The 55,338-nt window shown below is 63.8% G+C and carries 55 protein-coding genes and 2 tRNA genes (2 of these 57 cut by a window edge); 37 read left to right on the top strand and 20 right to left on the bottom strand.

Going from position 1 to position 55,338, the window contains the following annotated elements; translation table 11 throughout:
- The 8 genes from F2P44_RS08395 to F2P44_RS08420 form a co-directional block, all read right to left on the bottom strand.
- Nucleotides 1-729 carry the 5' portion of a dicarboxylate/amino acid:cation symporter gene (locus tag F2P44_RS08395; RefSeq protein ID WP_167086249.1) on the bottom strand. Its footprint begins 573 nt before the window's first position, so the window shows 729 of its 1,302 coding nt (coding positions 1-729); the start codon lies at nucleotides 727-729; its stop codon lies beyond the left edge, outside the window.
- A 254-nt stretch (nucleotides 730-983) separates the two neighbouring features.
- Nucleotides 984-1,235 carry an amidohydrolase family protein gene (locus F2P44_RS36080; RefSeq protein WP_370662653.1) on the bottom strand — a complete coding sequence of 84 codons (252 nt, stop codon included), beginning with the start codon at nucleotides 1,233-1,235 and terminating at the stop codon, nucleotides 984-986.
- The gene (locus F2P44_RS08400) at nucleotides 1,192-1,899 is read right to left on the bottom strand and encodes an amidohydrolase family protein (RefSeq protein WP_308610051.1); all 708 of its coding nucleotides are present in this window, start codon (nucleotides 1,897-1,899) and stop codon (nucleotides 1,192-1,194) included. Before F2P44_RS08400 ends, F2P44_RS36080 begins: the two co-directional genes overlap by 44 nt.
- A gap of 6 nt (nucleotides 1,900-1,905) precedes the next feature.
- The gene (locus F2P44_RS35405) at nucleotides 1,906-2,238 is read right to left on the bottom strand and encodes an amidohydrolase family protein (RefSeq protein ID WP_229423457.1); all 333 of its coding nucleotides are present in this window, start codon (nucleotides 2,236-2,238) and stop codon (nucleotides 1,906-1,908) included.
- 64 nt (nucleotides 2,239-2,302) lie between these two features.
- A complete protein-coding gene (locus F2P44_RS08405) occupies nucleotides 2,303-2,803 on the bottom strand; it encodes a hypothetical protein (RefSeq protein ID WP_167086250.1) in 501 nt (166 codons plus the stop codon).
- Nucleotides 2,800-3,627 carry an FAD:protein FMN transferase gene (locus tag F2P44_RS08410; protein WP_167086251.1) on the bottom strand — a complete coding sequence of 276 codons (828 nt, stop codon included), beginning with the start codon at nucleotides 3,625-3,627 and terminating at the stop codon, nucleotides 2,800-2,802. Before F2P44_RS08410 ends, F2P44_RS08405 begins: the two co-directional genes overlap by 4 nt.
- Complete coding sequence (locus tag F2P44_RS08415) at nucleotides 3,620-4,165, bottom strand: FMN-binding protein (protein ID WP_167086252.1); 546 nt, start codon at nucleotides 4,163-4,165, stop codon at nucleotides 3,620-3,622. The genes F2P44_RS08410 and F2P44_RS08415 overlap by 8 nt, the downstream gene beginning before the upstream one ends.
- 10 nt (nucleotides 4,166-4,175) lie before the next feature.
- Nucleotides 4,176-5,066, bottom strand: a complete 891-nt coding sequence (locus F2P44_RS08420) for a DUF6662 family protein (RefSeq protein WP_167086253.1) — start codon at nucleotides 5,064-5,066, stop codon at nucleotides 4,176-4,178.
- Nucleotides 5,067-5,306: 240 nt separating this feature from the next.
- Between F2P44_RS08420 and F2P44_RS08425 the strand changes: the two genes are divergently transcribed.
- The 5 genes from F2P44_RS08425 (at nucleotide 5,307) to F2P44_RS08445 (ending at nucleotide 8,188) form a co-directional block, all read left to right on the top strand.
- On the top strand, nucleotides 5,307-5,792 hold the full coding sequence (locus tag F2P44_RS08425; protein WP_167086254.1) for a tetratricopeptide repeat protein: 486 nt from the start codon (nucleotides 5,307-5,309) through the stop codon (nucleotides 5,790-5,792).
- 54 nt (nucleotides 5,793-5,846) lie between these two features.
- Nucleotides 5,847-6,068 (top strand): hypothetical protein, encoded by a 222-nt coding sequence (locus tag F2P44_RS08430; protein WP_167086255.1) that lies wholly within the window; start codon nucleotides 5,847-5,849, stop codon nucleotides 6,066-6,068.
- Nucleotides 5,998-6,321 (top strand): low molecular weight protein tyrosine phosphatase family protein, encoded by a 324-nt coding sequence (locus tag F2P44_RS08435; protein ID WP_167086256.1) that lies wholly within the window; start codon nucleotides 5,998-6,000, stop codon nucleotides 6,319-6,321. The genes F2P44_RS08430 and F2P44_RS08435 overlap by 71 nt, the downstream gene beginning before the upstream one ends.
- Before the next feature lie 100 nt (nucleotides 6,322-6,421).
- Complete coding sequence (locus tag F2P44_RS08440; RefSeq protein WP_167086257.1) at nucleotides 6,422-7,612, top strand: hypothetical protein; 1,191 nt, start codon at nucleotides 6,422-6,424, stop codon at nucleotides 7,610-7,612.
- A gap of 72 nt (nucleotides 7,613-7,684) precedes the next feature.
- Nucleotides 7,685-8,188 (top strand): hypothetical protein, encoded by a 504-nt coding sequence (locus tag F2P44_RS08445; protein ID WP_167086258.1) that lies wholly within the window; start codon nucleotides 7,685-7,687, stop codon nucleotides 8,186-8,188.
- A gap of 15 nt (nucleotides 8,189-8,203) precedes the next feature.
- On the opposite strand, the gene F2P44_RS08450 is transcribed toward F2P44_RS08445, so the two are convergent.
- Nucleotides 8,204-8,986 (bottom strand): 3-hydroxybutyrate dehydrogenase, encoded by a 783-nt coding sequence (locus F2P44_RS08450; protein WP_229423458.1) that lies wholly within the window; start codon nucleotides 8,984-8,986, stop codon nucleotides 8,204-8,206.
- 123 nt (nucleotides 8,987-9,109) lie between these two features.
- Here F2P44_RS08450 and F2P44_RS08455 point away from each other — a divergent pair, with 123 nt between their 5' ends.
- Genes F2P44_RS08455 through F2P44_RS08485 form a run of 7 tightly spaced genes read left to right on the top strand, consistent with a single transcriptional unit; the run spans nucleotide 9,110 to nucleotide 15,677 of the window.
- Nucleotides 9,110-9,991: an alpha/beta fold hydrolase gene (locus F2P44_RS08455; RefSeq protein ID WP_167086260.1), complete on the top strand. Its 882-nt coding sequence runs from the start codon at nucleotides 9,110-9,112 to the stop codon at nucleotides 9,989-9,991.
- 8 nt (nucleotides 9,992-9,999) lie between these two features.
- Entirely contained in the window at nucleotides 10,000-10,350 is a 351-nt protein-coding gene (locus F2P44_RS08460; protein ID WP_167086261.1) for a RidA family protein, read from the top strand.
- A 5-nt stretch (nucleotides 10,351-10,355) separates the two neighbouring features.
- Nucleotides 10,356-12,596 (top strand): RelA/SpoT family protein, encoded by a 2,241-nt coding sequence (locus tag F2P44_RS08465; protein WP_167086262.1) that lies wholly within the window; start codon nucleotides 10,356-10,358, stop codon nucleotides 12,594-12,596.
- On the top strand, nucleotides 12,597-13,406 hold the full coding sequence (locus F2P44_RS08470) for an MlaE family ABC transporter permease (protein WP_229423459.1): 810 nt from the start codon (nucleotides 12,597-12,599) through the stop codon (nucleotides 13,404-13,406). It begins immediately after the preceding gene.
- A 12-nt stretch (nucleotides 13,407-13,418) separates the two neighbouring features.
- Entirely contained in the window at nucleotides 13,419-14,372 is a 954-nt protein-coding gene (locus tag F2P44_RS08475) for an MlaD family protein (RefSeq protein ID WP_167086263.1), read from the top strand.
- The gene (locus F2P44_RS08480) at nucleotides 14,369-15,040 is read left to right on the top strand and encodes a hypothetical protein (protein ID WP_167086264.1); all 672 of its coding nucleotides are present in this window, start codon (nucleotides 14,369-14,371) and stop codon (nucleotides 15,038-15,040) included. Before F2P44_RS08475 ends, F2P44_RS08480 begins: the two co-directional genes overlap by 4 nt.
- A gap of 22 nt (nucleotides 15,041-15,062) precedes the next feature.
- Entirely contained in the window at nucleotides 15,063-15,677 is a 615-nt protein-coding gene (locus F2P44_RS08485; protein ID WP_167086265.1) for a hypothetical protein, read from the top strand.
- Here F2P44_RS08485 and F2P44_RS08490 read toward each other — a convergent pair whose 3' ends face one another.
- Together F2P44_RS08490 and F2P44_RS08495 are read right to left on the bottom strand one after the other, a co-directional pair.
- Nucleotides 15,678-17,495, bottom strand: coding sequence for a DUF4153 domain-containing protein (locus F2P44_RS08490; RefSeq protein WP_167086266.1), 1,818 nt, complete (start codon nucleotides 17,493-17,495; stop codon nucleotides 15,678-15,680).
- Between the two features lie 111 nt (nucleotides 17,496-17,606).
- Nucleotides 17,607-18,884 (bottom strand): hypothetical protein, encoded by a 1,278-nt coding sequence (locus F2P44_RS08495; protein WP_167086267.1) that lies wholly within the window; start codon nucleotides 18,882-18,884, stop codon nucleotides 17,607-17,609.
- 256 nt (nucleotides 18,885-19,140) lie between these two features.
- On the opposite strand from F2P44_RS08495, the gene F2P44_RS08500 reads away from it, so the two are divergent.
- On the top strand, nucleotides 19,141-19,566 hold the full coding sequence (locus tag F2P44_RS08500; protein ID WP_167086268.1) for a MerR family transcriptional regulator: 426 nt from the start codon (nucleotides 19,141-19,143) through the stop codon (nucleotides 19,564-19,566).
- Nucleotides 19,567-19,586: 20 nt separating this feature from the next.
- Nucleotides 19,587-20,180, top strand: a complete 594-nt coding sequence (locus tag F2P44_RS08505) for an NAD(P)H-dependent oxidoreductase (protein WP_167086269.1) — start codon at nucleotides 19,587-19,589, stop codon at nucleotides 20,178-20,180.
- Here F2P44_RS08505 and F2P44_RS08510 read toward each other — a convergent pair.
- From F2P44_RS08510 to F2P44_RS08520, 3 genes are all read right to left on the bottom strand, one after another.
- Nucleotides 20,177-20,716: a metal-dependent hydrolase gene (locus F2P44_RS08510; protein WP_167086270.1), complete on the bottom strand. Its 540-nt coding sequence runs from the start codon at nucleotides 20,714-20,716 to the stop codon at nucleotides 20,177-20,179. The genes F2P44_RS08505 and F2P44_RS08510 overlap by 4 nt on opposite strands.
- Nucleotides 20,717-20,836: 120 nt before the next feature.
- Nucleotides 20,837-21,625: an exodeoxyribonuclease III gene (xth, locus tag F2P44_RS08515; protein ID WP_167086271.1), complete on the bottom strand. Its 789-nt coding sequence runs from the start codon at nucleotides 21,623-21,625 to the stop codon at nucleotides 20,837-20,839.
- An 86-nt stretch (nucleotides 21,626-21,711) separates the two neighbouring features.
- Nucleotides 21,712-22,281: a hypothetical protein gene (locus tag F2P44_RS08520; RefSeq protein ID WP_167086272.1), complete on the bottom strand. Its 570-nt coding sequence runs from the start codon at nucleotides 22,279-22,281 to the stop codon at nucleotides 21,712-21,714.
- 176 nt (nucleotides 22,282-22,457) lie between these two features.
- On the opposite strand from F2P44_RS08520, the gene F2P44_RS08525 reads away from it, so the two are divergent.
- From F2P44_RS08525 to F2P44_RS08565, 9 genes are all read left to right on the top strand, one after another.
- Nucleotides 22,458-24,026, top strand: a complete 1,569-nt coding sequence (locus F2P44_RS08525) for an ATP-binding protein (protein WP_167086273.1) — start codon at nucleotides 22,458-22,460, stop codon at nucleotides 24,024-24,026.
- Nucleotides 24,023-24,712 (top strand): response regulator, encoded by a 690-nt coding sequence (locus F2P44_RS08530; protein ID WP_167086274.1) that lies wholly within the window; start codon nucleotides 24,023-24,025, stop codon nucleotides 24,710-24,712. The genes F2P44_RS08525 and F2P44_RS08530 overlap by 4 nt, the downstream gene beginning before the upstream one ends.
- A 137-nt stretch (nucleotides 24,713-24,849) precedes the next feature.
- The gene (locus tag F2P44_RS08535) at nucleotides 24,850-29,484 is read left to right on the top strand and encodes a beta strand repeat-containing protein (protein ID WP_167086275.1); all 4,635 of its coding nucleotides are present in this window, start codon (nucleotides 24,850-24,852) and stop codon (nucleotides 29,482-29,484) included.
- A 171-nt stretch (nucleotides 29,485-29,655) separates the two neighbouring features.
- Nucleotides 29,656-30,576 (top strand): STM4015 family protein, encoded by a 921-nt coding sequence (locus F2P44_RS08540; RefSeq protein ID WP_167086276.1) that lies wholly within the window; start codon nucleotides 29,656-29,658, stop codon nucleotides 30,574-30,576.
- A gap of 33 nt (nucleotides 30,577-30,609) precedes the next feature.
- Nucleotides 30,610-31,869 (top strand): STM4014 family protein, encoded by a 1,260-nt coding sequence (locus tag F2P44_RS08545; protein ID WP_167086277.1) that lies wholly within the window; start codon nucleotides 30,610-30,612, stop codon nucleotides 31,867-31,869.
- Nucleotides 31,859-32,692, top strand: a complete 834-nt coding sequence (locus F2P44_RS08550) for an STM4013/SEN3800 family hydrolase (RefSeq protein WP_223165013.1) — start codon at nucleotides 31,859-31,861, stop codon at nucleotides 32,690-32,692. The genes F2P44_RS08545 and F2P44_RS08550 overlap by 11 nt, the downstream gene beginning before the upstream one ends.
- Nucleotides 32,689-34,068 carry an STM4012 family radical SAM protein gene (locus tag F2P44_RS08555; protein WP_167086278.1) on the top strand — a complete coding sequence of 460 codons (1,380 nt, stop codon included), beginning with the start codon at nucleotides 32,689-32,691 and terminating at the stop codon, nucleotides 34,066-34,068. The genes F2P44_RS08550 and F2P44_RS08555 overlap by 4 nt, the downstream gene beginning before the upstream one ends.
- A gap of 145 nt (nucleotides 34,069-34,213) precedes the next feature.
- Entirely contained in the window at nucleotides 34,214-35,149 is a 936-nt protein-coding gene (locus F2P44_RS08560) for an STM4011 family radical SAM protein (protein ID WP_229423460.1), read from the top strand.
- Nucleotides 35,150-35,172: 23 nt separating this feature from the next.
- Nucleotides 35,173-35,697: a hypothetical protein gene (locus F2P44_RS08565; protein ID WP_167086279.1), complete on the top strand. Its 525-nt coding sequence runs from the start codon at nucleotides 35,173-35,175 to the stop codon at nucleotides 35,695-35,697.
- Between the two features lie 29 nt (nucleotides 35,698-35,726).
- On the opposite strand, the gene F2P44_RS08570 is transcribed toward F2P44_RS08565, so the two are convergent.
- The 5 genes from F2P44_RS08570 to F2P44_RS08590 all read right to left on the bottom strand — a co-directional run bounded on the left by F2P44_RS08570 (nucleotide 35,727) and on the right by F2P44_RS08590 (nucleotide 42,337).
- Entirely contained in the window at nucleotides 35,727-36,977 is a 1,251-nt protein-coding gene (locus tag F2P44_RS08570) for a PepSY-associated TM helix domain-containing protein (RefSeq protein ID WP_167086280.1), read from the bottom strand.
- Between the two features lies 1 nt (nucleotide 36,978).
- Complete coding sequence (locus tag F2P44_RS08575) at nucleotides 36,979-39,126, bottom strand: TonB-dependent siderophore receptor (protein ID WP_229423461.1); 2,148 nt, start codon at nucleotides 39,124-39,126, stop codon at nucleotides 36,979-36,981.
- A gap of 576 nt (nucleotides 39,127-39,702) precedes the next feature.
- Complete coding sequence (locus tag F2P44_RS08580; RefSeq protein ID WP_167086281.1) at nucleotides 39,703-40,272, bottom strand: hypothetical protein; 570 nt, start codon at nucleotides 40,270-40,272, stop codon at nucleotides 39,703-39,705.
- A gap of 123 nt (nucleotides 40,273-40,395) precedes the next feature.
- Nucleotides 40,396-41,331, bottom strand: coding sequence for an NAD(P)/FAD-dependent oxidoreductase (locus tag F2P44_RS08585; RefSeq protein WP_167086282.1), 936 nt, complete (start codon nucleotides 41,329-41,331; stop codon nucleotides 40,396-40,398).
- A gap of 91 nt (nucleotides 41,332-41,422) precedes the next feature.
- Nucleotides 41,423-42,337, bottom strand: coding sequence for a cation diffusion facilitator family transporter (locus F2P44_RS08590; RefSeq protein ID WP_167086283.1), 915 nt, complete (start codon nucleotides 42,335-42,337; stop codon nucleotides 41,423-41,425).
- A gap of 128 nt (nucleotides 42,338-42,465) precedes the next feature.
- Here F2P44_RS08590 and F2P44_RS08595 point away from each other — a divergent pair.
- From F2P44_RS08595 to F2P44_RS08650, 12 genes are all read left to right on the top strand, one after another.
- Nucleotides 42,466-42,542: transfer RNA gene (locus F2P44_RS08595), tRNA-Val, on the top strand.
- A gap of 67 nt (nucleotides 42,543-42,609) precedes the next feature.
- Nucleotides 42,610-42,686 (top strand) — tRNA-Val (locus F2P44_RS08600).
- Between the two features lie 207 nt (nucleotides 42,687-42,893).
- Nucleotides 42,894-44,801 (top strand): threonine--tRNA ligase, encoded by a 1,908-nt coding sequence (gene thrS / locus F2P44_RS08605; protein ID WP_167086284.1) that lies wholly within the window; start codon nucleotides 42,894-42,896, stop codon nucleotides 44,799-44,801.
- Nucleotides 44,755-45,372, top strand: a complete 618-nt coding sequence (gene infC / locus F2P44_RS08610) for a translation initiation factor IF-3 (RefSeq protein WP_082692043.1) — start codon at nucleotides 44,755-44,757, stop codon at nucleotides 45,370-45,372. The genes thrS and infC overlap by 47 nt, the downstream gene beginning before the upstream one ends.
- Nucleotides 45,373-45,749: 377 nt before the next feature.
- Complete coding sequence (gene rpmI, locus F2P44_RS08615) at nucleotides 45,750-45,947, top strand: 50S ribosomal protein L35 (RefSeq protein ID WP_054262960.1); 198 nt, start codon at nucleotides 45,750-45,752, stop codon at nucleotides 45,945-45,947.
- Between the two features lie 27 nt (nucleotides 45,948-45,974).
- Nucleotides 45,975-46,334 carry a 50S ribosomal protein L20 gene (gene rplT, locus F2P44_RS08620; protein ID WP_054262959.1) on the top strand — a complete coding sequence of 120 codons (360 nt, stop codon included), beginning with the start codon at nucleotides 45,975-45,977 and terminating at the stop codon, nucleotides 46,332-46,334.
- A gap of 124 nt (nucleotides 46,335-46,458) precedes the next feature.
- Nucleotides 46,459-47,475, top strand: a complete 1,017-nt coding sequence (gene pheS, locus F2P44_RS08625; RefSeq protein ID WP_167086285.1) for a phenylalanine--tRNA ligase subunit alpha — start codon at nucleotides 46,459-46,461, stop codon at nucleotides 47,473-47,475.
- A 17-nt stretch (nucleotides 47,476-47,492) separates the two neighbouring features.
- Entirely contained in the window at nucleotides 47,493-49,919 is a 2,427-nt protein-coding gene (gene pheT / locus F2P44_RS08630; RefSeq protein ID WP_167086286.1) for a phenylalanine--tRNA ligase subunit beta, read from the top strand.
- A gap of 107 nt (nucleotides 49,920-50,026) precedes the next feature.
- Nucleotides 50,027-50,374, top strand: a complete 348-nt coding sequence (locus F2P44_RS08635) for an integration host factor subunit alpha (RefSeq protein ID WP_054262956.1) — start codon at nucleotides 50,027-50,029, stop codon at nucleotides 50,372-50,374.
- 9 nt (nucleotides 50,375-50,383) lie between these two features.
- Nucleotides 50,384-50,794, top strand: coding sequence for a MerR family transcriptional regulator (locus F2P44_RS08640; protein WP_167086287.1), 411 nt, complete (start codon nucleotides 50,384-50,386; stop codon nucleotides 50,792-50,794).
- A 204-nt stretch (nucleotides 50,795-50,998) separates the two neighbouring features.
- Nucleotides 50,999-51,631 carry a response regulator transcription factor gene (locus F2P44_RS08645; RefSeq protein ID WP_054262954.1) on the top strand — a complete coding sequence of 211 codons (633 nt, stop codon included), beginning with the start codon at nucleotides 50,999-51,001 and terminating at the stop codon, nucleotides 51,629-51,631.
- 201 nt (nucleotides 51,632-51,832) lie between these two features.
- The gene (locus F2P44_RS08650; protein ID WP_167086288.1) at nucleotides 51,833-53,365 is read left to right on the top strand and encodes a CHASE3 domain-containing protein; all 1,533 of its coding nucleotides are present in this window, start codon (nucleotides 51,833-51,835) and stop codon (nucleotides 53,363-53,365) included.
- Here F2P44_RS08650 and F2P44_RS08655 read toward each other — a convergent pair.
- Entirely contained in the window at nucleotides 53,265-54,074 is an 810-nt protein-coding gene (locus tag F2P44_RS08655) for a Crp/Fnr family transcriptional regulator (RefSeq protein ID WP_167086289.1), read from the bottom strand. The genes F2P44_RS08650 and F2P44_RS08655 overlap by 101 nt on opposite strands.
- Before the next feature lie 321 nt (nucleotides 54,075-54,395).
- Here F2P44_RS08655 and F2P44_RS08660 point away from each other — a divergent pair, with 321 nt between their 5' ends.
- Entirely contained in the window at nucleotides 54,396-55,061 is a 666-nt protein-coding gene (locus tag F2P44_RS08660; protein ID WP_167086290.1) for a response regulator transcription factor, read from the top strand.
- On the top strand, nucleotides 55,058-55,338 hold the 5' portion of the coding sequence (locus F2P44_RS08665) for a sensor histidine kinase (RefSeq protein WP_167086291.1). Its footprint extends 1,063 nt past the window's final position; the window shows 281 of its 1,344 coding nt (coding positions 1-281); the start codon lies at nucleotides 55,058-55,060; its stop codon lies off the right edge, out of view. Before F2P44_RS08660 ends, F2P44_RS08665 begins: the two co-directional genes overlap by 4 nt.

Genomic DNA, 55,338 nt, shown 5'->3' on the forward strand with positions numbered 1-55,338 from the left:
GCGGGCGATGGCGCCGAGCACGACGAACACGAACACGCCGCAGGTCAGGTAGAAGGAACCCATCAGCTTGGCCAGCGGCAGCAGCGAGCCCAGGCCGAATTTACCGATGGTGAAGGCCATCGCGCCGAAGGCGCCGATCGGAGCGACTTTCATCACGATGCCCACCACGCCGAAGATCACGTGCGACATGTCGTCGACCAGCTTGGCGATCGGACGGCCACGCTCGCCCAGCATCGACAGCGCGAAGCCGAACAGGATCGCAAACAGCAGCACTTGCAGGATATCGCCCTTGGCGAAGGCATCGACCACGGTGTTCGGGATGATGTTCATCACGAAGTCGAGGGTGCTCTGGTTCTTGGCCTTGGCCGTGTATTCGGCGATGGCCTTGGTGTCGAGGGTGGCCGGGTTGGCGTTGAAGCCGTCGCCCGGGCGTACCACGTTGGCCACCACTAGGCCGATGGCCAGGGCGAAGGTCGACACCACTTCAAAGTACAGCAGCGCCTTGCCGCCGACGCGGCCGATCTTTTTCATGTCCTGCATGCCGGCGATGCCTGCGACCACGGTACAGAAAATCACGGGGGCGATGATCATCTTGATCAGCTTGATGAAGCCATCGCCCAGGGGTTTCATGTCGACCCCGAGTTTCGGGTAGAACACGCCGAGCAGCACGCCGCACACGATGGCGAATAGAACCTGTACATACAGGATCTTGTAGAAGGGCTTTTTCATGACGGTGTCTCCGTTCGATATTGGAATGAATCTATCTTTATCCAAATCGGGCACGTCATCTATTGTGGATATCCGCAGTGCGGACGAGTTTGCGCATACGGGTTTCGATTGCCGCGCGCGAGCGCCGACACGTCCGCGGGAAAAGCGTGTCGATATGAAAATGTTGCACGTTGCGGTGACGGATCGGCCGGCTCCGGCGTCCGTGTGCGCGTCTGGCGTGACGGCTTACCTGCGATAAATTTTGCCGTCTTTCATTACAAATCGCACTGTTTGAAGATCAGAAATATCGGCCGTCGGGTCGCCCCCCCGACCGCCACGATGTCGGCCAGCATGCCGGCCTTCAGCTGGCCCAGTTCGGCTGATTTGCCCAGCACGGCGGCCCCGGTCACGCTCGCCGAGCGTAGCGCTTCTACCGGCGTCATGCCGAGCTTCAACATCCACGCCAGTTCACGCGCATTGCTGTCATGCGCGAACAGGCCGGCATCGCTGCCGTTGGCGATGCTCACGCCGAGTTTGCGCGCCAGCTGGAAGGCGCGCGCGGCCATGCTGCATGGCCGGCGTGGGCGGTCCGCCGCGCACATGCTTCTGGAAATATTCGCCGGTCGCTTCGGACGCGGTCAGGGGCGGCACATAGGCAAGCTTGCGCTCGGCCATCAGGCGCAACGTGGCTTCGCTGGCGCCGTAGCCGTGCTCGATGGTATCGGCGCCGGCCGGCACCGCCATGCGGATGGCGTCGTCGCTGCTGGCATGCACGGCCACCTTGCGGCCGGTGACATGCGCGGCCTGGACCATGGCCGTCAATTCCTCCATGGTGAAGGTGGGGCCGGCGCCGCCGTCGATGCCGCTGCGGTAGCCGGCGTAGATCTTGATCCAGTCGGCGCCGCGCGCCGCTTGCTCGCGCACCGCTTTGGTGACTTCCGCCACGCCGGTCGCTTCCTGCGCGCCCTGCGGCAGCGTCATGTCGGGCCGGAACTGGCGGGCAGCCGGGCCGTCGCTGTGCGAGGCCACGATGGCCAGGGTGGCGATGAACAGGCGCGGGCCGTCGATCACGCCGTCGGCAATCGCGCGCTTGACGGCCACGTCCGCATAACCCGCGCCTGCGCTGCCAAGGTCGCGCAGGGTGGTGAGGCCGGCTTGCAGGGTCGCGCTGGCGTGCTTGCCGGCCAGCAGGGTGCGCTACTCGGGCGCTTCCTTCATCACCTGGTCGTCCCAGCTGGTTTCGTTGTACGGGTGCAGCAGCAGGTGCGAGTGCAGGTCGATCAGGCCGGGGACCAGGGTGGCACCGGGCAGGTCGATGCGCTCAGCGTCCGCAGGCGCGGCGAGTCCGCTGGCCGGACCGGCGCTGTGGATACGGCCGTCGACCACCAGCACGCCCCAGCCGCTGTGGGCGGAGCCGTCGCCCGTCCAGACGCGCTCAGTGGTCAGCAACACGGGACGCGGCCCGGCGGCGTGGGCCGCCGGCAGGGTCAGGAGGAGGGTGGAAAGCGCAAGGTGTACCAAGGTTCGCATGGCGTCGTCCTGATTGGGGAGAGCGTAATCGTATCCCGGACGCGGCGCGCCGTCAGCCGGTACGTCAGTTGGCTTCGGCGCGGGCGGACACCGTGTTGACCGCTGCAAAAGCCGGTTCGCGCGGTACTGCCGCCTTCCTGGAGGCGCGGCGCGCGTGCACCCAGTGCCACCCGAACGGCAGCAGCAAGGTAAGGCCCACGACCAGGTGCACCAGCGCCGCGCCGCTTCCCAGCGCGTCTTCGCCGGCGTAGTAGATCGCCACCGCACTGGCCGCCAACAGCAGCAGCATGATGCCGAGCGTGGCACCGCTGCCGCGCTGGCGGCGTTTGCGCCAGCCGGCGCGCATATGCACGCTCCACAGGGCGCCCAGCATCATCAGCAGCACGAAGCCGGTCGCGGCATGCATCGCGGCGGTGACTACGCGGCCGGCGCCGGGCAGGCGCCATGCGAGCGCCATCTCGAAGCGCATGACCAGGGTGGTGGGCGCCAGCAGGCAGCCGCTGACGAACACCAGCAGCAAGGCGCCGAGCAAGGCCCGGACAAACCAGGCGGGATAGCCTTTCATTGGCTTGGTCCTTCGGTAGGATCGATCAAGGCGCCGCCCAGTGCGCGGACCAGCGCCGCGCGCGCTGCCGGCGCCGCATTCGCGGCCACCTTGGTCAGGGCATCGGCGCGCCAGGCGCTGCGCGCGAGGACGGTCCAGATGCCGCTGGCGGGCACGCCGCGCGGCGGCGCCACGATATGCGCGGGGAAGGCCGCGGCTTCCTGTGCATCGTCGTGATGGCCGGCGCGCGAACTGGCCATGGCCGCGTCGCGCAGGCCGCCCAGCGGCAGCATGGCGCCGTCCAATTCGCGCCGGTGCATCGGCAGCACCAGCGCGCCGAACACGCGCACGTCGCCGCCCGCGTTGACCCAGCCGGCTTCGGCCCCGGCGCGGCGCAGCGCGCGCACGGCCAGGTCGACCGCGTAGCCTTTGGCGATGCCGTCCAGGGTCAGGCGCACGGGCCGCCGCAGCCTGGCCCAGTGCGCGCCGATCTCGATGTCGGCGGCGCTGCCGCGCTCCAGCGCGGGCCTGCCGCCGTGGTCGGGCAGGGCGCCGCAGCGCACCAGGGCGCCGCCCACGGTGCAGTCGAACAAGCCGTCGCTGGCGCGCATCATCGCGCGCGCGCTGCGCAGCAGGCGCAAGGTGGAGGAAGACAAGGGCACCGCTTGTCCGGGCGCCAGGTTCAGGCGTGATAATTCGCTGGCGCGGTCATGGAAACTCCACAGCGCCTGCGCCGTTTCGATGCTGGCAAAAGCAGCCTGCACCGCGGCCGGCGCGGCGCCGCCGCGCGCGCCGACTTCGACGTAGGTGCCCAGCAGCGGGCGCATGCGCCTGATGTCAGCCATGGCCCAGGTACAGCTTGTGCATGACGAGCAAGCGCTTGACGCCATCGAGCACATTGCGGCTCGACAGGGTGGCGCCGCTGATGTTGGGCACGTCCTGATCGAGCTTGAACGGATCGGCCAGGGTCTTGCCGATGAAGTGCTTGCGCCAGCCCATGTCGCGGATCTGGCCGCCGTGCGTTTCGCGGTAGCTGAGCACCTCGACGCCGATCACCCGGCCATCGGGCGAGAGCGCGGTGGCGTAGGTGATGAATTCGTGCTTGCCCACCACCTCGTCGACGATGAACCAGCCCAGGAAGGCGCCTTCGCGTTCGGCGCGCCACATTTTTTGTTCCTCGGTCCGCTGGCGCACGCCCGCCAATTCCTTGATGCGGTCGCGCTGCTCGCTACTGAGCTTGAGCGGCCGTTCGGCGAAGGTTTTCGCCGTCGGGAACAGCAGCGATTGCGCCGCCGTCACCGTCAGGTAGTCGGTGGCGTGGGCGGGCGACACCAGCGCGGCCATCGGCAGCAGCAGCGCGGCGGGGTCGAAATAGCGTCGCATGGCACTCTCTTTAAAAGTTGTAGCCTACCTTGAAGCGGATTTCATTCTTGGTCTTTTCGATCAGGTGCAGATTGGTGTCGGTCTGGCCGGTATATTTTTCGCCGCCGCCGCGCACTTGCTTGAAGGCGGTCAGCGTGGCCCACCATTTCTGGCCGGCGTAATGGATGCTCGGGCCGGCGAACAGGGTCCAGCGTTCCAGGCCGACTTCGGTCTCGTACTCCGATTCGCGCACCGTTTCGGCACCGGCGTACCAGCCCGGCGCGAAACGGTAAGACACGCCGGCGCCGAACTTGGTGGAGATTTCCATTTCCGGATCGGTCGGCCAGTCGAAGTCCTCGGGCAGGTTGGCGATGGCCTTGCGCTTTTCGCGCGCGGCGCGTCCACCCACATTGCCGATCACGACCAGTTGGCCTTCGAGGAAGTATTTCTGGACCTGCATCTCGAACTCGACTTCGACTTCGCTCTTGTTGCGTCCCGAGTGCGGGTCGAGGCGGCCCAGCTCCACCGAGGCGATGCCGGAGACGCCGATATCGTCCTTGGCCGGGCTGAGGAAGTTGTACTTCATGCCCAGTTCGACGCTGCGCGCGCGCAGGCCGCTCTTTTTGTCGCCCGGCAGATAGCCGTCGACGACCAGGCCCGAGGTGTTGATCGCCAGGCCGTTCAATTCGGCCGAGACCTGGAAGCGGTCGCTCACGCCGTATTCGACTTCGGTCTTGGTATCGAGCGCGCGATAGTGGCCCGCACCCTTGTCGGAACGGTCGGTGAACCATTGGTAAAACTCGCTGCTACCTTTCGGCAAGGTTTCTGCGCCACGCACGTAGCCCAGCAGGTTTTCGTCGGCCAGGGCAGGCAGGGACAGCGACAGGGCGGCGATCGCCAGGAAAAGACGGCTTGGGGACATCGTGGGAGTTCTCCGAAAGGTATGCGGCATGGATGCCGCTATGATTGATCCGGCATTTTAAATACTAATCATTCTCATTACAAGTCGCGATATCAATTGCGCCGCCGTTTCCGGTCCTGGACAATTCTTGATTGCAAGATTGCTTCTTTGTTACTATTTCTATTCCTTGCTGAAGAAAGCCATCATGTTGTTACGCGCCGCTGTTGCCGCCTGCCTGATGTGGTCCATCTGGCGATGGCGATGGCGTCCGCGCCGACCGGGGTCGAGAAGTCGTTCGCGCTGATTGATGCGGGCAAGCACCGCGCGGCGCTGGTCTTGCTCGACAGGGCCAGGGAAACCGATCCGTCGCCCCAGGTGCTGTGGGGCATCGGCCTGGCGGCATTTGAACTGGGCGAGTACGACAAGTCGCTTGACGCGCGCCTGGGGTTCGCACGCGTGAACGCCGACTGGCGCGGGAGGGTGAAACTGGTGCAGACCTGCCAGGCGCTGGGCCGGCTGGAGGAGCGCGACAAGCAGCGCGCGGCGCTGGTGGACCTGTGGACCAGCGGCGCCAACGCGGAACTGAGCAAGGAAGAGTCGTTCCGGCGCGAACAGTTCAGCCGCGCGGGCAGGGCTATTTCCCCGTTCGAGAACTACCTGCCGGCCGGTACCGGCCGGGTGGTGTACGTGTTCGAGGTCGATGCGGACGGCGGCAAGCCCGGCTGCCGCATCAGCCTGGGCAGCTAGGACGCGAGCAATTCGATCGCGGCAGAGTTAGGCGAGGTGCCGAAAGGCAAGAGGATGTATCACCTCGACCAGTACGGCGAGGAGTATCATGAGACGCTCGGCTCTTATATCGGCCAGCCGTCGTGCGACGTGGTGCGCAAGGCCGTGCTGGCCAAGGTGGCGGGCGAAATGAAGGCGATGTCGAGCAGCAGGTACAAGGAAAAGTATGCAAAGAGCACTATTCATCTGCAGCCAGAACCGGCTGCGCAGCCCGACGGCGGAGCAGGTCTTCGCTAGCTGGCCCGGGGTCGAGACCGACTCGGCCGGCCTGGGCGGCGACGCCTCGGTGCCGCTCTCGCCCGAGCAGATCGCCTGGGCCACCATCGTGTTCGTCATGGAAAAGGCACACCGGCGGCGCCTGGGCGAACGTTTCCGCGCGCATCTGAACGGCAAGAAGGTCATTTGCCTCGATATTCCCGACGATTACAGCTACATGCAGCCGGAACTGGTCAGCATCCTGGAAACCAAGGCCGGAAAATTCCTGCGTTGAACGTCCTTGCCGGGCAGTGGCGTATAATTGCACGGTAGAAATTCCTCTTTCCCTCGCGATTAGGCGGACCGGTGCCGCCGTCGCGCCTATCCTGCCATTCATGAAAAATCTGCTTCTGCGTGGCGCCGCCTGCGCGCTGTTCCTGCTGCCTGCAGCCAGCCGAGGTGCGTCCGGCCAGGCGCCGGTGAGCGCGAACCATGCGGCCATCGATGCGGCGCTCGAGCGCGCCCTTGAGGCCGTCGACAAGGCCAGTGAGGCGAGCGCCGCCCATGACGCCGCCAAGGAGCACACCGATGCGCTGTGGGCCTTGATGTCCGTGCTGCACTACGAAAAGCGCCTGGCGGCCATCATCGACAGCGACACAGGCGCCAACCCCGCGCAGCGCGCCAATGCGCATTTCTTTGCGCAGCGCTCGGCGTCGGACCTGGTTGCCCAGATGGTGTTCATCGTGCGCGGCGAGATCGACGCCAGGCAAGCGCGCGCCATGGCCCTTGCCTACGCCACCCCGGTCGGGCAGCAGGCGCTGGCGGGCGTGAAAAGCGCCGCCGTGGATGCCTTCAACGCAGCGCCCGAAGCGCGCCTGCTCGCTGCCAGCGAACAGGCCACCGGGGCGCGCATGCAGGACGCCATCCTGGCCTGGGCCGACCTCCAGGTGGTGACGCTGCTGGCGACGGCAACGGCGCGCGCGCGCGGCTACAACGCCCAGCTGAACGATCCGGCCAGGCGCGGTACGCTGCCGGCGGACCCGCAGCCGACCGGCCACGCCGACATCGACCGCATGATGTCGGCTTCGCTCAGCATGGTGCGCGACAGCACCGTATTGGCATGGCGGCTCGACGATGAGCTCGACCGCCTCGGCCGCGCGCAGGTGCTCAGTCCCGCGAGCCTGGCCAGTGTCGATGGCACGGCGCGCGCACGCCGCAGCGTTGCGCTCATGCGGCCGCCCTCGCAAGCGTTCATCGTGGCCGCAAAGGCGGTGGTGGCGCGTTCGCGCGCGCAACTGAGGACCAACGGCGTCGCTCCCCACGATCGTTTGACCGCCGTCATGCACGGCGTCTTCGACAAAAGACTGGTGCAACTGGCGCAGCTGGATATCCTCCAGCGCCAGCAGTACGACATTGTCGACCGCATGCTCGCTTTCGCCGGCGAGCGCCCGGGCCAACTGATCCTTACCGCCGACGGCGTGGACGCGCCCGACAGCGCCGCGCGCACACGCTGGCTGGCGCTGCTGAGCGAGATGCAGGACAACATGCAAAAGACTGCCGCCGTCTCGGCGCCGGCTGTGCCGTAATTGTGCATGTGACATGCCGCACGGGGTATAGTCATGCTTTCGACCCCGCGTCGGCTACCTGGGACACCCGCCATGAGAATACTCCGTCATCTACTGCTCGCTGCCGTCATTGCCCCAGCCATCGCGCATGCAGCGCCGAAAACGAAGCCGGCGCCCAAGCCGGTGACCTCGTTCTTCCCGCAGCTCGACCTGGGCCGCTTTTTGGCCGATAACTTCGACCTGGCCTCGGTGCGCAGCTCCCTGGCCGCGCGCCGCACCCCGGAGCTGCGCACCTTTGCCGATTTTGGCATGCTGCCGACCAACACCGGCGACGACGTCGTCACCTTCGATGGCGAACGCTGGCTGTACCAGCTGCGCGTGGTGCGCCGTGCCGATATCAACAACGACGGCATCGAAGACCTGGAAGTGTGCTTCACCGACCGCGCCAAGGGCGCCAGCTACGATTCGTCGCAAAGCCTGCTGGTGAGCCGCTATTCCGACGAAACCTACGCGGTCGCGCTGCGCTACGAGTCCGAGGCCTGCGGCCCGGCCACGAAAAACAACGCGGGGCGCACGCGCACCATCGAAATCAAATAAGCGCGCAAGCCGCGCTTATTGCGCGGCCCAGCCGCCATCCATGTTCCAGGCCACGCCGCGCACCTGGTTGCCGGCCGGGCTGCACAGGAACACGGCCAGCGCGCCCAGTTCTTCCGGCGTGACGAATTCGCCGGAGGGCTGCTTTTCGCTCAGCAGGGCCTTCTTGGCTTGCTCGTTGCCGATCCCATCCCTGGTTGCGCGCTCGTCCACCTGTTTTTGCACCAGCGGCGTCAGGACCCAGCCCGGGCAGATGGCGTTGCAGGTGATGCCGGTGCCGGCCGTTTCCAGCGCGGTGACCTTGGTAAAGCCGACCAGCCCATGCTTGGCCGCCACATAGGCCGATTTCTGCGCCGATCCCACCAACCCGTGCACCGACGCCAGGTTGATGATGCGGCCCCAGTTCTTTTGCTTCATGCCGGGCAGCGCCAGGCGCGAGGTGTGGAAGGCCGAGGTGAGGTTGATGGCGATGATCGCATCCCATTTCTCGGCCGGGAAATCCTCGATATTGGCCACATGCTGGATGCCGGCGTTATTGACCAGCACATCGACGCCGCCGAATTTGTCGGACGCGAAGCGCATCATCGCTTCGATCTCGGCCGGTTTCGACATGTCGGCGTTGTGGTAAGCCGTCTGTACCCCGAATTCGCGCGCCAGGTCGGTGTGCAGTTTCTCGATGTGCTGGGCGTCGCCGAAGCCGTTGAACACGATGTTGGCGCCTTCCTGGGCCAGCGAACGCGCCATCCCCAGGCCGATACCCGAGGTCGAGCCGGTGACCAGAGCGGTTTTACCACTCAACATACTTGATTTCATTGTGTCCTCTAGAGAAAGAGTTAGGGGTTGATGATGTAGAATTCTAAACGCAGTGAAGATTGAAACACATATTTAGCAGTGGCGACGGATGACGCCCAACGAGGAGCCGGCATGATCGAAGCAAGAATCAAATCCGTCCAGTGCATCTCGCCCGCCGGCTTGCACCAGATGTCCTACAAGGAGTGGGGCGACGAGGCCAACCCGCGCGTGCTCGTGTGCGCCCATGGCGTCACGCGCGTGGGCGACGATTTCGACAATCTGGCGCGCGCGCTGGCCGGCCGCTACCGCGTGGTGGCGCCCGACGTGGTGGGGCGCGGCCGCTCCGGACGCCTGCGCAACCCGCAGTTCTACCGCGTGCCGCAGTACGTGAGCGACATGGTGACGCTGATCGCGCGCGTCACCGCCAACAGCGGCAGCGGCGGCGTCGACTGGTTCGGCACCTCCATGGGTGGCCTGATCGGCATCGCGCTCGCCTCGCTGCCGGACACCCCGGTGCGCAAGCTTGTCCTCAACGACATCGGCCCCACGCTCGACCCGGCGGCCTTGCTGCGCATCGGCGACTACATCGGCCAGGACCTGCGCTTCCCGACCTTCGACGCGGCCGCGCGCTTCGTGCGCGAGGTGTCGCAGTCGTTCGGCGAGCACTCCGAGGATGAATGGCACAAGCTGGCCAGCGACGTGCTGCGCCAGGAGAGCGACGGCCAGTGGGTGCGCCATTACGACATGGGCCTGGCGCTGCCGTTTCGTTCGGCCACGCCGGAAAGCGCGCAAGCCGACGAAGCCATGCTGTGGGCCGCCTACGATGCGATCCGCTGCCCGACCCTGCTGGTGCGCGGCGAGCACTCGGACCTGCTCTCGCGCGAGACGGCCGCCATCATGGCCGGGCGCGGCCCGCGCGCCAGCCTGGTCGAAATTGCCAACGTGGGCCATGCCCCGACCTTTATCCACGACGACCAGATCGCCATCGCACGACAATTTTTGATTGGTACTTGAAAGACATTATGGAAATTACACGACTGCACGTAGGAAAACGCCTGTCCGAAGTGGCCATCCACAATGGCACGGTCTACCTGGCCGGCCAGATTGCCGATGATACGCTCGCCGACATCGTCGGCCAGACCCGCGAGGTGCTGGGCCACGTCGACCGCTTGCTGGCCGAAGCGGGCAGCCACAAGAGCTGCATCCTGATGGCGCAGATCTTCATCGGCAGCATGGCCGATTTCGAGGGCATGAACACGGTGTGGGACGAATGGGTCGCCGCCGGCCACACGCCGCCGCGCGCCACCGTCGAATCGAAGCTGGCCAACCCCGCATGCCTGGTTGAGATCGTCGTTACCGCAGCGCTGCGCTAAGCCGCATGGTCTCGATTGCAGCACTCGGCAGCACAACGGCCGAACTGGTACAGGGGCTCAGTCCCGACGACTGCGCGCGCGTGGAGTCGGCGCTCGCGTATGCGGGCGACGCCTACAAGGACATGGCGTGCAGTTCGGGCCAGAACGCGCTCGACTTCGCGGTCGGCGTGGCCAGCACCCTGGCGTATTTAAGAAGCGATGCCGAAACCCGCATCGCCGGCCTGATGTTCGAGCTGACGGTGCTCGATCCGAAAGCCGTGGCGGGCCTGGAAGCGCGGGTCGGGCGCGAGGCGACCGATCTGGTGACCGGGGTGCGCCAGCTGATCCGGCTGCGCGACATGACGGTCGGCCAGCAGACGGTGGGTCGCGGCAAGAACGCGGCCCAGCAAGCGGTGGCCCAGGTCGAAACCTTGCGCAAGATGCTGCTGGCGATGGCCACCGACATGCGCGTGGTGCTGGTGCGCCTGGCCTCGTGCATAACGACCTTGCGCTATTTTGCCGACATCAAGCGCTTCGACGACCTGACCTGCGCCTACGGGCGTGAAACGCTGGACCTGTACGCGCCGCTGGCCAACCGGCTCGGCATCTGGCAGCTCAAGTGGGAGCTGGAAGACCTGTCGTTCCGCTTCATCGAGCCCGATACCTACAAGCGCATCGCCAAGATGCTCGAAGAAAAACGCATGATGCGTGAAGGCTTCGTGCAGTCGGCCATCCTGCGCCTGCAAAACGAATTGGCGGCGGCCGGCATCACGGCCGAAGTATTCGGCCGGCCCAAGCATATCTACAGCATCTGGAGCAAGATGCGCGGCAAGGAGCTCGATTTCACCGAGCTCTATGACGTGCGCGCCTTCCGCGTGATCGTCGCCGACGACAAGACCTGCTACACGGTGCTCGGCGTGGTGCACAATATCTGGACTCCGATTCCGAAGGAGTTCGACGACTACATCTCGCGCCCCAAGGCGAACGGCTACCAGTCGCTGCACACGGTGGTGACGGCCGACGATGGGCGCCCGCTGGAAGTGCAGATCCGCACCCAGGAAATGCACAACTTCGCCGAGTACGGCATCGCCGCGCACTGGCGCTACAAGGAAGAGGGCGGATCCAACTTCAAGGGCCAGGCCTACGACGAGAAGATCGCCTGGCTGCGCCAGCTGCTGGCCTGGAAGACCGACGTGGCCGACGCCGTCGTCGGGCAGGAAGAAATCCAGCGCGAGTGGGTCGAAAAACTCAAGTCGACCACGCTGGACGACCGCATTTTCGTGCTCACGCCGCAGGCGCGCGTGCTGGAACTGCCGGTCGGCGCCACGCCGATCGACTTTGCCTATCACCTGCACAGCGAAGTGGGGCACCGCTGCCGCGGGGCGCGCGTGGACGGCATCATGGTGCCGTTGAATACGGCGCTCAAGAACGGCCAGACCTGCGAGATCATCACCGCCAAGGGCGCGCCCGGCACCGCCGGCCCGTCGCGCGACTGGCTCAATGTGGAATACACGGTCAGCACGCGCACGCGCGCCAAGGTGCGCGCCTGGTTCCACGCCATCGACCTGGAAGAGACGCTGGCGCACGGGCGCGCCATGGTCGAAAAATCGCTCCAGCGCGAAGGCAAGACCGCCGTCAACCTGGAACAGCTGGCGCATAAACTCGGCTTTGCCAAGGTCGACGACCTGTTCATCTCGGTCGGCAAGGAAGAATTCAGCCTGCGCCACGTGGAGCAGGCGCTGCACGATACCGGCGAAGTGGTGGTGCCGGAAGACGCGGTGGTGCTTAACAAGAGCCGGGCGTCGAGCGTGGAGCAGGGCGCCAAGTCGGGCGTGCTGGTGGTCGGCACCGAAGGCTTGCTGACGGCGCTGGCCAAGTGCTGCAAGCCGGCGCCGCCGGACGGCATCGTCGGTTTCGTCACGCGCGGCAAGGGCGTGTCGATCCACCGCGCCACCTGCAAGAACTTCGCCGAGATGCGCATCAAGGCGCCCGAGCGCGTGATCCATACCGACTGGGGCCGGGCCGGGCAGGATACGGTCTATCCGGTCGACCTGTTCATCCTCGCCAGCGACCGCCAGGGCTTGCTGCGCGATATCTCCGAGGTGTTCTCGCGCGAGAAGATCAATGTCATCGGCGTCAATACCCAGAGCGCCAAGGGCCAGGCACGCATGACCTTCACCGCCGAAATCGGCTCGACCGCGCAGCTGCAAAAGGCACTGGGGGCGATCATGGAGGTGGGTGGCGTACAAGAAGCGCGGCGGCAGTAGATGGCGATGCTGCCCAAGTCCTTCCTGTACTCCAAGCCGCGCGACTGGGGCCGGCACGCCTTCCGTTTCGTGTTCAGCTGGTGGTACATGGTGTACCTGGGGGCGATCGCGCTGGTGATGGCGTTTTCGCCCTCGACCTACAACCGCCACAACCGCCTGACTACCTCGCGCTATATTTACACCAGCACCTGGGAGGTGCTGCCGTGGTTCACGGTGCTCGCCGCGCTGGTCAGCCTGGTGCTGATCCGGGTGGTGGTGGTGACCTCGCAAAGCTATGGCCTGTCGCGCTACGCGCTCGAAATGGTGGTGCGGGTGCTGGTGCTCGAACTCATTCCCCTCACCGCGGCCATGTTCGTGGCACTGCGCGCGGGCCTCGCGTTCAACGCCGGCGACGCGCTGGCGCTGGCCGCCGCCGCCACGCCGGACCGCTCGCGCCAGGCCCAGAACCGCCTGCGCCAGGACCTGGTGCCGCAGGTGATCGCCAATGCCTTTGCGGTCCTGAGCCTGGCCATGGTCAGCAGCGTGATCGTGCTGTTGCTGGCGTATATGAGCGTGTACGGGCTCTCGCCATGGGGTGTGGGCGACTACACGCGTACCGTGGGCCGCATTTTCAATCCGGCGGTGACCATCGGCTTCGTGCTCAAGACCGTGTTCTTCGGGCTGTCGGTGGCAGTCATTCCCACCGCCGCCATCCTGGAATCGCACCGCTACGGGCGCACCTCGTCGTCGACGGTGCAGCCGGGCGCGGTGCGCCTGCTGTTCGTGCTGCTGCTGATCGAAGCCGGCTCGCTGGCCGTCAAATACATTTAAATGGAAACGAAGATGAGCCAACCCGACACCAATCCGGTGCACGATGCGCCGGCCGAAGCAGTCGCCCACGTCGAAGTCAAGGCGGTCGTGCTTCTGGTGCTGATGAGCGCCCTGATCGTCACCTTTTTGCTGTACGTGATGTACGCGCGCGGCGTGTTCGAGAGCACGCAGCGGCTGGTGCTGCTGTCCGAGGATTCGGACGGCGTCATTCCCGGCATGGATGTGACCTTTTCCGGCTTTCCGGTGGGACGCGTGCAGCGGGTCGAGCTGGCGCCGGACGGCAAGGTGCGTATCCTGGTCGACGTGCCGCGCAAGGACGCCAAGTGGCTCAAGACGTCGAGCGTGTTTACCATCGAACGGGGGCTGGTGGGCGACACGCGCATCAAGGCATTCACCGGCATCCTGACCGATCCGGTGCTGGCGCCCGATTCGGTGCGCACGGTGCTGCGCGGCGACACCGCCGCCGAAATTCCGCGCCTGGTGGCGAGCGCGCGCGCCTTGCTGGAAAACCTGGACAACATGACGCGCAGCGATTCGGCCATCAATACCAGCCTGACGAATATCCAGGCCGCGACCGGCCGCCTGTCGGGCAAATATGGTTTGCTCGGTACGGCGCTAGGCAGCGAGGACGAGGCCAGGAAGCTGCTGCAAACGCTGGAACACGTCGACACCTTGCTGCTCAAGGCCGACAAGCGCATGTTCGGCAAGCAGGGCGTGATGGACGAGGCGCAGCTGGCCATCGTGCAGTTGCAGGTGGTGCTCAAGGATGCCAGCAACAGCCTCAAAAAGGTCGATGCGGTGCTGGTCGAAGCGCAGGCGGTCGGCGCCAACGCCAAGGTGGCGACCAAGGACCTGGGCGCGTTGCGCGCCGAAGTCGACGCCAGCCTGCGCAAGGTGACGCGCCTGATCGATGAAATCAACCGCAAGTGGCCCTTTGCACGCGAGACGGAGCTGAAACTGCCATGAAAACCCTTTGCCTCGCCGCGCTGCTGTGCGCGGCCTTCGCCGGCTGCACCAGCAATCCGCCACCGCCCGCCTGGAAGGGCAACGCCGGCAGCGCGCTGGCCGCGTTCAGCGATGCTTACCTGCGCGGAGACAGCAATATCGCCGATGCGGAATTCGCGCGTGCGCGTGGCGAGATGGCCAGTACCGGCCGCCCGGACCTGGTCGCGCACGCGGAGCTGGTGCGCTGCGCCACGCGCGTGGCGAGCCTGGAATACGATGCCTGTCCCGCCTTCGAGGCGCTGGCGCAGGATGCCACGCCGGCCGAACGCGCGTATGCGGCTTATTTAGCCGGCCGCTGGGACGGGCTCGATGCGGCGCTGCTGCCCGAGCAGCACCGCGCGGTGGTGGCAGCCGCGCGCGCGGCCGACGGCAAGAGTGTGCTGACGGCGATTGCCGACCCGTTGTCGCGCCTGGTCGCCGCCGGAACGCTGATGCGCCAGGCGCGCATTGCGCCGGCCGATATCGTGGCCGCCACCGGCACCGCCTCGGAACAGGGCTGGCGCCGGCCCTTGCTGATGTGGCTCGGCGTGTCGCTCAAGCGCGCCCAAGCCGCCGGCGACACGGCGCAGGCGGCACGCCTGCAGCGCCGCATCGACCTGGCCGGCGCCACGCCGGTTGCGGCGCCCTGATTTTTGCGACGATAAAGGCCTTATGACGTATTCCCTGCACAGCCTGACCAAATGGAGCGTGCTCGCCGTGTTGTTATCGACCGCCGCTTGCAACGCCAAAGAGATGCCTGACGCGCGGCGCGACTATCTGCTGGCGCACGACCACGGCTGGATCGACCTGACCGTCAAGGCACCGGCCGGCGCCCCCGGCTTCAAGCCTGGCGAACGCTGCTCGGTGGGTTTGATGATCAATGGCGAAATGCTGCTGTTCGAGACGGCCAACCTGGCCGAGGCCGACAGCGCCGGCATGCCGGTCGGCTACCGCTTCGTGGCGCCGGCCGGCAAACTGCAGGCCGAACTGCATATCGGGGACTGCGTCAAGGAGGCGCTGGTAGTGAAGGTGCCGCTGCAGCTGGACAAGGACCACCTGCTCGCGCTGGCGTTTGACGGCACGGCCGCCAAGGCCGGCGCCGCGATGCCATTCGAGCCAGCCTCGCTCGAATGGGTGCGCACCGAAATGCTCAGGATGCAGGCCAGCGGCCAGGCTGGCGACGCCGCAACGGGCAAACTGACCCAGCTCGCCATCGCCGGTCTGGCCTTGAACGCTGCCGGCTTGCTGGCCCTGCTGGGGTTCGTCTGGAGCCGGCGCCGGCGCTGATCACTCCTTGGGAGGCTTGGCCGCGTTGACCGCGTTGATCAAATCGTTGCAGGAACCAAGCGATTGCGCACCGACGGTTTCCATGCGAAGCGGCACGCCCGCGATCTCGATCTGCCGGGTGCGCGGCGCTACCAGCTTGTAGTCGCCGCGCTTGAGGGTATCCACGAAGAGCGGGCATTGCACCATGCCGTGCAACCTGGCGCTGAGTGTCCATTTACCTTCTGGCGCTTGGGAAAACACGACGGGTGCGGAAAAGGCGCCGATGGCGGTCATGAGGATTTCATTTTTGCCGTCAGCATCGAAATCGATCAGGAACACATCGCAGCGTCCTTGCGCCTCGATCAGGCAGGGCGGCACGCCGGTATTGCGCTTCCAGTCCGAACGCGGAAAGCTGGCCGGCAGGCTCGCTGAGGCGGGCCACATTGCCAACTGCGCGGGCTTGACGGTGTACTGTTCAAACATATTGTAATCATCGGACTCGGCCAGGATGCGCGTGGCGTGTTCGGCGGCGAGCGTAGCCTGGGGGCCGGTTTTGCCTTCCTTGAGCTTGAGCAGGGCGGCGGCGCCGTAGCGCTTCGACTGCCTCTTGAGGAACCTGTAATCGAACTCCGACGCACTAACCGCGCCGCTCTCCAGACGGGCGATCTGGCTGTTGACGGCGATCCGGTCCGGATCGGCCAGCGGCGAGAGCAGCGCCAGCAGGACGGCGATGGCGGCATACGCCGCCGCCAGGTTCACCGGGGCCACGCGGCGCAGCCAGGCGCCCTTGTCGATCGCCGCATAGATGTAGCCGAGTGCGTAAAAGCTTGCCACCAGCAGCGCGGCGGCCGCGAAAATGCGGTCCGATGTCCAGCCGTGGTCGGCGACGCGCAAACCCAACGCATAGATGGCGATGGCGGTCAGCGGCAGCAGCAGCACGCACGCGATGCGCGCGCACAGGCGCAAGACAGGCGCCACCGAGTCGCCCATCTCGCCGTTCTGCCAGGCGGCGTTGATCAGCACCACCAGCAGTGCGACAGCCGCCAGCAGGGCCACCGTGGCGTGGCGGGTGGCCCACAGCGCATCGAGGCCGGTGAACGGCAGGCACAGTATGAAGCCGCCGATCAGCGGCGTGGCGACCGGAAGCAGCCATGACATCAGCACCAGCAGCAGGCCGCGGATACCGTGCACGATGGCCGGGCGCACGTCGGTCAGGTGCAGCGCGCAGGCAAAGGCGCAGGCCAGGAGCGGGTTCAGGAACGCCGACGACTTCATCAGCTCGGTCAGGAAGCCGATTTTTACCAGATTGAAGAGGGATGCTCCCAGCCACATGGCAAGATACAGCGCGCCGGTGAAGAATACCGAAAATGCGAGCTGGATGAAGAGCTTCCAGGCGATGTCGAAATGGGTGGCATAGCTTGCCAGGCGGCGCCGGTCGTGGGCCGCGGAAAGGACCAGCGAGTGCGCGATGAACAGGATGATCAGGCTGAAAAAGCACACCAGCGCCAGCATCGGGGGCCATTTCGGGGTGATTGCCGGGACTTCCAGCAGCAGCGTTTCGCGCCACGCGGCATGCATGCCGATCATGGTTAGCACGATCGCGGCGACGGCGCTCCACAGGCCGAGCATGGCCGGGCGCAGGTTGCCGAGGCCGGAAATGGCGACGACGGGCACCAGCCCGCACGCCAGCAGCGCCGCCGTATGAATGAGGGGATCGGTGAAGGCTTTGTCGGCGAACAGCAGATAGAGAAGCACTCCCTGCACCAGGCAGATGGCGGCACGCGCCAGGCCGATGGGTTTCGGGGTTTGCGGGGCGGCGACAGCGGGCATGATGGGCATGAATGAGTGGGTGTGATCGCTTGGTAATCGAGGGCGGGCCGCGCCCATTCGGTCCGGCAGCCGCGTCGCCCGGCGATGGCGCGACACGGCTTTTCCTGCTTTGGTCCCTGCTTACTTGTGCTTGAGCGCCCAGTTGCCCGGTGCGGCGGCGCCAGCCAGCGTGCCGCCCATGTCGAACAGCGCGGCCTGGCCGGTGATGGTGCCGGTGGCGCCACCGCTCACGCTCATGCTCAGTGTTACCACGCCTGCCTTGTCGACGCTGCCGGTCACCGAGGTCGCGCGGGCAGCGGCCTTGCACGCGCCCGTGATCACGCCGGTGAACGTGATGTTGACGTCGCAGGTGCCGTAGTAGGCGCCGAAGCTGCCCGTCCACGGGCCGGCGTAGCGGATCGGATCGAGGAATTCGCGCTTGGTCGCCGCTTGCGAGAAGCTGGCCAGTTCGGAGGCGCTGGTATAGCTCATGCCGCCGGTGCCTTTGGAGGTCGTGGACGTGTTGCAGGCCACGATCAGGCCGGTGACGGTGTCGCGCCAGCAGGTTTTTTCGACCCAGTAGTTGGCCGAGGCGCCGCTGGTGCGCAGATCGAAGTTGGTTTCGCTGGAAACGATCTTGAGGGCGGTGAATGTGCCGGCGGCAACCGTCTTGCTTTCGATGGCCACGACCTTGCCCTTGCTGGTGAGGGCGCGCGAGGATTCTTCCTTGGAGCAAGGAATGCTCATCGTGCTGGCGTAATCGAAGCTGGCGCCGACGGAGGCGCTTGGCGGGGCTTGCAGGGCGGCCGGCGCATAGGTGACGATGCAGCCGTAGCCGGATGAGTTGGTGGACAGCATGCCGCCCTGGCCGTCGAAGACTTCGATCGTTTGCGGGCCTTTTTCCTGGCTGACCGAATCGGCGTTTTCCCAGCCGCCATTGGCGTTGACCTTGGTGATGCGCTGGGTAACCGATACTTTCCAGCCCATCGTCACGTCGGTATAGGTGGCGAAGTCGCCCACCGTGCGCGCGGGGAGGGTGTACGGGCCGCTGGCAGGCGTGGCAGGCGTGGCAGGCACGGTTGGTTCGGTGACCGGCGGCGTGACTGGTACCGGTGGCATGACTGTTACTGGCGGTACCATTGGCCAGCCCGGCGAGGTCGTCGTTGGCGGTGCAACCGGCACCGGCGGCGTCACCGGGGTGGCCGGAGTCGGCTCGGTCGGGGTTGGCGGCGAGACAGGAACTGGTGGCGTTGGCTCGGCCGGCGTGGATGGCGCAGGCGGAACCACCGGAGGCTGCGGCGTGACAGGCACCGCAGGTGCGACCGGGATAGCCGGTGTCGGTGCCGGTGTCGTATCGCTGCCGCCGCCGCATGCAGTCAGGGCCGTCGCCGAAATCAGTCCAAGTAAACGCATCCGCATCGCTGTCATTCCTATTTAATGGTTATATGTATCTCTTTAGTCAATTAAAAAAGTTAATATTGAAAAAAGAGCACGGAAGGCGCGATTATACATCCGCATCGCATAGAAGTTGTCCGGAATTTATTTTCGTTGGGAAAAACTACTGATGGTAGTCAGCGTGTTACGACGCTAAAGCGGTAACACGGCGTGCGCCTTGAACGGATAAACTGCTGGCCGGCTTGCGGGTTTCCGCTATTTTCACCATTCACGGACGAGTATGTATATTAGCGAATTAGGGCGCCGGGCGAATGCGTCGCCGAAAGCGATCCGGCTGTATGAATCCCTGGGATTGCTGGGCCAGGTCGGCCGCAAGGGAAGCTACCGCATTTATTCGGAACAGAATGTGCAGCAGGTTCAATTGATTCGCCAGGTGCAGGCGCTGGGATTTCGGCTGGCGGACATGGGGCCGCTGCTGCACTCAGGCGCGGGCGCGCCGGACTGGGACCAGCTGGTGGCGCTGCTGGAGGCGCGGCGCGTGGCCTTGCGGGCCGAGGTGGCGCGCTTGCAGCAGCTTGACAGCAAGCTGGGCGAGGCCTGCGCCGAGTTGCGCGCCTGCCTGGCCGCGCCGGTCGCGCCCACCTTGGCCGATTGCATCGACCGTCCGCTTGACTCTGCCCCTGGGGACAAGCTGCATACTTCCTGAAACTTTTTCAGGAGAATACGATGGGTAGTAAAACAGGATCGCGCCGTGTTTTGATCGTCGCGGCGCATGCGTCGCAAGAAACCTTCGGTAGCGCCCTTGCGGCAGCCTATGCGGCGGCGGCGACCGCTGCGGGGCATGACGTGCGCCTGCTGGAACTGGACCGCCTGGCATTCGATCCGATCCTGCACCACGCTTACCAGGTGGTGCAGGAACTGGAAGCGGACTTGAAAACAGCGCAGGAGCATATTAAGTGGGCCGATCACCTGGTATTCGCGTATCCGGTCTGGTGGGGCAGCATTCCCGCGCTGCTCAAGGGTTTTCTCGACCGGATCATGCTGCCCGGCTTCGCATTCAAATACCGCAAGGGCAAGGCTTTTCCGGAAAAGCTGCTGAGCGGGCGCAGCGCGCATTTACTGGTGACGATGGATACGCCGCCGTGGTATTTCCGGCTGGTGTATCGCGCCCCCGCTATCCATCAGATGAAAAAGACCACGCTGGAGTTTTGCGGCGTGACGCCGGTCAAAACCCTGATGTGCGGGCCGGTGCTCGATTCGACGCCCGATAAGAGACGCGCGTGGCTGGACCAGGCCCGAGCCCTGGCCGCACGGATCTAAGCGCGCGCCTTGCCTTGCTTGCCGGTGGCGAAGTACAGCGCCAGCCCGGCCAGCGCGGCCGGCAGCCATACCCAGAGCAGCTCCGAGATCATCACGATCATGCCGCGGGCGCCGAGCAAGGCTTTCAGCGACAGCGGGCTGACCCGGATGACGCGGACCGGGAAGAACAGGCGCGCATCGGACACCGGCCATGCCAGCGCCACGCCCATCCCGCCGGTGGTGAACATGTCGAGCAGGCCGTGCGATACGGCGGACGCGGCAACGAACAGGAAGGCGGCCAGGCGCGACGCCCGCAGTTGGCCTGCGAACGCCGCCGCCAGCAGACCCAGCACGATGGCGAACAGCGCCGAATGCGAGGCACCGCGGTGGCCCAGCTGGTCCGCGTAAAGGATTCCCAAGCGCATCCCGATGACGTCGAGATCGGGCACGATCGAGGCCACCACGCCGGCCAGCAGCAAGCGGCCCGGAATGATGCGGGAGCCAAGCGCCAGGCCAATGGCAAGCGGAACAGCGGGGTGGGACAGGATGGTTGGCATGGGAATCGGCGCAGTGCGTGGTCGGTATTGACGGGCGATATCATAGCGTTTCGCCATAGCTGATGGTCATCGCCGACCACTTTTATTTCACGTGCGAGGCCCGTTTGCCCGAGCGCCGCGCTATCGCGCGATTTTCGTCATATCCAGCTCGATCCATGTCGGCGCATGGTCGCTCGGTTTCTCGCGTCCGCGCACGTCGCGGTCGACATTGGCCGCCGTCAGCGCGCCGGCCAGCATGGGACTGAGCAGCAGATGGTCGATGCGCAGGCCGGCATCGCGTCCGTACGCATCCCGGAAGTAATCCCAGAAGGTGAAGATGCGCTCGTCCGGATGCATGCTGCGCAGCGCGTCGGTCCAGCCCTGCGCCATCAGCCGGTGGAAGGCGTCGCGCGTTTCGGGCCGGAACAGGGCGTCGGTGACCCAGCGCTCGGGCTTGTAGACGTCCAGTTCGGTCGGAATGGCGTTAAAGTCGCCCGCCAGCACCACCGGCGCGCCGCTGGCCAGCAAGCCTTCGGCATGCGTGATCAGGCGCTCGAACCAGGCTAGCTTGTAATCGAACTTGGGACCGGGAGATGGGTTGCCGTTGGGCAGGTAAAGGCAGGCGACCAGCACGCCGTCGATGGCCGCTTCCAGGTAGCGGCTTTGCTCATCGGCATCGTCGCCCGGCAAGCCGCGCCGCACTTCGACCGGCGTGGTGCCGCGCGCCAGGATCGCCACCCCGTTCCAGCTCTTCTGGCCGATCCAGAGGGCCTGGTAGCCAGCCTCGTTGATTGCCGCTTCAGGAAAACGTTCCTGCGGCGCCTTGAGTTCCTGGAGGCAGGCGACGTCCGGTTGGGTTTCTTCCAGCCATTCACGCAGGGCGGGAAGCCGGCTGCCGATGCCGTTGATGTTGAAGGTGGCGATGCGCATGGGGTCTCCGCGTGAAGTGTCTGGGATGCTATTTTGACCGCAAATGCGCATCGGCTGCCGCACATGATGACCTTGGGTAGCGCCCCTTATTGCTCCGGCGGCCAATAGCCTTCCGGCTGCGCGTCCCCGACCGGGGGCGTGACCGTCATCGCCACGAAGCCGACAATGTCGTCGTCGCCGGTCAGGATGCCGGCTTGCAGGAATACATGGCGCCCGTTGACGAACCAGTAGCGGGTACGGTCGCTTTCGCAGTCCATCAGGGCGCCCTGTTCGTATTCCGGCGTCCATGCGGTGTCGTCGCGGCTGTCGCCCTCGTGGTCGTCGTCGTACTCCCCGACATCCATCACGCTGCTCCAGTCGCGCGGGCGGTGGCCCAGCGGCGCACCGAGCACCTGGCCGGCCTGCTCCAGCACCTGGTCGAACGCGGCCCAGATGCCCACTTCCAGTTCATAGTCATCGTCTTTTTTGGCATCCTCGTCGTACTGGAAGTCCACGCCGTCGCTGGTGAAGACGAGCACTTTGCGGTGCGGACCGTTGCGGAAAAAATTGCTCACCCTGCTGTACAAGGTTTGGTCGACTGGTTCTCCGACCTCGGCGGGAAAGTCGGTGACGATCGCTTCTTTCAGCTGTTCAAGTCTGGCGGCGATGTCGTGCATAAGCTTGTTTGTCGGCGTTGTGATGGCCGGTGCAGTATAGCGCCATGCGCCTTAGTGACGCAGCAACAACTTCCATGTGGAGATTGCTTTTAGGAATTGATAGTTTCGGATAGAATTGCTTTTTCCTGCGTACTGACGCGCGCGCTTTCCCGAGGTACGCTGTTGTTCACTTTCCCATGACCTTACGCTGGCACAGCACGCCCCTGGCGCGCACGGTCCTGGTTTGCCTGGTGGTCGGGGCGACCTGCCTGCGGCTGGACTGGCTCGCCACGCAGTCCTTCCATGCGCGCGAGCACGCACGGGTGGCCGAACATGTCGCCGCGCTGCGCTCGATGCTGGAACAGCGCCTGCACCTGCATCTGGCGCCGCTGGCGGCCGGGGCGGCCGTGATCCAGCTGAAACCGGACTTGACGCCGCAGCAATTCCAGCGTCTTGGCCAGAGCTTGCTCAAGGATGCGCCCGCCGTGCGCACCCTGGCGCTGTCGCCGCATGCCGTGGTGCGCGATGTGTTTCCTCCCGAGCAAGCGCGCGAGCTGCATGCGATGCCCGGGGTGGAGCAAAGCGCGCGCGACGGCACGCTGCGGCTGGCCGGACCGATGCGGCTCAGCGATGGTGCGCTCGGCATCGTGGCGCGCCGCCCGGTCTACCTGGACCCGGACAGCCGCCTGCAATTCTGGGGTTTTGTCAGCGCGGTGATCGATTACGAACGCTTCATCGTGCTGGCGCGGCCCCTGCTGGCGGCGCCGGATATCGACATCGCGCTGCGCCATGTCAGTCCCTCCGGCGCGCCGGGGGCCGCGTTCCACGGTGTGCCCGCCACCTTTGATGGACTGGCGGAAACGGCGCTGATCTCCACCCCCGACGGTTTCTGGCAGGTCGGCGCGCGCCTGCGCGGCGGCTGGGACCAGCCGCGCCCGTACTCGCTGGCGCTGCGCCTGCTGATGCTGGCCGTCCTGCTGGTCACCGGCACGGCCACGTGGCTGCTGCGTGCCCGTGGTTTGCGCAACAAAATGCTGCTGCGCAAACTGGAGTCGGGCGAGGCGGCCAGGGTGCAGTGGGTGGCCGACACCTCGCACGAGTTGCGCACGCCGATCACGATCCTGGCGACCCACCTGGATGCCATGCAGGACGGCATCATCGCGCCCACGCCGGCCAAGCTGGCGGTACTGTCGGACACGGTCAAGGAGATGGAGAGGCTGGTATCCGACCTGCACGTGCTGGCGCGCGCCGACGCGGGTGCGCAGGCGCTGCGCTGCGAACCCGTCGATCTGGCCGAGCTGTGCGGCGAGGTGGCGGCCGCCTTCGCGCCGCGCCTGGCCAGCCATCCGCTGCGCTACAGCCTGGCTGACACCTTGCCGGCCGGCTGCGTGGCGCAGGGCGACCGCCAGCGTCTCGGCCAGGTGCTGGCCAATTTGCTGGGCAATTCCCTGCGCTACACCGATGCCGGCGGCCAGTTGCGGGTGGCGCTGGCGCTGGAAGGCCAGCAGATCGTCATCCGTGTCGAGGATTCCGCCCCCGGCGTGCCGGATGCCGCGCTGGGGCGCCTGTTCGAGCGTTTCTACCGCGTCGACGAGTCGCGCAGCCGGGCCAGCGGCGGTTCCGGGCTGGGCCTGGCAATCTGCGAGGCCATCGTGGCCGGTCACGGCGGCCGCATGCAGGCCAGCCATTCGGCGCTGGGCGGCCTGTGCATCGACATTCTGCTGCCGGCCCACGCGCCGCGCGCCCACTACGGAGACTGCCCATGACATCGCCCCTGGTTTTGCTGGTCGAGGATGAACCGCGCATTGCCGAGGTCCAGCTTGCCTACCTGCGCCAGGCAGGCATGCGCACCGAGCATCTGCTGCGCGGCGACGAGGTGGTTGACTGGGTGCGCGCCAACAGGCCCGACCTGGTGCTGCTCGACCTGATGCTGCCCGGCCTGGATGGCACCGCCGTGTGCAGCCAGTTGCGCGCCTTTACCGATGTGCCGGTGATCATGGTCACCGCGCGGGTGGAGGAAATCGACCGCCTGCTCGGTTTCGACGTGGGCGCCGACGATTATCTGTGCAAGCCGTTCAGTCCGCGCGAACTGGTGGCGCGCGCGCAGGTGTGCTTGCGCCGGCGCGGCAAGACGACGGCCGCGCCGCGCACGCCGACCAGTGCGCTGTCGATCGACGAGGAGCGCCAGTGCGCCACCTGGAACGGGGCGCGGCTGGAACTGACGGCGCAGCAATTCCGCCTGCTGAGCGTGATGGCGCGCCAGCCGGGACGCATTTTTTCGCGCGCGCAACTGCTGGAACTGGCGTTCGAGGCGGGCAGCGAGCGTTTCGACCGCGCCATCGATAGCCAGATCAAGAATCTGCGCAAAAAGCTGTCCCAGCAGGTTGCGGACCAGGAATTGATTCATTCGGTGTACGGCGTCGGCTACCGCTTCGAATACCAGCCAGCCTGATCGCCATAGCGGGTGCCCTCCTGGAGGCCATGCCCGAATCCATCATTGCTCCACATTTCGCCATCATTGCACCACATTTGCTCTTCAATATGCAGGCTCGGCACATATCGATGCCATCCATGCACCAGGGAGAGAAAATGAGTTTTGGAAAATGGGTCAAGAAAACAGTCAACAAGGTCGGCAAGTCGTTTAGCGATGTCGTCAACGACACGGTCAAGGATATCGGCAGTGGCATCGACGACATCGGCAAGAGTTTCGACGACATGGGCGACGCGGCGCGCGGTATTGCCGAGGACATCGCGAAACTGGGCTATACCAAGAAAAATTTCGGCAACGGTAACGACAATTTCACGTCCAGTTCGGTAGGCGGCAACTTTTTGTATGGGGGCGGCGGCAACGATACCCAGCGCGTCACGGCCGGGGCGTACAACGTGCTCAAGGGCGACGATGGGGACGATACGCTCAGCGTGCAGGTCGGCGGCTACAACAAGCTCGACGGCGGCAACGGCAACGACAACCTGTCCGTCAGCGCGGGCGCCGATAACATCCTGATCGGCGGCGAAGGCGACGATACCATCTCGATCGGCGCCGGCGCGAGCGCCGAAATCGATGGCGGCGGCGGCAACGACCGCATCAGCGTGGCCGCGGGCGGCGCGGTCAAGGTGACCGACTGGAACGGCCACAACACCATCAGCTACAACGCCTTGTCGGGATCGGTCAACACGGGCGGCGGCAACGATACCGTCACCGGCACCGGCGCCAAGAACACCATCAATACCAATGATGGCGACGACAAGGTCGACATGAGCGGCGTGAGCAACACGGTGAACGTGGGCAACGGCAACAATACCGTCAACCTGGGCGGCGGCAGCAATGTGGTCAACGCCGGCAACGGCAGCGACCGCATCACGGTTGGCGGCGGCCGGAATGTGGTCAACGCGGGCGATGGCGCCAACGTCATCAAGGCCGATGGCATCGCCAACAAGATCGCGACCGGCAGCGGCGCCGACAAGGTGACCGTGGGTGCCGTGTCGAACGAGATCAGTACCGGCGCGGGCAACGATGAAGTTACCGCCAGCAGCGCCAGCAACATCATCGATACGGGCGACGGCAACGATACGGTCAAGCTCGACGGCGCATCGAACATTGTTCGCACCGGCAACAACGACGATAGCGTCAATGCAACGGGCGGCTCGAATGTGCTGGAACTGGGCAGCGGCAACAACAGCGCCAATGCGGCGGGCTTGTCGAACGTCATCAAGGCGGGCGATGGCAATGACAGCGTGGTGGCCATGGGCGGCGTCAACACCGTTTCGCTCGCCCACGGCGACAACAGCGTCACCGTCGGTGGCGGCGCCAACATCGTGACGACTGGCAATGGCAACGACAAGATCAACGCTTACGGCGGCAGCAATACTTTGACCATCGGCAACGGCAGCGACAAGCTGGTGGCGCTGGGCGGCATCAACGTGGTGGTTGCGGGCGATGGCAACGACAACCTCATCGCCGGTGGCGGCGCCAACGTGATCGGCAGTGGCGGCGGCACCAACAATATCCTCGTGGGTGGCTTGCTGAACGTGGTCTACAGCGGCGGCGGCAGCAACAAGGTCGGCGCACTCGGCAATACCAACGCGCTGGTGAGCAATGGCGCGTCGAACTTGCTGGCGGCGGTCGGCAATACCAACGTGGTGCTGGCCAACGGCGGCAAGAATACCGTGCTGGCGGCCGGCATGGGCAATCTGGTCGCCAGCACGGTCGGCGGCAACACGGTGGCGGCGGTCGGCGGCGCCAATGTCATCCTGACCGAAGTGGGCGGGATGCTCGATGCCGCCAGCGGCGGCCTGGGCAAGGTGCTGGCCGGCGCGGTGCCCGACAAGACCATTGCCACGGCGATCAACAGCGCCACCGGCAAGCTGAGCGCCGCCATCCAGAGCGGCAGCGGCAAGGATGTGGTGATCGCGGTCGGCGGCACCAACGTCATGTATACCGGCGCGCAGGATGATGTGGTCGCTGCCATCGGCGGCAATAACGTGCTGCTGGCCAACGGCGGCAATAACGTCAGCACGGCGATCGGCTCGAATAACCTGGTGATCAATACCGCCGGCAACAACGTGATCACGACCCTGGGCAGCGCGAACGTGGTGCTGACCGGCGTGGGCGAGGGCATCACCGACCTGGCCAAAAAACTGGACAAGGCCGTGTCCGGCAGCGCCACCAGCGCGATTTCCAAATTCCTCGGCAACAATTTGGCCAAGGGCGACGGCAACGACATCGTCACCGCCATCGGTTCGGCCAACGTGGTCTACACCGGCACCGGCAACGACGTGATTACGACGCTCGGCTCGACCAACGTGGTGTGGGCAGGCGCGGGCAACGACGTGGTGACCACGGCTGGCTCGAACAATATCGTGTGGGCCGACGCTGGCGTGGATATCGTCAGCGCTGCCGGCAACAATAACCTGATCGTGACCGGCAATTATGCCGAGGTGGCGGCCACCGCCGTCGGCCTGGTCGATGCGGTCGCCGCTGGCGTCGCGGCCATCGATCTGGTCGGCAAGGCCGGCCTGGCTGGCGCGGCCAGCAGCCAGGGCGGCACGGAAGTGGTCACCGTGATGGGCAAGAACAATGTGGTGGTCGGCGCCAGCGGCGCGACCGTCATCACCGCGCTGGGCAGCAATAATCTGCTGGTGACCGGCGCCGGTGACGATGTCATCAGCGCGGCCGGCAGCAAGACCGGCATCGTGGCCGGTGCCGGCAACGATGTGGTGACCGCGCTCGGCTCGTACAACGTGGTCGTGGCGGGCGAGGGCAACAACGTCGTCACCGCCATCGGCAAGGGCAACCTGCTCAGCGGCGGCAGCGGCAACGATGTGCTCACGGCGATCGCGGTCGGCTCCGCCGGCACCACCAAATCGAACCTGAACGTGGTGCTCGGCGGCGACGGCAACAATGTCATGACCGTGGTCGGCAAGGACAATATCGCCATCAGCGGCAGCGGCAAGGATGTGCTGGCCATGGCATCGTACGGCTCGCAAGAGAAAACGACCGAAACCGGCAAGGAAGGCGCCGATACCACGACCACCAGCACCACCAAGTTCGACACCCAGTCGAACGTGGCCTGGACCGGCGGCGGCGACGACACCGCCGTGCTGTACGGCTCCCACAATGTGCTGATCGCCGACAGCGGCAACGATACCGTGATCGTGGTCAATGCCGGCAGCAAGCTCGATTACAAGAGCGAAACGACGAATGGCGCCAATGAAGTGCTGTCGTCGACCAAGGTCAGCGCCGATACGGGCTTTAATTTCGTGCACACCGGCAGCGGCAACGATACGCTGGTGCTGGCCGGCACCACCACCGTCGGCATGGGCGGCGAGGGCAATGACTTGATCGTCACCGCGGCGCAAAACAATATCGCCATCGGCGGTGCGGGCAACGACGTCATCATCGGCTTGTCGGAAATGACGGTCTTCAATGCGGTGGAAAGCCTGGTCGAGAATGACTTCGAGTCGGCCGGCGACTGGATCGGCGCGGCCATGAACTACAACTTTGTCTCGTCCCAGGTCAAGGCATTGACCAGCGGCAGCCTGAGCAAGCTCAACCTCGTCGGCAACGTGTTGCTGGGCGGCGAGGGCAACGATACCGTGTTCGCCACCAACGCCGCCACCTACATCAGCGGCGGCAATGGCGACGATGTGATGATGGGCATGGGCTGGGGTGTCATTACCCAGTTGCTGGGCAAGGATGCGAGCAAGCTGAACGGCGCCTGGACGTCGATGAGCGGCGGCTTTGCCGACCTCAGCAAGTATGTGGGCGACACCATGCTCAAGGACCTGTCGAGCGGCTGGGACCAGATGGGCGCGGGCATCAAGGCCAAGCTGGCGGCGGCAACCAGCAGCGCCGGCAGCCTGGGCGCGAGCCTGGATGGCGTGAGCGGCAAGGCGCTCGACGCGGTGTCGAACGTGAGCGGTCTGGAGCTGAGCGATTTCAGCGTCGCCGGCGGCCTGAAAAGCGCGGTCAATGGCGTGTCGGGGGGCGTGAACAGCGCGGTGGCGGGCATCGGCAAGGGCTTCAGCTATGCGGCCGATGCCGATGTGGCGGGCGCCTTGGCGGATAGCGCAAGCTTTCTCAGCAGTAAGGTTGCCGTGGGCAGCGAGGCGACCTTCGACGGGCTGGAGTGGCTGACCGACAAGCTGGGCATCGACATGAACTTCGGCAATTTCAATGGCGCCGAAGGCCTGGTCGGCGGCTTCCTCGCCTATCTGATCGGCTACAAATATGCGGGCGACAACGACTTGCATGGCGGCGCCGGTAACGACACCTTGTACAGCGGCATGGGCAACGATGACTTGCGCGGCGACAGCGGCACCGATACCTACGTCATCTCGATGGGCGACGGCAAGGACACGATCTATGAAACCGCGGGCGGCAATGACATCATCAAGTTCGCGGCCAACAGCATTTTCTCGGGCGTGAAGATGGAGGCGGCCGGCGTCAAGGCCAACATCAGTGGCAAGGACCTGGTGCTCAATTACGTCAACGACAAGGTCTCCTTCGCCAAGGTCACCATCGCCGACTATGCCAGCGTCGACCTGAAGGAAGTGCAGTTGATCGACCAGGCCGGCGCCCTCGTGTCTACTATTAGTATGCATAGCCTGATCGCCGGCGCTGGCGACAGCGACCCGTATGCGATGACTTCGGTGTGGACCGTGAACCATCTCGATGCCTTCGCCGAGCTCATTCTTGTGGGCACGCACCAGCAGGCGGCATAAAGCGGCTTGGCCGGGACAAAAAACGCAGCGCGCGCAAGCCGCTGCGTTTTTTTGTTGCTGGCCCTGTCGCGCGGCGTAGGCAAGGCAGTAATCTTTCCATCAGCATGGTAAAATTTCAAGATTGCCAGGGCGATTGGCGCCATCGGCCTCTACCTTTTCCGGACGCACAACATGTCGATTTCAGAAAGCACTGTCACCTTTTTCAACAGGACGGTCACCGAGTACGATGGCGAAGAACCGGTCGAGTTGTCCGACCATATCGTCTACCGTTTGTCACTCGACTACGACGACGAGCGCACGATGACGGAACTGATCGAAGAGTTCCTCGGCCGCGTCGACAAATCCCAGCTCGACGCGCTGATTATCGGCAAGTGGAGTGATGACTGCGATGAGAGTTCGGAGTCCATCGTCAATGTCCTGGTCGCGCAAGCGGCCGAGCTGCCCGCGATGCGCGCCCTGTTCATCGGCGACATGACGTATGAAGAGTGCGAAATTTCCTGGATCATGCAGAGCGACGTGACGCCGCTGCTGAATGCGTTTCCGCTGCTGGAAGAGTTCCGCGTGCGCGGTTCCAACCATCTGGAAATTCAACCGTTCACCCACGCGCACCTGCGCAAGCTGGTGATCGAAAGCGGCGGCTTGCCATCCGAACTGGTCGAAGCGCTGACGGCATCGACCATACCGGCGCTGACCCATCTGGAGCTGTGGCTGGGCACCGATGAATATGGTTTCTCCGGGAGCGTGGACCTGTACCAGCGCCTGGTGGCCAAGCTGCGCACCCCGACCCTGGAATACCTGGGCTTGCGCGATGCCTCCATCGCCGACGAACTGGCCGAGTGGCTGGCGCAAGACGAGGTGGTCGCTTGCCTGGACACGCTCGACCTGTCGCTCGGCATCCTCGGTGACGTCGGCGCCGAAGCCTTGTTCAACAGCCCGTACGTGCCCAAGCTGCAAACCCTGGACCTGGAACACCACTACATTTCCGAAGCGTGGCAGGAAAAGCTCAAGACCTTGCCGATCACGGTCGACCTGTCCGATCCGCAAGAGATCGACGACGAGGACGACTCACGCTACGTGGCCGTCTCCGAGTAAGGTGGCGCCACTGTCCGAGCCGGGCTGGCGCGCATGCTAGACGGCATCCATGGCGAACGCAGGCCGGACGGCGAGCCGAACGCCGATCCGAACGCCGATCCGAACGCCGATCTGAACGGCAATCTGAACGCCGATCCGAACGGAAAGCCGAACGGCAAGCCGAACGGCGATCCGAACGGCAAGCCGAACGGCAAGCCCTTCGTGTTGTTGGGTGTGCGTGGCGGCAAGCGGGAAAAGCTGGCCCAGGCGGGGCGTGCCGCGCTCGGCCTGCCTGCGGCGGAACTCGTCGACTGGGCCGAGTGGCTGGAACAGCCGGCGCTGCTGAGCGCCAGACTGGCCAGGGAGCCGTGCGTGTTCAAGATTGACTCGCCGGGCGACGATGCACGCCTGCACGATATGCTGATCCGACAGGGCTGCAAGGTGCTTGGCCTCGGCATGCCGCGCTTGCCTGATCGCGGGGAAATTTCCGTATCCGGTGCATGGTTCGCCGGGTTCACCCAGGCCCTGCGGGGCTTGGCGGCGGAACTTTCGGCGCTGCCCCATGTCCAAACGATGAACGCGCCGCATGAGCTGCTGCTGATGACGGACAAGCTGGCTTGCCAGCAGCACTTTGCTGCGCGCGGCATTCCGGTTCCCCGTTTGCTCGGTCCCATCGAGGGGTATGCGCACCTGCGCGCCGTTCTCGACGAGCACGGTCTCAATCAAGTTTTCCTGAAAACGCGCTACGGATCGAGCGCGTCCGGCGTGGTGGCGTACCGCCGCAACAGCCGCGGGGCTGAGCAAGCCACCAGTTCCGCCGACCTCGTGCACGGGGAGGGCGGGGCGCGTCTCTACAACGTCAAGCGCTTGCGCAGCTACAATGCGCAGGCCGATATTGTGCAACTGGTCGACTTGCTGGCGGGCCAGCAAACCTACGCCGAAGCGTGGATTCCCAAACCGCGCCACGGCGATGGCCATTACGACGTGCGCGTGGTGACCCTGGGCGGCCAGCCGGCGCACCGGGTGGCGCGGGTCGGCACGCGCATGATGACCAATCTGCACCTCGACAACCAGCGCGCCGACGTGGCGAGCTTGCTGGGTGAAAAGGATCATGCCGCGCTGGAACAGACCGCGCGCGCGGCAGCCGCCACTTTTCCGCAAAGCCACGTCATCGGCCTCGATATCGTCGTGCGCAAGGGACGCGCTCACGTGCTTGAAGCGAATGCCTTCGGCGACCTGCTGCCCAAGCTGTTGTGGCAGGGGCACGATACCTATGCCGCACAGTGGCACACCTTCGCATCCCATGAAGCCTGATCCACGCTCGATTCCCGACATGAACCGGGTGGTCGGCAGTCATGACATTGTGTTCATCACGCTCGACACCCTGCGCTACGACGTGGCCCAGCGCCTGTACGAGGCGGGCGAGCTGCCGGTGCTCGGACCGCATTTGCCGCCCGGCGGCTGGGAATGCCGGCACAGCCCGGCCAGCTTTACCTATGCGGCCCATCACGCGTTTTTTGCCGGCTTTTTGCCCACGCCCGACCGTCCCGGACGGCATCCGCGCCTGTTCGCGACCGCTTTTCGCGGCAGCGAGACGACCTCGGCCCACACCCACGAATTTGCGCAGGAGAGCGTACCGGCCGGGCTGGCTGGCGCTGGCTACCGTACCATCTGCATCGGCGGGGTCGGCTTCTTCAACAAGGAAACGGCACTCGGCTGCGTCTTGCCGGGCATGTTCCAGGAGAGCCACTGGAAACGCTCGCTGGGCGTGGAAGGCCGCGACTCGACCGAGCGCCAGGTGGCGCTGGCGATTGCGCGTTTGAACGCGCTGGGCCAGCAAAGGGTGTTCTTGTTTATCAACGTCGCAGCCATCCATTCGCCCAATCGTGGCTACCTGCCGGGCTGCAAGAGCGACAATCTCGACAGCCACGCAGCGGCGCTGCGCTATGTGGACGGGGCGCTGGCGCCCCTGTTCGCCACCTGCGCGGCGCGGGCGCCGACGTTTGCCATCGTCTGCTCCGACCACGGCAGCGCCTACGGCGAAGATGGCTTTCGCGGCCATCGCATCGCTCACGAAACCGTATGGAACGTTCCATACGCACATTTCTTTATCGACTTTAAGGGAACGACGCCATGAACCATCCCGCCACACCCGGCACGCTCGCCCAGCGCATGCGTCACACGCCGTACCAGGCGTATTCCTATTCCTATCCGCACAAGGCGGCCTACCGAACGCTGGCGGCGCCAGCCTCGCTGGAGGATTTATGGGCCGGACAGGACCGTTCGGCCCTGTTCGCCTATATCCACATCCCGTTCTGCGAAATGCGCTGCGGTTTCTGTAATCTGTTTGCGATGGCACGTCCGCAACCGGACATGGTGGAACGTTATGTGGCGCAGGTGGTCCAACAGATGCGTGTACTCGACAAGGTGCTGGGCGAGCGCAAGTTTGCGCGTTTTGCGCTCGGCGGCGGCACGCCCACGTTCTTGTCGGCGGCGCAGTTGCAAACGCTGCTCGATGGCGCGCGCGATATCCTGGGCATCGATTTGCAGACCACGCCGGCCGGCATCGAAGCCTCGCCCGAAACCGTGACGCCGGAACGCATGGGAGTGTGCCGCAGCATGGGCATCGACCGTGTCAGCCTGGGCATCCAGAGCTTTGCGGCGGGCGAGATGCGTTCGCTGGCGCGGCCGCAGCAGAACGAGGTGGTGACGCGGGCGATCGGCCATATCCGCGATGCGGGTTTCCCGACGCTCAACCTCGACCTGATTTACGGCATTGGCGGGCAGACGGTGGAGAGCCTGCTGGCGTCGATCGACAGTGCGCTGGCGTTCAAGCCGGAGGAATTGTATCTGTATCCCTTGTACGTGCGCCAGCATACGGGGCTGGGCAAGATTGCCAACAGAAAGGGGGCCGCTTCATTCGATCCGATTGTGCTCAATCAAGAAGGCGACAGCCGCATGCAATTGTACGAGGCGGCGCGCGACCATTTGCGCGCGCGTGGCTACGTGCAGGTGTCGATGCGCATGTTCCGCGCACCCCATGCGCCTGATGACGCAGGGCCGTCCTATTGCTGCCAGAACGATGGCATGGTGGGTTTGGGTACCGGTGCGCGTTCGTACACGCGGGACCTGCATTATTCGACCGATTACGCGGTCGGGCGGGCCGACACGATCGGCATCATCGACAGTTACCTGGCGCTGGACGCCGACAGTTTTACCCATGCGCACCATGGTTTTGCACTTGGGCCGGACGAGCAGCGGCGCCGCTACGTGATTCAGTCGCTGCTGACCGATCCGGGGCTCGATCCGGCGGCGTACACGCAGCGTTTCGGCGGCGATTGCATGCAGGATTTGCCGCAGTTGCATGAGCTGGGCGAGCTGGGCTTGCTGGAAGAGGGCAGTGCGATACTGCGCCTGAACGACCGCGGGTATGAATACGCCGACACCATTGGTCCGTGGCTGGCGTCGGAAGGCGTGCGCCTGCTGATGGCTGACGGCGGCACGACATGCTGAGCATTTGTCCGGACGAGCGGTATTGGGTGGACAATTCCGGCGCCATCCCGCGCCCGAATGAGCGGAGCGTTGGCGGCGCAGTCCGGGGTGGGCCGTGGCTCGCCCCGGAAGGCGTACGCCTGCCGATGATCGACGGCGGCACGGCATGCTGAGCATGCTGCCGGCTGCCGCGCTTGGGCAAGCGCAAGGGGCGCAAGCGCCCGTGCAGCCGCCGCTGTTGTCGCTGCTGTATCGGGGCACTCTGTCGGGATGCAATTACGACTGTGCCTACTGCCCCTTCGCCAAGCGGCGCGACAGCCGGGCCACGCTTGCCCGCGATGCACTCGAAGTGGCGCGTTTTGTCGCCTGGGTCGGTACGCAAGAGCGGCCCATCAGCGTGCTGTTCACGCCATGGGGCGAGGGCATGATCCGGCGCCACTACCGCGATGCCATCACGGCCCTGTCCGGCATGGCGCACGTGCGGCAGGTGGCGATCCAGACCAATCTGTCGGGGCCGCTGGCCTGGCTGGAACAGGCCGACAAGCGCAAGGTGGGGCTGTGGTGCACTTACCATCCGAGCCAGGTGCGGATGGAGCGCTTCGTCGAGCGTTGCGAGCGGCTGGAGCGGATGGGCGTTCATTTTTCGGTGGGCATGGTGGCGATGCGCGAGCATTTCGACGCTATCCGCGCCTTGCGCGCCGCGCTGCCGCAACAGCATTATCTCTGGCTTAACGCCTACGACCGGCGTGGACCGGCTTACTACCAGCCCGAGGATCTGGCGTGGCTCGATGCCATGGACCCCTGGTTCGGCTACAGCCGCAATCCCGAGATGTCGCACGGGAAAGCGTGCCGCGCCGGGTCGGAAGCGCTGTCGGTTGATGGTGACGGCGAAGTGCAGCGCTGCCATTTCGTGCCGCAGCGGCTGGGCAATCTGTACGCGGATCGCCTGGACGACATGCTTGTCGAAAAGCCGTGCAGCCGCCTGAGGAAATGCGACTGCTATATTGGTTATGTGCACCGCCAGGACTTGCCGTTTTATGATGACTTCGGCGCGGGTGTGCTGGCGCGGATTCCATTGCACTTGATGCCGGTGCGGGGGTAAATGCGATGCTGCCAGGAGTTGCAATGCTTCAAATTACCGATCCACACCGTGTTCTCGTCGAGACTGGCATGACGGCATGCTTTGACTCCCATCTTTTTTCCTTTGAACTGGTGCTGGGGGACGACGAAGCAATTGTCAGGTTATCCAGAGGTACCGGCAAGGACCGCACTCGTGGGATGGCCGGCGAACACCGCGCGCCTGCAAGCGTTGCCGCCGGTTTCATCGCCAGTGTCAATGCAGTACTTGCGCGGGAGGAAAGAGAACTCGGGGGAAGGTTCACCACGCAACACTTTGCATGGATTGCCGAAGGCGAACCCGGTAGCGCGCCGCTGCTCGATATTGCGTCGAATGACATGCCCAGGGAGTATTTGGAAGACATGGTTGCCGATCCAAGGACGCAGCCCGGTTTGGCCGAACGGATGCGTACAGCGTTGTCGCAGGATTCCCATAACCGGGCTTACGCTATTCATATGCTGGCGCAGCAATTGGCGCATACCTTGGGGTATGGCCCGATTCGTGCCCCCGCTGTCCGGGTGGCGCCCCGCTGACTATCTGGCGGGGCGCCGCTAGCCTTGGTTTACTCGAGTACGGTTGCGGTGCCCTGGCGTACCTGTTGCAGCGCCGGCGCCGGCGCCGGAACGGTGCGCGTCACCAGCCGCGCGCGCCGCTTGCGCACCCAGATGATCACCCCCGTCACGCTCAGCATGGCCACCATCACGCCCAGGAACGACAGGATGATACGGCCGGTCAGGCCTGCAATCCGCCCGGAGTGCAGGGGGAACTGGAGTTGCAGGAAGATATCGCCCGCGCTGCCGGTACCGGGTACGCGGTCGGCGATCAGCCTGCCATCCTTGCCGTCGAAATAGAGCCAGGGGTTGCCCAGGCCGACATCGCCGTGGTCGTTGCCCGGCTCAAAGAAACCGACCCCGTACAGCCCGAACGCCGACGCGTAAAACACCCCGCCCACCGGCGCTGTCCAGCCGCGTTTGGTCCCTTCGACGCGCGCCAGCGCCGCCACCTCGTTGCGGCTGAGAAGTGCCGGTATCGGTTTGTCCGGCGGATTCATGGTCCGGCTGGAGAAGGCATCCGGGCTCAGTGTGGAGACGGCGGACACCAGCGGCCGCACCACGGGATCGGTCAGGTTCATCGACACCGAGGTGATTGCCAGCACCAGCAGCAACAGCCAGACCCACACCCCGCCGGAGCGGTGCAGGTCGAAGTTGAGCTTGTGCCCGCCGGCTTGCCAGCGGAAGGCGAAGGACTTGCGCCAACTGCGCCAGTTGGGAAACGACAGGTACAGCGCGATGACGCAATCGAGCACCCAGACCATGGCGACGATACCCATGAACCAGATTCCCAGTTCGATGCCTTTGACTTCCGGAATATGCATCGAGTAGTGCAGCTTGTAGATGAAGGGCAGCAGGTTCTCGCGCGACAGCGAAATCTCGCCCCACTGGCGTTTGGCCTGCACCTTGCCGGTCACCGGATCGACGCCGATCTGGTTGAATCCCAGCTCGTACGGCTTGCCGGTGGCCGGATCGATCTTGCCCTCGACCGACATCTTCGAGGTGTGTCCCGGCTCGACCTCGGTCAGGACATAGCCGATGCGCAGGCGCGGATCGGCCGCTTCGATGGCGCGCGCCAGTTCGTTGCCGGGAATCTGGCGCTGGGCTGTCTCGCCGCTGTGGGCGTGAAACAGGTCCGGGTTCAGGGCCGCGTCCAGTTCATGGTCGAACGAGATCAGGGCGCCCGTTGCACCGGAAATGAACAGGAAGATCGCTACGCCCAGTCCGAACCAGCGGTGGAGCAAGACCAGTGCAGGGCGCATATCAGTATGTCCAGCTGAGGGTGGCGCTGGCGTTGCGTGGCGCCGCGTAATAAGCCTGCTTCCAGTACAGCGAGGTCAGGTACTTTTTATCCGTGACGTTGTTCAGGTTCAGGGCCAGCGTCACGTTGCGGTTGATCTCGTAGCGCGCCATCAGGCCCAGCACGGCGTAGCTATCCTGGCGCGTGACGACGCCTGGCTCCTGCTCGCGCTCGATATCGCTCTGCCAGTTGAGGTTGGCGCCGACCTTGAGCTGCGGCACGGCTGGCAAGCGGTACGTGGTCGACATGCGCAGCAGGCGGCGCGGCACGTAGGTCTTGGCGGCCTTGCCCTGGCTATCTTCCACTTTCAGGCGGGTGAAGCCGGCGCTGGCCATCCAGCCTTTGCTCAATTCGCCCGAGAGTTCCACTTCCGCACCAGTCGATTCGGCATCGATGCCGTGATAGTAAGTCTTGGCGCCATTCATGTCGGCCTGTTCGGCGGTATTGTTCTGGCGCGCGCGGAAGATGGCGCCGGAGAAGCTGGCCTTGCCATCGAACAGGTCGCCCTTGAAGCCGGCCTCGGCGCTGCTGCCCATGATCGGATCGAGCGCGACGCCGTTGATGTCCTGTTCGCTTTGCGGGCTAAAAATCTCGGTGTAGCTGGTGTACAGGCTGAGCTGGGGCGCCACGTCGTAGACCAGGCCCACGTAGGGCGAGGTCTTGCTGGCCGATTTTTGCTTGCTGCTGCCGTAGGACAGGCCGGTGGAATCGGCCTTGGTCGCGTTAAAGCCAGCCAGCAGCTTGACCTTGTCGGCCAGCGCGAAGCGTGCCGCCGCGTAGACGGTCTTGCGCACGTCTTCGTAGGTGCTGCCGTCGAAACGGTCATCGAATTCCGGCTGCGGATAGGCGCCGGTAAAGTCGGTGGCCGCCGTGAGCGGGGTGCCGATGCCGCGGCCGTAGCCGGACAGGTCGTCCAGGCGCGAGCGCGACCAGCTGGCGCCGAAAGCCAGGTCGTGCTGGCGGCCCGCCAAGGTGAACTGTCCGCTGGCGCCGATGTCGAACAAGGTCTGGCTGTGATCCGAGCGGTAGGCGGACGGGTAGGAAAACAAGCCGTCGCCTGTTGCTTTGTCCGGCGTGCCGTACACGTAAAACAATTTCGAGCGGGACGATTCCTTGTTGTGGCTCAGGGTCGACTTGAGCGCCCAGCCCTGGCCCAGTTGATGATTCAGTTCGGCAAAGCTGCCCTTGGTCTTGTTATCCCAATGCGACCAGTTGGCCGAGGTGTTGGTGCCGCTCGGGTAGTTGGTCGGGCTGCCGTCTGTGTAGTACAGGGGCAGGGCGCCCCACATGCCGCCGCTGGACTTGTTGTCTTGCCAGGCGTGACCGATGCTGAGCAGGGTATCGCTGCCCAGTTTGGCTTCGACGATGCCGTAGGCGACATTTTTCCTGGTGGCGTAGCGGTCCAGGTAGGAATCGCCTTGCTGGCTGACCACCACCACGCGGCCCTTGACGCTGCCGCTGTCGTTGAGCGGGCTCGACATGTCGGCATCGAGCCGGCGCGTGTCCCACGAGCCGAGGGTCAGGCCGGCGCTGGCCGCCAGGGTGGGGCCGGGACGCTTGCGGATGAAATTGACGGTGGCGGACGGGTTGCCGGTGGACGCGGCCAGGCCGTTGGCGCCGCGCACGATGTCGACGCGGTCGAACAGGGCGGTGTCGAGCTTGCCCATCATATTGCCGAATACCAGAGGCGTGCCGACCCCGTCGACCTGGAAATTGATGATGTCGAAGCCGCGCGCGACATAATAGGTGCGGTCGGTTTCGACTTTTTCGACGGTAACGCCGGTGGTGTTGGCGAGCACGTCGTTGACGTTGTCGAGACGGAAATCGTCCATGCGCGCGCGCGTGACGACCGATACCGACTGCGGGGTTTCGCGCAGGGTCAGGTTGAGTTTGCTCGCGCTATCGCTGTCGCGTGCCTGGTAGCCGTTCTGGTCGTTCGCTCCGGTGATTGTAATGACGGGCAAGACGGCTGCATCGGGCGCCGTAACGGGCGCCTCGTCGGCGGCGCTGGCGGCGCCGGCATGGCCGAGCGCGAGCGACAGGGCGAGAACCAGCGGGCGCAAGCGGGGATGGGAAGACGACGGGACGGACGTGTTGATACGGCGCGGCATGCAAAAACTCCTGGAGTGAGAAAGATCGTCACTGGCTTGGAGACTGCAACCTGGCTTGTCAACGATGGGGTGCACCGTCGTAAAGACAAATGCGAATGATTCTCATTTTACCAAAAAGGGCAAGCGGGCGCAAACCTTGGGGGGTAGTGATGGGTGGTGGGCAATAGTGTGTCGACTGCGAGTGGCAGGGTATTGAAGCGGAGCATCTGCCCAGGCCCTATTGAAGGGCCATTACCAGATCGTCCCCCCGCGCAGGCGGGAACGCATGCGTTCCCGCCCAAGGCCTGTGCATTATCGCGGGCTTCGGAGCGGACTTGGGCCCCCGCCTGCGCGCTACACATTGCCCATATCTTTGCAATGCTCAATAAAATCAAGCACTTACAGCGGCTTTCAGTGACGCAGCCAGCTTCTACGTGTTTGATTTTTAAGCTGGTTTCAACAATGTGGGCATAGCATAGCGCCTGCGCGGGGGCGACGGCGCCGAAGAAAGCGCGCATTGTCGATCACGCCTGCTACAGCCCGCCCGCTACCCGCAACGTGGAGCATCGCAGACCGTACGGCCATCTGGGGCGATGGTTAATAGTCGCAGCGGTAGAAATTCCCCATGATCGGCACCACGCGGCCGGCGCATTCGGCGAAGGGGAACAGCTCGCTGCTGGACCATGCCACGTGCCCCTTGGGCTCGGCAATGCGGCCGCTCGCATCGTAGATCACATAGGTGGTATCGGTCCCGACCGTGCCCCAGTCATAGGCCAGCACGGGACGCTTGCCGGGCGGGTGGGTTTGCATCTTTTTATCGAAGGCCTGGCCTTCCGACATCAGGTGCACCACGTTGGAGGCGCGCCCGACAGTGGCTTGCAGCAGTTCCGGCACGGAAAACAGCGCCGCCAGCACGACGATATAGGTCGCCATCGAGGCGGCCCGGCGCCAGTGGTGGTGGTGCAGGGCGCGCACCAGTCCGAACACCGAACACAGGCCGCCAAGCAGCGCGACCGGGAGGATCAGCATCCCCGCCACGCCCGAAAATGGCACCACCAGCACGAAGGCCAGCAGCGATGCGCTCAGGAGCCAGATGGGCCAACTGAAGTAGGCGTCGCCGCGGTGTGCGGGCGACGCGTGTTTGCTGCCGTGGGCGATAGTTGCCATGATCGTAAGCTTTCGCAAGTTGACTGGCTGCGTGTTTTTGTCCTGCCCGGCCAGTGGCGTGGCCTATATTGTCACTACCTTGCCGTTAGCGCAATTTGTTTTTGCTGTCGTGCGGGCCTTCCTCTATACGGGCCGCTCGCGAAAATGATAAGGCAAGGCATTGTGAATCCGGGTCGCGGCCACCGCAGCTTGCCCGGCGGCTACACTAATCTGGTTCAATCCCTGGGCTACGTCGCCGATGGCGTACACGCCTTGCACGGTGGTGGACTGGTGCTGGTCGACCTTGAGTTCCATGCAGGCCGAGGTCTGTGCGCCGAGGGGAACCGCCAGGTCGGAACGCGCCGTTTCGCCCAGCATGGGGTAGAGCACGTCGCTGTGGTAGGACTCGCCGTCTTCCGTGTGCATGACCGGCGTCATGCGCTCGCTCATGGTCACGCCCAGCAGCGGCGAGGTGATGTAGCGGATGCCGGCCTCAAGCAGGCGCTGGCGGTCGGCCGGGTCGACCAGGGCTTCCCGGGTGCGCTCGAACAGCATCACGTCGGCGGAAAAGGTGCGCATGAACAGCGCATGCCCGACCGGGTTGGTGTCGGAGGTGACCACGGCAATTTTCTGGTCGATCACGTCGAAACCATCGCACACGGGGCACAGCCGGACCGCGCCGCAGGCCACGGCATCGAGGAAATTTTCGATGGGCATGCCGGAATCGGCGATGCCGGTCGCCAGCAACACGGTGCGGGCGCGGATTTCTCCGCCCTCATGCGCGGCCACGAAGCAGCCGTCTTCGCGTACCAGGCGGGTCACTTCGCCCTGGATTACCTCGCCGCCGTAGCGCTGGAGCTGGTGGCGCAGTTTGTCGAGCAATGCCTGGCCGTGGATGCCGTCCGGGAAGCCGGGATAGTTATGCGTGACCGGAATCCAGCCGAGCCGGCAGTTGCCTTTGTCGACCAGGATAATATTGCGGCGGAAACGGCGCAGGTAAATGGCCGCCGTCAGCCCGCCGGGGCCGCCGCCAATGATCAGGGTGTCGTGGATGATGGGGGCGGGCGTGTAGGGGATCATGCCGCATTATCCCAACGGCACCTCAGGCGCGGCATCGGTGCGCCTCCCGCTGTCGGGTAAGACGGGGCTTACAGCGCCACGTGACGGCGAGTTAGTCGTGCGACTCGGGTTGCAGGGTCACATGGTCGATGCCGTGGCGGGTCAGCAGCATCTCCTTGACCGTGGCCAGCACCTGCGGCCAGTCGCGCAGGTTGCCAATGCGCAGATGGCCGATCAGGGCCGGTTGTCCCGGCGACATATCCCACACATGCAAGTCGTGCACCGACAGCACGCCCGGCACGGCGGCCAGGTCGGCGCCGACTTGCAGGTAATCGATCTGGTGCGGCACACCTTCCATCAGCGCATGGTAGGAGTCGCGCAGGATGCCGACGGTCGACTTCAGGATCAGCATGGAGACAAAGAGCGACAGCAGCGGGTCGATCGGCATCCAGCCGGTGAAGTAAATCACGGCGCCGGCCGCGATCGCCGCGATCGAGCCCAGGATGTCGCCCATCACGTGCACCAGCGCGGCACGGGTGTTCATGCTTTCCTGGTCGCGCGAGAGCAGCCAGGCCACCAGCAGATTGATGGCCAGGCCGATGAAGGCGACCACGAACACGGTGCCGCCCTGTACCTGCTGCGGCGCGCTGAAACGGTGCACCGCTTCAAACACGATCCAGCCGACCACGGCCAGCATGGCCAGCGCGTTGACAAAGGCGGCCAGCGCTTCGGCGCGGCCGAAGCCGAACGAGTGGCGCGCCGAGGGCGGACGCTTGGCGATCAGTTGCGCCAGCAGCGCCAGGCCCAGCGCGGCGGCATCGGTGACCATGTGGCCGGCGTCGGAAATGAGGGCCAGCGAATGGGAGAGGAAGCCGGTCAGCACTTCGATCACGGCAAATGCCAGGGTCAGGCTCAAGGCCAGGGCCAGCGCACCCTGGCTGCGGCCGACGCTGACGTGGGTATGTTTGGCATCGCCCCTGTGGTGGGCGTGCAGGTGGGCGGAGGAGGGTGTCGGTTTGGCGTGCATGGGCAGGAGTGTAATAGAAAAAAGCGTCCGATTTCCCTGCCGCCAGCCGGGGTACTTCCTGGCGCCTGAACATCGTGTTTAAAAAGCGCTTGTCATCCCGGGGATGGCTCTCTATAATGCTGGTCTTCGGGCGGTTAGTTCAGCTGGTTAGAATACTTGGTCGACATCCAAGGGGTCGGGGATTCGAATTCCTCACCGCCCACCAGTTTTTGCAGTACAAGGTAGTAAATGCAGTAAGGCAGAGTTGTTCCAGCAACGCTCATGCTATATCAGGGCGGTTAGTTCAGCTGGTTAGAATACTTGGTCGACATCCAAGGGGTCGGGGATTCGAATTCCTCACCGCCCACCAGAACATGCAGTACTGAGTAAGAGAGAGAAAGGCACCATGGTTATGACACCGCGAACTACGACGGAGTTGTTCCAGCGACGCTAGTCGAGGTGTTTTCTTTTGCTTATTCAAAATGAAAAAACGCGGCTAGTCCGCGTTTTTTTTCGTCCGCGTTTTTGTTTGCACTTTTGTTTGTACTTAAATAGCAGTTTCGTTCAGGAGAACAGCATGGTTTCAGTCCGCCTTCCCGATGGTTCAGAGCGCCAGTTTGATGGCCCAGTCACCGTAGCCCAGGTCGCAGCCAGCATCGGTACAGGCCTGGCCAAAGCGGCACTGGCCGGCAAAGTCGACGGCAAAGTCGTCGATACCTCTTTCCTGATCGAGCAACATGCCGATCTGGCCATCATCACCGATAAAGATCCCGAGGGCCTGGACGTGATCCGTCACTCCACCGCCCACTTGCTGGCGTACGCGGTCAAGGAACTGTACCCGGAAGCCCAGGTCACCATCGGCCCGGTCATCGAGAATGGCTTCTTCTACGATTTCGCGTACAAGCGCCCGTTTACGCCGGAAGACCTGGTGGCGATCGAAAAGAAAATGACCGAACTGGTCAAGAAAGACGAGAAAGTCACGCGCAGCGTGCTGCCGCGCGACGAGGCGGTGGCCTACTTCAAGTCGATCGGCGAAGCCTACAAGGCGGAAATCATTTCGTCGATTCCTGCTGGTGAGGACGTGTCGCTGTACGCCGAAGGCGGTTTCACCGACCTGTGCCGCGGCCCGCACGTGCCGAACACCGGCAAGCTGAAAGTGTTCAAGCTGATGAAAGTGGCGGGTGCCTACTGGCGCGGCGACTCCAAGAACGAGATGCTGCAGCGTATCTACGGCACCGCCTGGCTCAAGAAGGAGGACCAGGAACTCTACCTGCACAATCTGGAAGAGGCGGAAAAGCGCGACCACCGCAAGCTGGGCAAGCAGCTCGACTTCTTCCACTTCCAGGATGAAGCGCCGGGCTTGATTTTCTGGCATCCGAAGGGTTGGTCGATCTGGCAACAGGTTGAGCAATACATGCGCAATGTGTACCAGGTTAATGGCTATCAGGAAGTCAAGGCGCCGCAGATCCTGGATCGCGGCCTGTGGGAAAAGACCGGTCACTGGGATAACTATCGCGAAAACATGTTCGTCACCGAATCGGAAAACCGTTCGTACGCACTGAAACCGATGAATTGCCCTGGCCACATCCAGATTTTCAATTCCGGCATGAAGAGCTACCGCGACCTGCCGCTGCGCTACGGCGAGTTCGGCCAGTGCCACCGCAACGAGCCGTCCGGCGCGCTGCACGGCATGATGCGGGTGCGCGGTTTTACCCAGGACGATGGCCACATTTTCTGTACCGACGAGCAGATTCCGGGTGAGGTGGCAGCCTTCCACGCGCAGGCGATGGAAGTCTACACCGCCTTCGGCTTTGAAAATATCGATGTCAAGCTGGCCCTGCGTCCGGACAGCCGCATCGGCAGCGAGGAAAGCTGGGATATCGCCGAGGAAGCGCTGCGCAGCGCGCTGCGTGCCTGTGGCGTCTCCTGGACCGAACTGCCGGGCGAGGGCGCGTTCTACGGACCGAAGATCGAGTACCACCTGAAAGACAGCCTGGGCCGCGCATGGCAGGTCGGCACGGTACAGATCGATCCCTCGATGCCGGGCCGCCTGGGCGCAGAGTACACGGCTGCGGACAACACCAAGAAGGTGCCGGTCATGCTGCACCGCGCGATCGTCGGTTCGCTGGAGCGTTTCATCGGCATCCTGATCGAAAACTACGCCGGCGCGATGCCGCTGTGGCTGGCGCCGGTGCAGGTGGCGGTGCTCAATATCTCGGACGCGCAGGCCGACTACACCCAGGAAATCGCAACGAAGTTGCGCAAACTGGGGTACCGCGTTCACGCTGATTTGCGCAACGAGAAAATTACGTTTAAAATACGTGAACATTCCGTCCAAAAACTGCCGTACATCCTCGTGATTGGCGACAAGGAGCGGGATGCCAACACTGTGGCCGTGCGAGCTCGTGGCAATGTCGATTTGGGCGTAATGTCCATCGATGCCCTGGTGGAACGCCTCAAACACGAGGTCGATTCCAAGGCTTGAGAGTTCATTCTCGACGCGGCTAATTCATCAGATTTTAAAAGGAAACAACATAGCTACTGACAAGTCGCATCGCATCAATGGCGAAATCACCGCCCCCGAAATGCGTTTATCCGGGGTGGAAAACGAGCCGCTTGGCATTGTGAGCCTGGCTGAGGCTTTTCGTCTGGCCGAAGAAGCGAACGTAGATCTGGTGGAAATTGCGCCAACCGCGCAACCACCGGTATGCCGTCTGATGGACTACGGCAAGTTCAAATATTCGGAACAGAAGAAGGCGCACGAAGCCAAATTGAAGCAAAAGATCATTCTCGTGAAGGAAGTCAAATTCCGTCCGGGTACTGATGATGGCGATTACAATATCAAGCTGAAAAACCTGATGAAGTTCCTCGATGAGGGTGACAAAACCAAGATCACGCTGCGTTTCCGCGGCCGTGAGATGGCGCACCAGGACATCGGCTTCCGCATGCTGGAACGTTTGAAGGCCGATCTTGAGCCGTATGGCCAGGTCGAGCAGTTCCCGAAGATGGAAGGTCGTCAGATGATCATGATCCTCTCGCCGAAGAAGAAGAAATAAAGCAAAGAACGGGCTGCCCAGGCAGCTTGTGCAAAGAAGCGCCCCGTCACGCAAGTGCCAGGGGCGCTTTGTTTTGTTTTGAGCGTTTGTCGTAAGCATGAGGTTGGCGTCGCGCCCATTCCCCTGAAACCGTCATCCCCGCCTGCGCGGGGATGACGGTTTTAAGGGGAGGGGCTTCGGGGGCAACTCCGGTGTGCAAGCGTGTGTCACAAAGAAACTTTACCCCAACAAGCTTGCATTTGCAGGCAACTTCTGTGTTATGATCTCCGGCTTCCTCCTTCACTGGCGGAAGACAATGTGAAAGCAGGCATCTAAGTGCAGCACAGCGTTGCCACCTGCAATCCTATAATGGAGCTGTCCGGAAGGACAGAACTGCTATGCCTAAAATGAAGACCAAAAGCTCCGCGAAGAAGCGTTTTCGCGTGCGTCCAGGTGGAACCGTTAAATCGGGTCACGCTTTCAAACGTCACATCCTGACCAAGAAAACCACCAAGAGCAAGCGCCAACTGCGCGGAATCACGAACGTCGATGCAGCGGATGTCAAGTCCGTCATGCGTATGATGCCGTCGGCTTAATCTCACCACTCAATTTAAGGAGTTACTATGCCTAGAGTAAAACGTGGGGTTACAGCTCGTGCCCGTCATAAGAAAATTCTTGTACAAGCTAAAGGCTACCGTGGTCGCCGCAGCCGTGTATACCGTGTTGCCAAGCAAGCAGTCATGCGCGCTGGCCAATACGCTTACCGCGATCGCCGCAACAAGAAACGCGTATTCCGCCGCCTGTGGATCGCCCGTATCAACGCCGCTTCCCGTGAGCATGGCGTAACGTACAGCGTATTCATGAACGGCCTGAAAAAAGCATCTATCGAACTGGACCGTAAAGTCCTGGCCGATATGGCTGTGATGGACAAGCCGGCCTTCGCCGCGATTGTCGCAGCAGTGAAAGCCAAGATCGCTGCGTAAGCAATGATCGATGCAAGTGCCATCTCCGGGTGGCGCGCAAAGAGCGGGGCAGAGGTTCAAACCTGTGCCCCGTTTTTGATTGTGGCGCGTGCGCCAGTCCCGCTCAACAGGAAAAAAACATCGCATGAACTCCCTGGAAGAACTCGTCGTCTCGGCACAGGCTGACTTTATCGCCGCCGAAGATGCTGCCGCACTGGAAAACGCCAAAGCCAAGTACCTTGGCAAGACTGGCCAGATTACCGAGCAAATGAAGGGCCTGGGCAAGCTCGACCCGGAACAGAAAAAGGCCCAGGGCGCGCTGATCAACGCCGCCAAGGTCCAGATCGAAAACGCCCTGACCGCACGGCGCGATGCGCTGGCTAATGCCCAGCTCGAAGAGCGCCTGAACGCCGAAGCGATCGATATCACCCTGCCGGGGCGCGGACGCTCTGGCGGCGGCATCCACCCGGTGATGCGCACCTGGGAACGGGTCGAGGAAATCTTCCGCTCGATCGGTTTCGATGTGGCCGACGGCCCCGAAATCGAGACCGACTGGACCAATTTCACGGCGCTCAACAGCCCGGAAAACCACCCGGCCCGCTCGATGCAGGACACCTTCTACATCGAAGGCAAGGACAGCACCGGCAAACCGCTGCTGCTGCGCACCCACACCAGCCCGATGCAGGTACGCTACGCGCGCACCCACACGCCGCCGATCAAGGTGATCGCACCGGGCCGCACCTACCGCGTCGACAGCGATGCGACCCATTCGCCGATGTTCCACCAGGTCGAAGGCCTGTGGATCGCCGAAGACATTTCCTTCGCCGACCTGAAGGGCGTGTACCTGAACTTCGTCAAGGCCTTCTTCGAGACCGACGATTTGCAGGTGCGCTTCCGTCCCTCGTACTTCCCGTTCACCGAACCGTCGGCCGAGATCGACATTGCGTTTGGCAGCGGCCCGCTCAAAGGGCGCTGGCTGGAAGTCTCGGGCGCCGGCCAGGTGCACCCGACCGTGGTGCGCAACTTCGGGCTCGATCCGGAAAAATTCATCGGCTTCGCGTTCGGCTCCGGCCTTGAGCGCCTGACGATGCTGCGTTACGGGATCAACGACCTGCGCCTGTTCTACGAAGGCGACCTGCGCTTCCTGAAGCAATTTAACTAATTCAAGGTTCACTGATTATGCAATTTTCCGAAAATTGGCTCCGTACCATGGTCGATCCGAAGATGACTTCGGATGAACTGGCTCACCTGCTGACCATGTCCGGCCTGGAAGTGGAAGAAGTCGAAGCGGTCGCGCCGCCATTCTCGAACGTGGTCGTGGCCGAAGTGCTGGAAGTGGCCAAGCACCCGAACGCGGACCGCCTGAACGTGTGCAAGGTCAATGTCGGCACCGGCACCTTGCTCAATATCGTGTGCGGCGCGCCGAACGTGCGCGCCGGCATGAAGGCCATCTGCGCCATGGCTGGCGCGATCCTGCCGCCGGGCGCGGACGGCAAGCCATTCGTGATCAAGGTCGGCGAGCTGCGCGGCGTGGAATCGCAGGGCATGATGTGCTCGGCCAAGGAATTGAAACTGTCCGAGGAAACGAGCGGCCTGATGGAGTTGCCGGAAGATGCGCCGGTCGGCCAGAATATCCGCGACTACCTCGCACTGAACGACCTCAAGTTCACCATCAAGCTCACCCCGAACAAGGCGGACTGCCTGTCGGTGCTGGGCGTGGCGCGCGAAGTGTCGGCCCTGACCGGCACCCCATTGACCCTGCCGCAGACCCGTTCCGTGCCGGTCAACGGCAGCGAAATCCTGCCGGTGAAGATCAGCGCGCCGGACCTGTGCGGCCGCTTTTCGGGACGCGTCATCCGCGGCCTGAACGCCAGGGCAGCCACGCCGGACTGGATCCGCCAGCGCCTCGAGCGCAGCGGCCAGCGTCCGCTGTCGGCCCTGATCGATATTTCCAACTACGTCATGCTGGAACTGGGCCGTCCGTCGCACGTGTTCGACATGGACAAGATCCAGGGTGCGCTCGATGTGCGCTGGGGTAAGAAGGGCGAGTCCCTGAAACTCTTGAACGGCAATACCATCGAGGTGGACGACTGGGTCGGCGTGATCGCCGACGACAAGGAACTCGAATCGCTGGCCGGCATCATGGGCGGCGACGCCACTTCGGTCTCGCTCGACACCAGCAATATCTACCTGGAAGCGGCGTTCTGGTGGCCGAACGCCATCCAGGGCCGCGCGCGCCGCTTCAATTTTTCAACCGATGCGGCGCACCGCTTCGAGCGCGGCGTCGATTTCGCCACGACCGTCGAGCACATCGAGCGCATCACCGCGCTGATCGTTGAAATCTGCGGCACCCAGGGCACCGTGGTCAGCCCGATCGACGACCAGATCGTCAACGTGCCGCTGCCGAAAGCGGTCACCCTGCGCACCGCGCGCGCGCAAAAGGTGATCGGCGTGCCGATCACCGACGCCATGGTGGCCGACATTTTCACCCGCCTGGGCTTGCCGTTCACGCAGGAACCCGGCCTGTTCTCCGTCACCGCGCCGACCTACCGTTTCGACATCGAAATCGAGGAAGACCTGATCGAGGAAGTGGCGCGCGTGTATGGCTTCGAGAACATCCCGGCGCTGCCGCCGGTGGCTGCCAGCCAGATGATCATCGCGCCGGAAAACACCCGTTCGCTGTTCGCCGTGCGCCACCAGCTGGCCGACCTCGGCTACCAGGAAGTGGTGAACATGAGTTTCGTCGATTCCGCATGGGAAACCGACTTCTCGGACAACACCGACCAGATCAAGCTGGTCAACCCGATTGCCAGCCAGATGAACGTCATGCGTTCCTCGCTGATCGGTTCCCTGGTCGCCAACGTACGCTATAACCTGAACCGCAAGGCGGGCAGGGTGCGCGCATTTGAAGTGGGCGCGATTTTCCGCCGCAATGCGCAAGCGCTTGATGGTCCGCTGTCGGTGGCCGGTTTCGACCAGCCCAAGCGCGTGGCGGGCATTGCCTACGGTCCGGCGCTGGACGAACAATGGTCGCTCAAGTCGGCCCCGGTCGACTATTTCGACGTCAAGGCCGATGTGGAAGCCCTGTTCGCGCCGCGCACCCTGCGCTTCGTGAAGACGGCCCACCCGGCCCTGCATCCGGGGCGCTCGGCGGTCATCGAGCTCGACGGCAAGGATATCGGTTTCATCGGCGAACTGCACCCGCGCTGGCTGCAAAAGTACGACTTGCCGCAGGCGCCGGTCTTGTTCGAGGTGGATGCCATTGCGTTGCAGCAACGATCCGTGCCAAGCTATGAAGAGATCTCGAAATTCCCGGGCGCCACGCGCGACCTGGCGTTCGTGGTCAAAAACACGGTGGCGGCGCAAGACTTGCTCGATGCTTTTGCCGCGGAACTGCAGGTAAATCCAGCAGGAAAGATTGTGCAAGCCATTGTTTTGTTTGATGAATATCGCGGAAAAGGGATCGAGGCCGACGAAAAAAGCCTTGCTTTCCGCTTTGGCTTGCAAGATACTCAAACCACCCTGCAGGACGATGTGGTCGAAGGCGTCATGAAGGCGCTGGCGGCCTCGGCCCAGCAGAAACATGACGCGAAGCTGCGTTCATAACCGATCCCACGAGCAGTAACGATACGAGGCAGGGCTGTAAAATTAATAACAACGACGTTGATTCCGCCGTACTCCAGTCGGCGCTGGCAGCCGACCTGCACCGTGCGATGCAGGTCGCCAGGGTTCGCCAGGACGCGGAGAAGAATCTCCCGACCCTGACCAAGGCCGAGCTGGCCGAACTGCTGTTCGAGCAGGTCGGCCTGAACAAGCGCGAAGCCAAGGACATGGTCGAGACCTTCTTCGACGAGATCAGGAATGCGCTCGAACGCGGCGAAGCGGTGAAGTTGTCGGGCTTCGGCAACTTCCAGCTGCGCGACAAGCCGCAGCGGCCCGGGCGCAATCCCAAGACCGGCGAAGAAATCCCGATCACGGCGCGCCGCGTCGTGACCTTCCACGCCAGCCAGAAGCTCAAGGGCATGGTCGAAGAAACCAGCCCGATGGCGCGCGCCGCCTAAAGTGAACCGATGAACGATCGTGCGAGCAAGGCTGATCTGATCGTGCTGCCGGCTATCCCGGCCAAGCGCTATTTCACGATTGGCGAAGTGAGCGAGTTGTGCGGCGTCAAACCGCACGTACTTCGCTACTGGGAGCAGGAATTTACCCAGCTTAAACCGGTCAAACGACGAGGAAACCGCCGCTATTACCAGCACCATGAGGTGTTGTTGATCCGTCGTATCCGTGAACTGTTGTACGAACAAGGCTTTACGATCAGTGGTGCGCGCAATAAACTCGATAGCCGCTTCGGGCAGCTGCTCGCGCCGCCGTCCGACGATGCTGGCGCGGCTGACGCCGTGGCGGCGCCGCCCAAGCTCGACCGGGCGGCGATCCGCAGCGAACTGGTCGCCATTCTGGCCCTGCTCACAGGCCCGGGCTAGGGCGGCGTGGGGGTCGCACCGTGCAGCGCAGGGGCCTCGTGCCCCTTTGCCGTTTTTGCAGCGCCGTGCGCGCGCGCCGCGCGCTGTGCTGTCATACGTGTTTGTACTGAACAGCCAGAGTGCTAGAATACTAACGCATGCGCAGTGCCGGGCGCGTGGTTTGCCTCGGCTCTTTCCTATGCAAGGATAATTTAAGGGAAGACAATGATACGCGTTGCCATATGTGACGATCACCAGATAGTACGTGCAGGTTTTAAACAGATTTTTTCTTCGTCGCCCGACTTCGATGTCGTGGCCGAAGGGGCCACCGGGCGCGAAGCGCTGGACATCGCGCGTCGCGAAATTTGCGACGTGCTGCTGCTCGATATCGCCATGCCTGACCAGAGCGGCATCGACATCCTGCGCACCATCCGCCAGGGGCAGCCGAACCTGCCGGTACTGATCCTGTCCGGCTATCCGGCCCAGCAATATGCGCTGAACCTGTTCAAGATGGGCGCCAACGGCTATCTGAACAAGGAATGCGAGGCCGACGAGCTCAAGACGGCGGTGCGCACCGTGTTCCAGGGCCGCCGCTACGTCAGTTCGACCGTCGGCGAATTGCTGGCCCAGAGTTTCGACCGCGATCCCAACACGGCGCTGCATACCGAGCTGTCGGACCGCGAGTTCCAGGTCTTCCTGCGCCTGGCCAAGGGCGCGACCGTGTCCGATATCGGCGTGGCCCTGTCGCTGAGCATCAAGACGGTGTCGACCTACCGCACCCGGATCATGGAAAAAATGGGCTTGCAGTCGAACAGCGACCTGACCTATTACGCCATGAAAAACAACCTGCTCGACTGATCCGCCGCCGGGCTGGCCCCGGCGCCGCCTGGCCCGCACCGTCCCGCCCTGCCGCCCGGCGCGGCGCCGCCATCCCCGCCGCGCAATGCGCGCGCACCTGCCCGTCACTACCCCTTACAGTCCAGCTCGGCTGCGCCCCGGCAGTTACGGGACTATAATTGCCCCCTGGCCGGCTCTGCAGTGCGCAAAAGGATTTCCAGGATGTATTTTTCCACCGAACCACCCGTCACAACCGGGTTACCGTTCTATAAGACGGTGGTGTGCCTGACGTGCGTGCTGATCCTCATCATCAATGGCGTCAGCCTGTTCCTCAACCTCGGTTCGCTCAAGGGCGCCAACGAGATCCAGGGCCAGACCGCCAAGGTGATCGACAAGGTCCAGTATGTGAACGTGCTGATCATGGATGCCGAAAGCAGCTTGCGCGGCTATTTCCTGTCCGGTTCCGAAGTCTACCTGGGGCCGCTGCGCACGGCGTCGTCCGAGATCGATGCCCAGTTCGGCGAACTCGACCGCCTGCTGGCCGACAGTCCTTCCCAGCGCCGCAACCTGGCCCAGCTGCACACCCTGGTCTACCGCCGGCTCGACACCATGAACCAGGTGCTCGACGTGTACCGCCAGGGCGGGCTGGCCGACATCCTCAAGATTGCCGGGACCTCCGACAGCAAGGCCGAGATGGATGAAATCCGCCTGCAAGTGGTGATCCTGGTGCAGGAACAGAATGAATTGCTGGCTGCGCGCAGCGCCACCTTTTACCGCGAATACCAGCATGCGGTGTTTTTGGGGATCAGCATCAACGCCATGGCGATCCTGGTGCTGGCCCTGTTCTACCGCCTGATCCGGCGCAGCTACTTCGCCCGCGCCACGACCCAGCGCGCGCTGGAAAACGCCAACGACAACCTCGAATCGATGGTGGTGCTGCGCACCGAACAGCTGTCGGTGCTCTCGCGCCACCTGATCAGCGTGAGCGAGGAGGAAAAGGCGCGCCTGGCGCGTGAACTGCACGATGAATTGGGCGCCAACCTCACCTCGATCAATATCGACATGAATGCCGTGGCCGACACCGTGCGCGCCACCCAGCCCGCGCTGGCCGTGATGCTCGACCGCGCGCGCGCGACCCTGGTCGATACGGTGGAATTGAAGCGCCGCATCGTCGAAGACCTGCGCCCCAGCCTGCTCGACCACCTGGGCTTGTCCGCCGCCGTGCAAAGCTATTGCGAGGAGTTCGGCCGGGTCACGGGGCTCGATTGCGAAGCGCTGATCGATGGTGACGTCGATGTCGCCGGGCCCATGCATGCGATTGCCGTGTTCCGCATCGTGCAAGAGTCGCTCAACAACATCGCCAAGTATGCCCAGGCGCGCCAGGTGATCGTGCACCTGGGGCGCGAAGCGGGTGGCTTGTCGCTGGAAGTGAGCGACGATGGCGTCGGCATCGAGGGCGACGCCGTGGCCAAGCCCAAGTCGCACGGCTTGCTGGGAATGCGCGAACGCGCCTTGCTGCTGGGGGGGAGTTTGCGGGTGAAGCGCGGAGTCAATAACCTGGGAACCTGCGTGGAAGCGTTCATTCCCCTGTCGCGCGTCGCCGACAGCGGCGACAACGGCAACCCGGCGCCGGAAGACCCGGCGCCGCTGCCATTTAGCGGGCTACATCCATCAGAAGGCGATCGTACTCCGTCTTTGCGACCTTATAGCATTCGCCGGCATACTCCTCCAGGCCCTGGCGGTCAATCACCGTGATATTGCCGCGGCGGTATTGAATCAAGCCATCGTCCTGCAGCTTGCCAGCGGCGGCCGTGATGCTTTCGCGGCGCACGCCGAGCATGATGGAAATGAGTTCCTGGGTCACTTTCAGTTCGTTCGATGCGGAGCGGTCGAGGCGGTCGAGCAGCCAGCGGCACAGCTTTTGTTCGATCGAGCTGTGGCGCCCGCCGACGGCATTCTGGGCCATCTGGGCAAACAGCGCATTGGTGTAGCGCATCAGCAGCTGGGGCAGTGCGCCGCCCTGGTTGAAGGCGTCGCGCAGGTACTGGGTCTTGAGGCGGTAGCCGTAGCCCGCGCTCTGGACCACGGCGCTGCACATGGCGCGTTCGCCCATGAACAGCGACATGCCGACCACGCCTTCATGCCCGACCACGGCGATCTCGGTGGTGGCGCCATCTTCCATGACGTACAGCAGGGAAACGATGGCCGTCGTCGGAAAGTACACGTTTTCGAGCTTGCTGCCGTATTCAAACAGTTCTTTGCCAAAAGGCAGGGCCACGAGTTCCAGGTGATCGAACAGGGTTTCGAGATCGTGACGGGGAAGGGCGGCCAGCAACTCGTTCTGCTGGGTACCGCTAAAGCTGACAACGGGGCGGGACGCAACTTTTGACTCGTGCGCGTCGGCAGGAATCTGGCCGACCGGTACTGCGTTTTGGACGGTAGCACCAAGTTGAGTGTTGTTCATTTTTATTCCTCACTATCTGAGACGGACTTCAAGGGCGCTTCACCTGGACTTGCAGTGAATCGCGATGTACGAACAGTAAAGCCTCCGTCTGTTGGCGAACATAAGACTGGCAGTCGCCCCCCTGTAGGTTCACTGCATAAATCCTTGTGGGCCCAGTCCTACTGGGGGAAATCGCTATAAATGGTCATTTTGCTAACATGTTAAGGTGGGTGAACGTACAGAACTTGCACAAAGCGACTGTTTGGGGCTGCGGCAAGGCTTGGGATTTGCCCCTGCCATGCCTCATAATATGAATATCACAACTTACAGAGAGCCACGCGCATGCACGTATTACTGGTCGAAGACGATGCCGTGCTGGCCGATGGCCTGACCCGCCTGCTGCAAGGCCACGGCATGGTGGTCGACGTGGTCGGCAGCGGTACCCAGGCCGACCAGTTGCTGCAGCGCGCCGAGGTGGCGGTGGTGGTGCTCGATATCGGCCTGCCCGGCATCGATGGCTTCGAGGTGGTGCGGCGCCTGCGCGCGCGCGGCAGCAACGTGCCGGTGCTCTTGCTGACCGCGCGCGACGCCATCGAAGACCGGGTGCGCGGGCTGGAACTGGGCGCCGACGATTACCTGGTCAAGCCCTTCGCCACGCCCGAACTGGTGGCGCGCATCAAGGCCCTGGCCAGGCGCAACACGCCCAAGCCGGTCAGCCTGTCGCTGGGACGGCTGACGCTCGACACCTACACCAAGCGCGCCCGCATCGACGAGCGCGTGATCGACCTGTCGGTGCGCGAGTGGGCCGTGCTCGAATACCTGCTGCAGCACGGCGCGCGGGTCGTGTCCAAGCAGCAGATCATCGACGCCATCCTGCCGTGGGGCGAAGACCTGACCCTGAACGCGGTCGAAGTCTATATTTCGCGCCTGCGCCTGAAGATCGCCGACGCCGGCATCAGCATCCGCACCATCCGCGGCTTTGGCTACATGCTCGAACAGCATCCATGATCAGTATCCGGCTGCGCCTGCTGAAATGGCTGATCGTGCCGATTTTGCTGATCAATGTGGCGGGCGCGGCGCTGACCTACATGCTGGCCTGGATTCCGGCCCAGCTGGCGTTCGACCAGAGCCTGGCCGACGCCGCCGGTGCGCTGGCGGCGCGCCTGCGTCCGGGCCATGGCAGGGCCGAGATCGACCTGCCGCGCCAGGCCGAGCAAGTGCTGCGGGCCGACGATGCCGATGTCCTGTACTTCATCGTGCGCGGCGAAGATGGCAAGGCGCTGGC

Source organism: Massilia frigida (assembly GCF_011682175.1).
GTDB classification, from domain to species: domain Bacteria; phylum Pseudomonadota; class Gammaproteobacteria; order Burkholderiales; family Burkholderiaceae_D; genus Telluria_A; species Telluria_A frigida.

What these genes read in the sequence shown, in the direction of transcription:
- rplT (WP_054262959.1), top strand. Translation starts at nt 45,975, where the DNA reads ATGCCTAGAGTAAAACGTGGGGTTACAGCTCGTGCCCGTCATAAGAAA.
- pheT (WP_167086286.1), top strand. Translation starts at nt 47,493, where the DNA reads ATGCAATTTTCCGAAAATTGGCTCCGTACCATGGTCGATCCGAAGATG.
- F2P44_RS08415 (WP_167086252.1), bottom strand. Translation starts at nt 4,165, where the DNA reads ATGCGACGCTATTTCGACCCCGCCGCGCTGCTGCTGCCGATGGCCGCG.
- F2P44_RS08565 (WP_167086279.1), top strand. Translation starts at nt 35,173, where the DNA reads ATGCTTCAAATTACCGATCCACACCGTGTTCTCGTCGAGACTGGCATG.
- F2P44_RS08470 (WP_229423459.1), top strand. Translation starts at nt 12,597, where the DNA reads ATGGCGATGCTGCCCAAGTCCTTCCTGTACTCCAAGCCGCGCGACTGG.
- F2P44_RS08405 (WP_167086250.1), bottom strand. Translation starts at nt 2,803, where the DNA reads ATGAAAGGCTATCCCGCCTGGTTTGTCCGGGCCTTGCTCGGCGCCTTG.
- F2P44_RS08520 (WP_167086272.1), bottom strand. Translation starts at nt 22,281, where the DNA reads ATGCACGACATCGCCGCCAGACTTGAACAGCTGAAAGAAGCGATCGTC.
- F2P44_RS08540 (WP_167086276.1), top strand. Translation starts at nt 29,656, where the DNA reads ATGTCGATTTCAGAAAGCACTGTCACCTTTTTCAACAGGACGGTCACC.
- F2P44_RS08640 (WP_167086287.1), top strand. Translation starts at nt 50,384, where the DNA reads ATGAACGATCGTGCGAGCAAGGCTGATCTGATCGTGCTGCCGGCTATC.
- F2P44_RS08585 (WP_167086282.1), bottom strand. Translation starts at nt 41,331, where the DNA reads ATGATCCCCTACACGCCCGCCCCCATCATCCACGACACCCTGATCATT.
- F2P44_RS08645 (WP_054262954.1), top strand. Translation starts at nt 50,999, where the DNA reads ATGATACGCGTTGCCATATGTGACGATCACCAGATAGTACGTGCAGGT.
- F2P44_RS08455 (WP_167086260.1), top strand. Translation starts at nt 9,110, where the DNA reads ATGATCGAAGCAAGAATCAAATCCGTCCAGTGCATCTCGCCCGCCGGC.
- F2P44_RS08545 (WP_167086277.1), top strand. Translation starts at nt 30,610, where the DNA reads ATGCTAGACGGCATCCATGGCGAACGCAGGCCGGACGGCGAGCCGAAC.
- infC (WP_082692043.1), top strand. Translation starts at nt 44,755, where the DNA reads ATGCCCTGGTGGAACGCCTCAAACACGAGGTCGATTCCAAGGCTTGAG.
- F2P44_RS08495 (WP_167086267.1), bottom strand. Translation starts at nt 18,884, where the DNA reads ATGCGGATGCGTTTACTTGGACTGATTTCGGCGACGGCCCTGACTGCA.
- F2P44_RS08560 (WP_229423460.1), top strand. Translation starts at nt 34,214, where the DNA reads ATGCTGAGCATGCTGCCGGCTGCCGCGCTTGGGCAAGCGCAAGGGGCG.
- F2P44_RS08530 (WP_167086274.1), top strand. Translation starts at nt 24,023, where the DNA reads ATGACATCGCCCCTGGTTTTGCTGGTCGAGGATGAACCGCGCATTGCC.
- F2P44_RS08410 (WP_167086251.1), bottom strand. Translation starts at nt 3,627, where the DNA reads ATGGCTGACATCAGGCGCATGCGCCCGCTGCTGGGCACCTACGTCGAA.
- F2P44_RS08550 (WP_223165013.1), top strand. Translation starts at nt 31,859, where the DNA reads ATGAAGCCTGATCCACGCTCGATTCCCGACATGAACCGGGTGGTCGGC.
- F2P44_RS08460 (WP_167086261.1), top strand. Translation starts at nt 10,000, where the DNA reads ATGGAAATTACACGACTGCACGTAGGAAAACGCCTGTCCGAAGTGGCC.
- F2P44_RS08575 (WP_229423461.1), bottom strand. Translation starts at nt 39,126, where the DNA reads ATGCCGCGCCGTATCAACACGTCCGTCCCGTCGTCTTCCCATCCCCGC.
- F2P44_RS08490 (WP_167086266.1), bottom strand. Translation starts at nt 17,495, where the DNA reads ATGCCCATCATGCCCGCTGTCGCCGCCCCGCAAACCCCGAAACCCATC.
- F2P44_RS08590 (WP_167086283.1), bottom strand. Translation starts at nt 42,337, where the DNA reads ATGCACGCCAAACCGACACCCTCCTCCGCCCACCTGCACGCCCACCAC.
- F2P44_RS08440 (WP_167086257.1), top strand. Translation starts at nt 6,422, where the DNA reads ATGAAAAATCTGCTTCTGCGTGGCGCCGCCTGCGCGCTGTTCCTGCTG.
- F2P44_RS08420 (WP_167086253.1), bottom strand. Translation starts at nt 5,066, where the DNA reads ATGTCCCCAAGCCGTCTTTTCCTGGCGATCGCCGCCCTGTCGCTGTCC.
- F2P44_RS08430 (WP_167086255.1), top strand. Translation starts at nt 5,847, where the DNA reads ATGTATCACCTCGACCAGTACGGCGAGGAGTATCATGAGACGCTCGGC.
- rpmI (WP_054262960.1), top strand. Translation starts at nt 45,750, where the DNA reads ATGCCTAAAATGAAGACCAAAAGCTCCGCGAAGAAGCGTTTTCGCGTG.
- F2P44_RS08445 (WP_167086258.1), top strand. Translation starts at nt 7,685, where the DNA reads ATGAGAATACTCCGTCATCTACTGCTCGCTGCCGTCATTGCCCCAGCC.
- F2P44_RS08555 (WP_167086278.1), top strand. Translation starts at nt 32,689, where the DNA reads ATGAACCATCCCGCCACACCCGGCACGCTCGCCCAGCGCATGCGTCAC.
- F2P44_RS08635 (WP_054262956.1), top strand. Translation starts at nt 50,027, where the DNA reads ATGCAGGTCGCCAGGGTTCGCCAGGACGCGGAGAAGAATCTCCCGACC.
- F2P44_RS08425 (WP_167086254.1), top strand. Translation starts at nt 5,307, where the DNA reads ATGGCGTCCGCGCCGACCGGGGTCGAGAAGTCGTTCGCGCTGATTGAT.
- F2P44_RS08475 (WP_167086263.1), top strand. Translation starts at nt 13,419, where the DNA reads ATGAGCCAACCCGACACCAATCCGGTGCACGATGCGCCGGCCGAAGCA.
- F2P44_RS08650 (WP_167086288.1), top strand. Translation starts at nt 51,833, where the DNA reads ATGTATTTTTCCACCGAACCACCCGTCACAACCGGGTTACCGTTCTAT.
- pheS (WP_167086285.1), top strand. Translation starts at nt 46,459, where the DNA reads ATGAACTCCCTGGAAGAACTCGTCGTCTCGGCACAGGCTGACTTTATC.
- F2P44_RS08570 (WP_167086280.1), bottom strand. Translation starts at nt 36,977, where the DNA reads ATGCGCCCTGCACTGGTCTTGCTCCACCGCTGGTTCGGACTGGGCGTA.
- F2P44_RS08485 (WP_167086265.1), top strand. Translation starts at nt 15,063, where the DNA reads ATGACGTATTCCCTGCACAGCCTGACCAAATGGAGCGTGCTCGCCGTG.
- F2P44_RS08465 (WP_167086262.1), top strand. Translation starts at nt 10,356, where the DNA reads ATGGTCTCGATTGCAGCACTCGGCAGCACAACGGCCGAACTGGTACAG.
- F2P44_RS08655 (WP_167086289.1), bottom strand. Translation starts at nt 54,074, where the DNA reads ATGAACAACACTCAACTTGGTGCTACCGTCCAAAACGCAGTACCGGTC.
- F2P44_RS08435 (WP_167086256.1), top strand. Translation starts at nt 5,998, where the DNA reads ATGCAAAGAGCACTATTCATCTGCAGCCAGAACCGGCTGCGCAGCCCG.
- F2P44_RS35405 (WP_229423457.1), bottom strand. Translation starts at nt 2,238, where the DNA reads ATGCGAACCTTGGTACACCTTGCGCTTTCCACCCTCCTCCTGACCCTG.
- F2P44_RS08450 (WP_229423458.1), bottom strand. Translation starts at nt 8,986, where the DNA reads ATGTTGAGTGGTAAAACCGCTCTGGTCACCGGCTCGACCTCGGGTATC.
- F2P44_RS08505 (WP_167086269.1), top strand. Translation starts at nt 19,587, where the DNA reads ATGGGTAGTAAAACAGGATCGCGCCGTGTTTTGATCGTCGCGGCGCAT.
- F2P44_RS08660 (WP_167086290.1), top strand. Translation starts at nt 54,396, where the DNA reads ATGCACGTATTACTGGTCGAAGACGATGCCGTGCTGGCCGATGGCCTG.
- thrS (WP_167086284.1), top strand. Translation starts at nt 42,894, where the DNA reads ATGGTTTCAGTCCGCCTTCCCGATGGTTCAGAGCGCCAGTTTGATGGC.
- F2P44_RS08510 (WP_167086270.1), bottom strand. Translation starts at nt 20,716, where the DNA reads ATGCCAACCATCCTGTCCCACCCCGCTGTTCCGCTTGCCATTGGCCTG.
- F2P44_RS08500 (WP_167086268.1), top strand. Translation starts at nt 19,141, where the DNA reads ATGTATATTAGCGAATTAGGGCGCCGGGCGAATGCGTCGCCGAAAGCG.
- F2P44_RS08580 (WP_167086281.1), bottom strand. Translation starts at nt 40,272, where the DNA reads ATGGCAACTATCGCCCACGGCAGCAAACACGCGTCGCCCGCACACCGC.
- F2P44_RS08535 (WP_167086275.1), top strand. Translation starts at nt 24,850, where the DNA reads ATGAGTTTTGGAAAATGGGTCAAGAAAACAGTCAACAAGGTCGGCAAG.
- xth (WP_167086271.1), bottom strand. Translation starts at nt 21,625, where the DNA reads ATGCGCATCGCCACCTTCAACATCAACGGCATCGGCAGCCGGCTTCCC.
- F2P44_RS08480 (WP_167086264.1), top strand. Translation starts at nt 14,369, where the DNA reads ATGAAAACCCTTTGCCTCGCCGCGCTGCTGTGCGCGGCCTTCGCCGGC.
- F2P44_RS08525 (WP_167086273.1), top strand. Translation starts at nt 22,458, where the DNA reads ATGACCTTACGCTGGCACAGCACGCCCCTGGCGCGCACGGTCCTGGTT.